61 protein-coding genes, 1 tRNA gene and 1 pseudogene (2 of these 63 cut by a window edge) are annotated in these 52,735 nt (G+C 69.9%); 27 read left to right on the top strand and 36 right to left on the bottom strand.

The genetic code is table 11. The features are described from left to right. From J2X41_RS14345 to J2X41_RS14325, 4 genes are all read right to left on the bottom strand, one after another. Nucleotides 1-228: the beginning of a prephenate/arogenate dehydrogenase family protein gene (locus J2X41_RS14345; protein WP_310082674.1), read on the bottom strand. Its footprint begins 711 nt before the window's first position; 228 of the gene's 939 nt are visible here — the first part of the coding sequence; it begins with the start codon at nt 226-228; the stop codon falls past the left edge of the window. Continuing rightward, nucleotides 225-1,346 (bottom strand): histidinol-phosphate transaminase, encoded by a 1,122-nt coding sequence (hisC, locus tag J2X41_RS14340; protein ID WP_310082672.1) that lies wholly within the window; start codon nt 1,344-1,346, stop codon nt 225-227. The genes J2X41_RS14345 and hisC overlap by 4 nt, the downstream gene beginning before the upstream one ends. 32 nt (nt 1,347-1,378) lie before the next feature. Next, nucleotides 1,379-2,179: a chorismate mutase gene (locus J2X41_RS14335; RefSeq protein ID WP_310082670.1), complete on the bottom strand. Its 801-nt coding sequence runs from the start codon at nt 2,177-2,179 to the stop codon at nt 1,379-1,381. Nucleotides 2,180-2,437: 258 nt separating this feature from the next. Next, nucleotides 2,438-3,448 carry a DUF2125 domain-containing protein gene (locus tag J2X41_RS14325; protein WP_310082669.1) on the bottom strand — a complete coding sequence of 337 codons (1,011 nt, stop codon included), beginning with the start codon at nt 3,446-3,448 and terminating at the stop codon, nt 2,438-2,440. A 29-nt stretch (nt 3,449-3,477) separates the two neighbouring features. On the opposite strand from J2X41_RS14325, the gene J2X41_RS14320 reads away from it, so the two are divergent. After that, nucleotides 3,478-4,041: a gamma-glutamylcyclotransferase gene (locus J2X41_RS14320; protein WP_310082668.1), complete on the top strand. Its 564-nt coding sequence runs from the start codon at nt 3,478-3,480 to the stop codon at nt 4,039-4,041. Here the strand turns inward: J2X41_RS14320 and J2X41_RS14315 are convergent. Further along, nucleotides 4,038-5,195: an aspartyl beta-hydroxylase gene (locus J2X41_RS14315; protein WP_310082667.1), complete on the bottom strand. Its 1,158-nt coding sequence runs from the start codon at nt 5,193-5,195 to the stop codon at nt 4,038-4,040. The two genes, J2X41_RS14320 and J2X41_RS14315, sit on opposite strands and share 4 nt — an antisense overlap. 78 nt (nt 5,196-5,273) lie before the next feature. Between J2X41_RS14315 and J2X41_RS14310 the strand changes: the two genes are divergently transcribed. Then, entirely contained in the window at nt 5,274-5,861 is a 588-nt protein-coding gene (locus J2X41_RS14310; RefSeq protein WP_310082666.1) for an aspartyl/asparaginyl beta-hydroxylase domain-containing protein, read from the top strand. Nucleotides 5,862-5,888: 27 nt separating this feature from the next. Here the strand turns inward: J2X41_RS14310 and J2X41_RS14305 are convergent, their stop codons facing one another. From J2X41_RS14305 to ftsE, 5 genes are read right to left on the bottom strand one after another with little or no spacing between them, the layout of a single operon-like run. Continuing rightward, complete coding sequence (locus J2X41_RS14305) at nt 5,889-6,362, bottom strand: hypothetical protein (RefSeq protein WP_310082665.1); 474 nt, start codon at nt 6,360-6,362, stop codon at nt 5,889-5,891. 18 nt (nt 6,363-6,380) lie between these two features. After that, nucleotides 6,381-7,091: a lysophospholipid acyltransferase family protein gene (locus tag J2X41_RS14300; RefSeq protein ID WP_310082664.1), complete on the bottom strand. Its 711-nt coding sequence runs from the start codon at nt 7,089-7,091 to the stop codon at nt 6,381-6,383. Further along, nucleotides 7,088-7,711, bottom strand: coding sequence for a YdcF family protein (locus tag J2X41_RS14295; RefSeq protein ID WP_310082663.1), 624 nt, complete (start codon nt 7,709-7,711; stop codon nt 7,088-7,090). The genes J2X41_RS14300 and J2X41_RS14295 overlap by 4 nt, the downstream gene beginning before the upstream one ends. Then, on the bottom strand, nt 7,708-8,598 hold the full coding sequence (locus J2X41_RS14290; protein ID WP_310082662.1) for an ABC transporter permease: 891 nt from the start codon (nt 8,596-8,598) through the stop codon (nt 7,708-7,710). Before J2X41_RS14290 ends, J2X41_RS14295 begins: the two co-directional genes overlap by 4 nt. Continuing rightward, nucleotides 8,595-9,386: a cell division ATP-binding protein FtsE gene (ftsE, locus tag J2X41_RS14285; RefSeq protein WP_310082661.1), complete on the bottom strand. Its 792-nt coding sequence runs from the start codon at nt 9,384-9,386 to the stop codon at nt 8,595-8,597. Before ftsE ends, J2X41_RS14290 begins: the two co-directional genes overlap by 4 nt. A gap of 56 nt (nt 9,387-9,442) precedes the next feature. Here ftsE and J2X41_RS14280 point away from each other — a divergent pair, with 56 nt between their 5' ends. Beyond that, nucleotides 9,443-10,378, top strand: a complete 936-nt coding sequence (locus J2X41_RS14280) for an MJ0042-type zinc finger domain-containing protein (protein ID WP_310082660.1) — start codon at nt 9,443-9,445, stop codon at nt 10,376-10,378. A gap of 15 nt (nt 10,379-10,393) precedes the next feature. Next, nucleotides 10,394-10,921, top strand: a complete 528-nt coding sequence (locus J2X41_RS14275; RefSeq protein ID WP_310082658.1) for a phosphoribosyltransferase family protein — start codon at nt 10,394-10,396, stop codon at nt 10,919-10,921. 130 nt (nt 10,922-11,051) lie between these two features. Here J2X41_RS14275 and lysA read toward each other — a convergent pair whose 3' ends face one another. After that, nucleotides 11,052-12,317 (bottom strand): diaminopimelate decarboxylase, encoded by a 1,266-nt coding sequence (lysA, locus tag J2X41_RS14270; protein ID WP_310082657.1) that lies wholly within the window; start codon nt 12,315-12,317, stop codon nt 11,052-11,054. Between the two features lie 30 nt (nt 12,318-12,347). Here lysA and J2X41_RS14265 point away from each other — a divergent pair. Then, nucleotides 12,348-12,463, top strand: a pseudogene (locus J2X41_RS14265) (hypothetical protein); the annotation flags it as partial. Between the two features lie 3 nt (nt 12,464-12,466). Here the strand turns inward: J2X41_RS14265 and J2X41_RS14260 are convergent. Together J2X41_RS14260 and argH are read right to left on the bottom strand one after the other, a co-directional pair. Then, entirely contained in the window at nt 12,467-12,778 is a 312-nt protein-coding gene (locus J2X41_RS14260; protein WP_310082656.1) for a hypothetical protein, read from the bottom strand. Further along, a complete protein-coding gene (gene argH / locus J2X41_RS14255) occupies nt 12,775-14,193 on the bottom strand; it encodes an argininosuccinate lyase (protein ID WP_310082655.1) in 1,419 nt (472 codons plus the stop codon). The genes J2X41_RS14260 and argH overlap by 4 nt, the downstream gene beginning before the upstream one ends. On the opposite strand from argH, the gene J2X41_RS14250 reads away from it, so the two are divergent. From J2X41_RS14250 to J2X41_RS14240, 3 genes are all read left to right on the top strand, one after another. Continuing rightward, on the top strand, nt 14,194-14,823 hold the full coding sequence (locus tag J2X41_RS14250) for a TlpA disulfide reductase family protein (RefSeq protein ID WP_310082654.1): 630 nt from the start codon (nt 14,194-14,196) through the stop codon (nt 14,821-14,823). It begins immediately after the preceding gene. A gap of 189 nt (nt 14,824-15,012) precedes the next feature. Beyond that, complete coding sequence (locus J2X41_RS14245; RefSeq protein ID WP_012287235.1) at nt 15,013-15,216, top strand: cold-shock protein; 204 nt, start codon at nt 15,013-15,015, stop codon at nt 15,214-15,216. A 99-nt stretch (nt 15,217-15,315) separates the two neighbouring features. After that, nucleotides 15,316-16,068, top strand: coding sequence for a GNAT family N-acetyltransferase (locus J2X41_RS14240; protein WP_310082652.1), 753 nt, complete (start codon nt 15,316-15,318; stop codon nt 16,066-16,068). Here the strand turns inward: J2X41_RS14240 and J2X41_RS14235 are convergent. Both J2X41_RS14235 and J2X41_RS14230 read right to left on the bottom strand, forming a co-directional pair. After that, nucleotides 16,065-17,105 (bottom strand): sterol desaturase family protein, encoded by a 1,041-nt coding sequence (locus J2X41_RS14235; protein WP_310082651.1) that lies wholly within the window; start codon nt 17,103-17,105, stop codon nt 16,065-16,067. The two genes, J2X41_RS14240 and J2X41_RS14235, sit on opposite strands and share 4 nt — an antisense overlap. Before the next feature lie 84 nt (nt 17,106-17,189). Continuing rightward, complete coding sequence (locus J2X41_RS14230) at nt 17,190-18,641, bottom strand: alpha/beta hydrolase (protein WP_310082650.1); 1,452 nt, start codon at nt 18,639-18,641, stop codon at nt 17,190-17,192. Between the two features lie 100 nt (nt 18,642-18,741). Here J2X41_RS14230 and J2X41_RS14225 point away from each other — a divergent pair, with 100 nt between their 5' ends. The 4 genes from J2X41_RS14225 to J2X41_RS14210 all read left to right on the top strand — a co-directional run bounded on the left by J2X41_RS14225 (nt 18,742) and on the right by J2X41_RS14210 (nt 21,710). Continuing rightward, the gene (locus tag J2X41_RS14225; protein WP_310082648.1) at nt 18,742-19,200 is read left to right on the top strand and encodes a hypothetical protein; all 459 of its coding nucleotides are present in this window, start codon (nt 18,742-18,744) and stop codon (nt 19,198-19,200) included. Between the two features lie 287 nt (nt 19,201-19,487). Next, on the top strand, nt 19,488-20,717 hold the full coding sequence (locus tag J2X41_RS14220; protein ID WP_310082646.1) for an acyltransferase: 1,230 nt from the start codon (nt 19,488-19,490) through the stop codon (nt 20,715-20,717). Between the two features lie 35 nt (nt 20,718-20,752). After that, nucleotides 20,753-21,394, top strand: coding sequence for a hypothetical protein (locus J2X41_RS14215; protein WP_310082644.1), 642 nt, complete (start codon nt 20,753-20,755; stop codon nt 21,392-21,394). Between the two features lie 7 nt (nt 21,395-21,401). Next, nucleotides 21,402-21,710, top strand: a complete 309-nt coding sequence (locus tag J2X41_RS14210) for a transcriptional regulator (protein WP_310082642.1) — start codon at nt 21,402-21,404, stop codon at nt 21,708-21,710. Nucleotides 21,711-21,740: 30 nt separating this feature from the next. Here the strand turns inward: J2X41_RS14210 and J2X41_RS14205 are convergent, their stop codons facing one another. Beyond that, entirely contained in the window at nt 21,741-22,298 is a 558-nt protein-coding gene (locus J2X41_RS14205; RefSeq protein ID WP_310082641.1) for a TetR family transcriptional regulator, read from the bottom strand. 61 nt (nt 22,299-22,359) lie between these two features. Between J2X41_RS14205 and J2X41_RS14200 the strand changes: the two genes are divergently transcribed. Next, nucleotides 22,360-22,755 (top strand): hypothetical protein, encoded by a 396-nt coding sequence (locus J2X41_RS14200; protein ID WP_310082639.1) that lies wholly within the window; start codon nt 22,360-22,362, stop codon nt 22,753-22,755. 4 nt (nt 22,756-22,759) lie between these two features. Here J2X41_RS14200 and gluQRS read toward each other — a convergent pair whose 3' ends face one another. Beyond that, complete coding sequence (gluQRS, locus tag J2X41_RS14195) at nt 22,760-23,605, bottom strand: tRNA glutamyl-Q(34) synthetase GluQRS (RefSeq protein ID WP_310082638.1); 846 nt, start codon at nt 23,603-23,605, stop codon at nt 22,760-22,762. Between the two features lie 168 nt (nt 23,606-23,773). After that, on the bottom strand, nt 23,774-24,397 hold the full coding sequence (locus J2X41_RS14190; RefSeq protein ID WP_310082865.1) for a TetR/AcrR family transcriptional regulator: 624 nt from the start codon (nt 24,395-24,397) through the stop codon (nt 23,774-23,776). A gap of 546 nt (nt 24,398-24,943) precedes the next feature. Between J2X41_RS14190 and greA the strand changes: the two genes are divergently transcribed. From greA to J2X41_RS14165, 4 genes are all read left to right on the top strand, one after another. Beyond that, entirely contained in the window at nt 24,944-25,429 is a 486-nt protein-coding gene (gene greA, locus J2X41_RS14180) for a transcription elongation factor GreA (protein ID WP_310082633.1), read from the top strand. Nucleotides 25,430-25,626: 197 nt separating this feature from the next. Continuing rightward, nucleotides 25,627-26,190 carry an HNH endonuclease gene (locus tag J2X41_RS14175; RefSeq protein ID WP_089930049.1) on the top strand — a complete coding sequence of 188 codons (564 nt, stop codon included), beginning with the start codon at nt 25,627-25,629 and terminating at the stop codon, nt 26,188-26,190. A 262-nt stretch (nt 26,191-26,452) separates the two neighbouring features. After that, a complete protein-coding gene (locus J2X41_RS14170; protein WP_310082631.1) occupies nt 26,453-26,608 on the top strand; it encodes a hypothetical protein in 156 nt (51 codons plus the stop codon). A 59-nt stretch (nt 26,609-26,667) separates the two neighbouring features. Further along, nucleotides 26,668-26,952: a hypothetical protein gene (locus J2X41_RS14165; protein ID WP_310082629.1), complete on the top strand. Its 285-nt coding sequence runs from the start codon at nt 26,668-26,670 to the stop codon at nt 26,950-26,952. A 109-nt stretch (nt 26,953-27,061) separates the two neighbouring features. On the opposite strand, the gene J2X41_RS14160 is transcribed toward J2X41_RS14165, so the two are convergent. The 5 genes from J2X41_RS14160 to J2X41_RS14140 form a co-directional block, all read right to left on the bottom strand. Next, on the bottom strand, nt 27,062-27,595 hold the full coding sequence (locus tag J2X41_RS14160) for a VanZ family protein (protein ID WP_310082627.1): 534 nt from the start codon (nt 27,593-27,595) through the stop codon (nt 27,062-27,064). 113 nt (nt 27,596-27,708) lie between these two features. Next, nucleotides 27,709-29,484 (bottom strand): M1 family metallopeptidase, encoded by a 1,776-nt coding sequence (locus J2X41_RS14155; RefSeq protein ID WP_310082625.1) that lies wholly within the window; start codon nt 29,482-29,484, stop codon nt 27,709-27,711. 113 nt (nt 29,485-29,597) lie between these two features. Beyond that, nucleotides 29,598-30,158, bottom strand: coding sequence for a demethoxyubiquinone hydroxylase family protein (locus J2X41_RS14150; RefSeq protein WP_310082623.1), 561 nt, complete (start codon nt 30,156-30,158; stop codon nt 29,598-29,600). Nucleotide 30,159: 1 nt separating this feature from the next. Next, nucleotides 30,160-30,717: a disulfide bond formation protein B gene (locus tag J2X41_RS14145; RefSeq protein ID WP_310082621.1), complete on the bottom strand. Its 558-nt coding sequence runs from the start codon at nt 30,715-30,717 to the stop codon at nt 30,160-30,162. Continuing rightward, nucleotides 30,714-31,319: a YqaA family protein gene (locus J2X41_RS14140; protein ID WP_310082619.1), complete on the bottom strand. Its 606-nt coding sequence runs from the start codon at nt 31,317-31,319 to the stop codon at nt 30,714-30,716. The genes J2X41_RS14145 and J2X41_RS14140 overlap by 4 nt, the downstream gene beginning before the upstream one ends. 161 nt (nt 31,320-31,480) lie before the next feature. Between J2X41_RS14140 and J2X41_RS14135 the strand changes: the two genes are divergently transcribed. Then, nucleotides 31,481-31,732: a DUF3297 family protein gene (locus J2X41_RS14135; RefSeq protein WP_310082617.1), complete on the top strand. Its 252-nt coding sequence runs from the start codon at nt 31,481-31,483 to the stop codon at nt 31,730-31,732. Nucleotides 31,733-31,737: 5 nt separating this feature from the next. Beyond that, entirely contained in the window at nt 31,738-32,160 is a 423-nt protein-coding gene (locus J2X41_RS14130) for a hypothetical protein (RefSeq protein WP_310082615.1), read from the top strand. A gap of 132 nt (nt 32,161-32,292) precedes the next feature. On the opposite strand, the gene J2X41_RS14125 is transcribed toward J2X41_RS14130, so the two are convergent. Continuing rightward, nucleotides 32,293-32,475: a DUF3606 domain-containing protein gene (locus J2X41_RS14125; protein WP_018112967.1), complete on the bottom strand. Its 183-nt coding sequence runs from the start codon at nt 32,473-32,475 to the stop codon at nt 32,293-32,295. 105 nt (nt 32,476-32,580) lie between these two features. Here J2X41_RS14125 and J2X41_RS14120 point away from each other — a divergent pair, with 105 nt between their 5' ends. The 3 genes from J2X41_RS14120 to J2X41_RS14110 all read left to right on the top strand — a co-directional run bounded on the left by J2X41_RS14120 (nt 32,581) and on the right by J2X41_RS14110 (nt 33,879). Further along, entirely contained in the window at nt 32,581-32,826 is a 246-nt protein-coding gene (locus tag J2X41_RS14120) for a hypothetical protein (protein ID WP_404979941.1), read from the top strand. A gap of 337 nt (nt 32,827-33,163) precedes the next feature. Beyond that, entirely contained in the window at nt 33,164-33,673 is a 510-nt protein-coding gene (locus J2X41_RS14115; RefSeq protein ID WP_028039520.1) for a MarR family winged helix-turn-helix transcriptional regulator, read from the top strand. A gap of 121 nt (nt 33,674-33,794) precedes the next feature. Then, a tRNA-Leu gene (locus J2X41_RS14110) sits at nt 33,795-33,879 on the top strand. 10 nt (nt 33,880-33,889) lie between these two features. Here J2X41_RS14110 and J2X41_RS14105 read toward each other — a convergent pair. Continuing rightward, complete coding sequence (locus J2X41_RS14105) at nt 33,890-34,087, bottom strand: hypothetical protein (protein ID WP_310082610.1); 198 nt, start codon at nt 34,085-34,087, stop codon at nt 33,890-33,892. A gap of 640 nt (nt 34,088-34,727) precedes the next feature. Here J2X41_RS14105 and J2X41_RS14100 point away from each other — a divergent pair. After that, entirely contained in the window at nt 34,728-35,957 is a 1,230-nt protein-coding gene (locus J2X41_RS14100; RefSeq protein ID WP_310082608.1) for a glycoside hydrolase family 27 protein, read from the top strand. A gap of 57 nt (nt 35,958-36,014) precedes the next feature. On the opposite strand, the gene J2X41_RS14095 is transcribed toward J2X41_RS14100, so the two are convergent. Both J2X41_RS14095 and J2X41_RS14090 read right to left on the bottom strand, forming a co-directional pair. Next, nucleotides 36,015-36,953 (bottom strand): DUF4861 family protein, encoded by a 939-nt coding sequence (locus tag J2X41_RS14095; RefSeq protein WP_310082606.1) that lies wholly within the window; start codon nt 36,951-36,953, stop codon nt 36,015-36,017. 29 nt (nt 36,954-36,982) lie between these two features. Further along, complete coding sequence (locus tag J2X41_RS14090) at nt 36,983-37,744, bottom strand: FadR/GntR family transcriptional regulator (protein ID WP_310082604.1); 762 nt, start codon at nt 37,742-37,744, stop codon at nt 36,983-36,985. A gap of 216 nt (nt 37,745-37,960) precedes the next feature. On the opposite strand from J2X41_RS14090, the gene J2X41_RS14085 reads away from it, so the two are divergent. Beyond that, nucleotides 37,961-39,982 carry a transglycosylase domain-containing protein gene (locus J2X41_RS14085; RefSeq protein ID WP_404979938.1) on the top strand — a complete coding sequence of 674 codons (2,022 nt, stop codon included), beginning with the start codon at nt 37,961-37,963 and terminating at the stop codon, nt 39,980-39,982. An 82-nt stretch (nt 39,983-40,064) separates the two neighbouring features. Here J2X41_RS14085 and J2X41_RS14080 read toward each other — a convergent pair whose 3' ends face one another. The 4 genes from J2X41_RS14080 to J2X41_RS14060 form a co-directional block, all read right to left on the bottom strand. Continuing rightward, nucleotides 40,065-40,838, bottom strand: a complete 774-nt coding sequence (locus J2X41_RS14080; RefSeq protein ID WP_310082602.1) for a FadR/GntR family transcriptional regulator — start codon at nt 40,836-40,838, stop codon at nt 40,065-40,067. Between the two features lie 171 nt (nt 40,839-41,009). Next, on the bottom strand, nt 41,010-42,593 hold the full coding sequence (locus J2X41_RS14070) for a DHA2 family efflux MFS transporter permease subunit (protein ID WP_310082601.1): 1,584 nt from the start codon (nt 42,591-42,593) through the stop codon (nt 41,010-41,012). 34 nt (nt 42,594-42,627) lie between these two features. Next, a complete protein-coding gene (locus J2X41_RS14065; RefSeq protein WP_310082600.1) occupies nt 42,628-43,752 on the bottom strand; it encodes an HlyD family efflux transporter periplasmic adaptor subunit in 1,125 nt (374 codons plus the stop codon). A gap of 67 nt (nt 43,753-43,819) precedes the next feature. After that, nucleotides 43,820-45,289, bottom strand: a complete 1,470-nt coding sequence (locus J2X41_RS14060) for an efflux transporter outer membrane subunit (RefSeq protein WP_310082599.1) — start codon at nt 45,287-45,289, stop codon at nt 43,820-43,822. Between the two features lie 102 nt (nt 45,290-45,391). Here J2X41_RS14060 and J2X41_RS14055 point away from each other — a divergent pair, with 102 nt between their 5' ends. Then, nucleotides 45,392-46,015, top strand: a complete 624-nt coding sequence (locus J2X41_RS14055; RefSeq protein WP_310082598.1) for a TetR/AcrR family transcriptional regulator — start codon at nt 45,392-45,394, stop codon at nt 46,013-46,015. A 186-nt stretch (nt 46,016-46,201) separates the two neighbouring features. Continuing rightward, a complete protein-coding gene (gene upp, locus J2X41_RS14050; RefSeq protein ID WP_310082597.1) occupies nt 46,202-46,831 on the top strand; it encodes a uracil phosphoribosyltransferase in 630 nt (209 codons plus the stop codon). Here the strand turns inward: upp and J2X41_RS14045 are convergent. From J2X41_RS14045 to J2X41_RS14035, 3 genes are all read right to left on the bottom strand, one after another. Next, a complete protein-coding gene (locus tag J2X41_RS14045; protein ID WP_310082596.1) occupies nt 46,828-47,466 on the bottom strand; it encodes a hypothetical protein in 639 nt (212 codons plus the stop codon). The genes upp and J2X41_RS14045 overlap by 4 nt on opposite strands. 200 nt (nt 47,467-47,666) lie before the next feature. Further along, a complete protein-coding gene (locus J2X41_RS14040; RefSeq protein ID WP_310082595.1) occupies nt 47,667-48,797 on the bottom strand; it encodes an HPP family protein in 1,131 nt (376 codons plus the stop codon). A 19-nt stretch (nt 48,798-48,816) separates the two neighbouring features. Continuing rightward, a complete protein-coding gene (locus tag J2X41_RS14035; RefSeq protein ID WP_310082593.1) occupies nt 48,817-49,254 on the bottom strand; it encodes a MarR family transcriptional regulator in 438 nt (145 codons plus the stop codon). Between the two features lie 74 nt (nt 49,255-49,328). Here J2X41_RS14035 and J2X41_RS14030 point away from each other — a divergent pair, with 74 nt between their 5' ends. Beyond that, nucleotides 49,329-51,125, top strand: a complete 1,797-nt coding sequence (locus J2X41_RS14030; protein ID WP_310082591.1) for a chloride channel protein — start codon at nt 49,329-49,331, stop codon at nt 51,123-51,125. Nucleotides 51,126-51,721: 596 nt separating this feature from the next. Here the strand turns inward: J2X41_RS14030 and J2X41_RS14025 are convergent. Both J2X41_RS14025 and J2X41_RS14020 read right to left on the bottom strand, forming a co-directional pair. Next, the gene (locus J2X41_RS14025; protein WP_310082590.1) at nt 51,722-52,678 is read right to left on the bottom strand and encodes a KpsF/GutQ family sugar-phosphate isomerase; all 957 of its coding nucleotides are present in this window, start codon (nt 52,676-52,678) and stop codon (nt 51,722-51,724) included. After that, nucleotides 52,675-52,735, bottom strand: partial view of a hypothetical protein gene (locus J2X41_RS14020; protein WP_310082589.1) — the 3' portion only. It continues 182 nt past the right edge of the window; the window shows 61 of its 243 coding nt (coding positions 183-243); its start codon lies beyond the right edge, outside the window; its stop codon occupies nt 52,675-52,677. The genes J2X41_RS14025 and J2X41_RS14020 overlap by 4 nt, the downstream gene beginning before the upstream one ends.

Here is a 52,735-nt window from a genome sequence, read left to right as displayed (position 1 = left end):
CGTGGCGATGACCACCAGGTCGGCATCCTTGACCGCCTCGCCGATGTCGCCGGTCACGTGGTCGGCGATGCCCAGTTCGACCACCCGGGCGCGGTGGGCCTCGCTGGCGTCGACGACGGTGACCTGGCCGACCACGCCGTGCTCGCGGGCCGCGCGGATGATCGAGCCGCCGATCAGGCCGCAGCCGATCACAGTCATCTTGGGGTACAGGATACCGGGATGGCTCATCGCGAGACGAACTCGCGCAGCAGGTCGACCACGGCCCGGTTGTGCTCTTCCAGCCCCACGGTGACGCGGATGGCGTTAGGCAGATTGTAGTTGCCCACGGCGCGGACCAGGTAGCCCTTCGAGGCCAGGAACGCCTCGGCCTCGAGCGCGGTCTTGCCGGGCGCGGCGGGAAAGTTGATCAGCACGAAATTGGCCGCCGAGGGGGTGACCTCCAGGCCCAGGCCGCCGATCTGCTGGGTCAGCCAGGCGCGCCACTGCTCGACCAGGGCGATCGAGCGCTGCTGGAACTCCAGGTCGGCCAGGGCGGCGATGGCCGCGTCCTGGGCCGGGATCGAGGTGTTGAACGGCGGGCGGATGCGCTCCAGCGGCTCGATGATCCCGGCCGGTCCATAGCCCCAGCCCACGCGCAGGGCGGCCAGGCCGTGCAGCTTGGAGAAGGTGCGGGTGACGATGACGTTCTCGGCGTTCCGGGCCAGGTCCAGCCCGTCCTCGAAGCGCGGGTCGGTGCAGAACTCGGCGTAGGCCCCATCCAGCACCAGCACCACCGAGGGCGGCAGGGCGGCGTGCAGGGCGCGGATCTCCTCGCCCGTCAGCCAGGTGCCGGTCGGGTTGGCGGGGTTGGCGATGAACACCAGGCGGGTGCGTTCGTCCACGCACTTGACGATCTCGTCGACGGAGACGCGTTGGCCCGGCTCCTTGGCGAAACGCACCTCGCCCTGGCAGGCGCGGGCCCCGATGGCGTAGGCGGCGAAGCCGTGTTCGCCCTGGACGATGTTGTCGCCGGGCTCGAGATAGACCTGGTTGAGCAGGGCGAAGATCTCGTCGCTGCCGTCGCCCAGGGTGATGCGCTCGACCTCCAGGCGATAGTGGGCCGCGATGGCGGCGCGCAGGGCCGAGCCCTTGCCGTCCGGATACAGGTGCATCCGATCGACGGCGTCGCGATAGGCGGCCTTGGCCTTGTCGCTGCTGCCCAGGATGTTCTCGTTGCTCGACAGCTTCACCGGATGGGCGACGCCCTCGATCTTCGACTTGCCGCCCACATAGGCGGCGATGTCGAGGATGCCCGGCTTGGGCGTGGGGCGCGGCGCGGCAAAGCGGTCGGTGGTCGGAGCGGTCATCGAGGGAACTCGGGAGCGAAGAGGCGGTCTTCTTACACGTCGAACTGGGTGGGCGCAGCCCCGATGACGCCCGTAAGGGAACCCGGCGCGCGGGCCAGGCGCGCGTCGTCGGCCTGGTAGAAGCCCAGCAGGGCGAACAGCTTCAGCCCGCCGGCCTCGGCGACCAGCTCGGCGGCCACGCCGTCGGCGGACAGGGCTTCGATAATGGCGGCGGCGGCCTTGGGGCTGTCGGTGACCCAGAAGGTCTGGTCGCCGCCGGTGGGCTCGACCTCGACCTCGGCGACGGCGAAGGCGACCTGCGGGCCCCAGCGCTCCAGGCAGGGCAGGGCGGCGAAGATCTTCAGCCGCGGCTCGGCCAGCAGCCGGCCCCACCAGGCGTTGTCGGGAACCAGGCCCAGCACGCCGACGCCCCACGGGGTCTTGGCGGCGGCCAGGGCCTCCTTGTCGGTGGCGGCCACGGTCATCGGCGGGGCGACGCCGAACCGTAGGCGGGTCAGCTCGACGGCACGGGCGGGGTTGGAGCCGCCCCAGACGGTCAGGTGATAGGGACCCTGGCGGGCCAGGCTGTCGGCCATCAGCTCGCGCCAGACGCGGATGACCAGGGCGTCGCTGGCGGCCTTGCGGGGGGCTTCGACCAGCTTGCGGACGATCAGGGCCTCGCGGCCGGGACGCAGGCCGAAGCCGGTGTCGCCGGCCGCCTGCTTGGCCGCCGCCACGGCGCGCGCCAGGCCGGCCCGCTCGTCCAGCAGGGCCAGAAGCTCACCGTCGATGGCGTCGATACGCCATCGGACCTCGTCCAGCGAAGGCGTCGCGTCGCCTGCGTCGCTACCCATGATTTATCCCCGAAATTGGAGGCCGGACCATAGACTTTGCCGCCGGAGGCGCAATAGGGCGCGATGGCGGGAAGAAAGTTGCGCTGTTGGAATGTACACGTGAGAGACGCCCCCTCCGTCACGATGCGTATTCGCATCGCGCCACCTCCCCCGCGATGCGGGTGAGGAGGGTGCGCGCCGACCGTTTTCCTCCCCCGTGAAACGGGGGAGGTGGCATGGCGCGGATACGCGACATGACGGAGGGGGCGTCCCGCCGCCTCAATAGACCCGCGGCGCCGGCCCGGTGTCGAACAGACCCAGCCGCGTGCGGCCGTTGTCGAACTTCAGGGTGGCCGACAGGGTCGGGTCGCGGCCCAGGGCCTGGGCGACCGCCGCTGCGGCGGCTTCCGGGCTCTTCAGCGCCTGGCCCGGCGTGGGGACCTCGCGGACCGTGACGTCCAGCGCGCCCCGCAGGCGGCCGTCGTCATCGACGGTCAGGGCCCCGGACTTGGCGTCCAGCAGGGCCTCGCCGGCGGTCAGTCTGCCTTGCTGCACGGTCAGGGCGCCGCCGGCGTCGGACCAGTCGCCCACCGCATCGGCCCAGCTGGCCCCATGCAGGGCGCTGATCTTGCTGATCTTGGAATCCCAGATCAGGTCGGCGGTGCGGTCGGCGGCGACGCGGCCCAGCAGGCCGGTGAAGCGGGCCTTGGCCCCCTTGGCCTCGAAGAAGATCGCGCCCTGGTCGTCGGGTCCGGGGCGGATGTGCAACTGCAGGCCCGCCGCCGACAGCAGCGGGAACGGCGCGGCCCCGGCCACGGGGGTGAAGACCAGGTTCGCGCCCTCGACCGAGATGCGCGGCGGATACTGCTTGAAGCCGGCGAAGCTGGCGCGCAGGGCCTGGCCGGTGATCTGCACGTCGCCATTGACCGGCCGGGTCATGATCACCCCCTTGGGGGCGACGATCACCCAGTGGCCGATGTCGTAGGCGTTGGCCTCGCCGCTCAGCTCCGGCGCGCGCAGGGCCCAGCCCGACGGCTCGGCGACCCGGGCGTTGACCAGCCGCACGTCCATGCGGAACGGGTAGCCGCTGAAGGTGCGAGCTTCCCACGACAGGTCGTAGCCGCGCGACTTCAGCGACAGGGCCGTGGCGTCCATCCGTTGCTCGGCCTGGCCGCGCAGCCACAGCCAGCCGATGCTCCAGCCGATGGCGACGATCGCCAGAATGACGAAAGGCGCCAGCAGACCGCGACGCCGGGGCTTGCGGGACGGAGCGGCGGCGTTATGGGTCATGAAAGGGGCGGCTCCGGTCGGGAACAGTGATGAGCGTTGTGGGCGAGCGGGCGGACGGCGAAGACCGCTGGGTGTTCGGATATGGATCGCTGATGTGGCGGCCCGGGTTCCCGTTCATAGAGCGAAGAACCGCGGTGCTCCATGGGCGCCGGCGCGCCTTCTGCATCTATTCGGTCCACCACCGGGGCACCTACGAGCGGCCGGGCCTGGTGCTGGGCCTGGCCCCCGGGGGGGCTGTGCGCGGCGTCGCCTACCGGGTGGCGGCCGCGCAATGGCCCGAGGTCTACGCCTATCTGCGCGAGCGTGAGCAGCCGACCGAAACCTATTTCGAGTCCTGGTCCGAGCTGAAGATCGATGGAAACGGCAAGGTGCGGTCGCTGGTGTTCCTCTCCGACATGAAGCACGGCCAGTGGGCGGGGGCGCTGACCCTGGAGCAGCAGGCGCAGCTGATCGCGGGCGCCCAAGGCCTGTCGGGTCGCAACATCGACTATCTGCGCGACCTGGTCATGCACCTGCGCGAGGACGGCGTGCGCGACCACGCCATGGAGACCCTGCTGAAGATGGTCGAGGCGCGGGAAGGGGCGGCGGCTTAGGGCTGTTCGGCCCGCATCGCCTCCAGCCGTCGATATACCGGGTCCAACCGTCGCTCGCAGATCGCCCGCAGCGCCGGGGTCGCCGCCTGCCGCTTGTCCGGCCCATCGGGCGTGAAGGCCTGCTCGGGGGCCTTGGCGTCGCGGATCGCGGCGGCGCGCATGGCGCGCGCCTCCACGTCCGAGGGCGTCACCCCGAAGTGCGGCAGGATCTCCGTGAACAGCGCCTCGGGCAGCTGGCGGTAGTTGACCAGCCGGCCGCCGCCGATCGGATAGTGCCGCATGGCGCCCTCGCACACCGCCGCCAGCACCCGCGCGCAGTAGTCGTCATCGGGCACGCCGTCCGGCAGGTCGACGCCGAAGGTCGCCGGCGGGACCAGGCTGGGGACCATCTGCACGCCGCGCCGCCGGGTCTGCGAGACCATCACCTCGATCGGCTCGCGATAGAGGAACACCCAGGGCGTGTCCGGAAAGGCGCGCCGGAACAGCGGCAGGTCGCGGCTGTGCCAGCAGTCCAGCTTGAGGAACAGCCGGCTTTCGCCGTTCCGCGCCTGGCCCAGGGCGGCGGCCATGGCCCGCAGCAGGGCGACCTTGGCGCCGTCGTCCAGGTCGCCCCGCCGGGTGACGGCGTTGAGCGGCGCGGCCTCGGACAGCACGACGTTGGCGGGCGAAGCCGCCAGCATCTGGGCCGTCAGGGTCGAGCCGCAGCGCGACATGTGGAAGATCAGGCCGGCCGGCTCCGGGGCAGGCAGGGCGGCGGTCCAGGCCTCCAGATCGCTCAGGGCGGTGCGGACGCCGAACAGGCGGTTGAACGGCAGGAAGCGCCGGCGGACCAGCGAGTCATCGTAGAACGACTCGTCCAGCCGCCGCCGGCCGAAGCGCAGCCAGGTGATCGCGGCGCGACCGTCCACCTCCGTCACCTCGGCCGGCAGCCAGCCGGGCCCGGGTGTGAACCCGTCGATCAGGGGCGGCTGGAAGGTCGTGTAGAGCAGGCTCCGCACCGTCTCGGCGTCGATGGCGGCGCCCCCCGCCCGCGCCGCCTCGGCCGTGCGCTCGGCGAAGACCGCGAAGTTCTCGACCTCGCCCAGGGCGTCCTGCAAGGCGACGTCGCGCAGGACCAAGGCCCGCAGCGTCGTCAGTGGGTCCGCGACGGACATCCTGGTCTCCAGCCTGGCCGGCATGGCGTCTCCCCGTCAGGACTTGTGGGGCCGCTCGCGGCCCGATAGCGTCACTGGATGGCGTTCCCGGACAGATTGCAACTGCCGCTGAGCTTCGACCCGGCCCGGCTGCGCCGCGACCTCGACAAGCTGTCCTCCATCGACTGGACCGCGCATTTCGTCCGCCAGAACTACGAAGGCGATTGGAGCGTCATCCCCCTGCGCAGCCCCGCCGGCGAGACCCATCCCATCCGGATGATCTATTCGGACCCGACCGCCACAGTGTTCGAGGATACCCCGATGCTAGGGTCTTGCGGCTATTTTCGCGAGGTCGTCACCGCCTTCGCCTGCGAGGTCCGCGGCGTTCGCCTGATGAAGCTGACGCCGGGCTCGATCATCAAGGAGCATACCGACCTCGATCTGGGCGTGGAGAACGGCGCGGCGCGGATCCATGTTCCTGTGACCACCAATCCCGGCGTCGAATTTCGCCTCAACGGCGCGACGGTCGAGATGAGGGCGGGCGAGGCCTGGTATCTGCGGCTGGCCGACCCGCACAGTGTCGCCAATCGCGGGGCGGAGGACCGGGTGCACATGGTCCTGGATCTGGTGGCCAATCCCTGGCTGGAAGGCCTGTTCCACGGAATCGCTGAGCAAAGCGTCGCATAGGCGGTTTCCCGCAGACGACTCCGGTGGCTACTTCGCGGAACCCACTGGCGTCGAGTGCAGGAAATCCAGAACCCAGCGCGATCCGTCGCGGTGCAGAGCGGCGGACTCGAGCCACATCACCGGTCTCATCCCCGTGCTGTCGCCGACTCGCCCATGGTTTTCCCACGTCGCCCAGATCACGTCGCAGTTTCCGTGAACTTCGATGGGCCCGAGGTTCCATTCGTAGATCCGGCCCGAGCCATGCGCCTTGCGGATCGTCGCTGAAAGCTCTGGGCCGTTAAGGCGCCGTCCCACTTCGTAGGCATAGAAGGTGGGCGCGGTGATGGCGCTGAAGCCCGCCTCGTCGTCCTTGGTGAGCGCGGCGTAGAAAGAATGGACGGTCCGCGAGACCTGCTCCTGATCCGCGCTGGACACCGCGCAAATCCGCGGGGCCGAGGCGACCGGCGACGCCCAACTGACGACGAGGGCGGCGATGATCGCCGCGATATGCCCTTTGGTCATGGCTCTTCCATCTTCCTTCTACAGCCTCTCGTCCTCCAGCGCCTTGGTGGCGGTGTCGATCCGCGTCTGCAGCTCGCGCATGAACTCGCCGCGCTTGAGGCCGGCGGGGATGGGCGGCAGGTATTCGAAGACGATCGTGCCCGGCGGGCGCAGCCAGCCGCGCGGCCAGTGCACGCCGCAGTTCAGGGCCAGGGGCGTGACCGGCAGGTTCATCTCGCGATACAGCGCCGCGATGCCGGGCTTGTAGTCGCCGGGGACCCCAACTTCGCCGCGCGTGCCTTCCGGGAAGATCACGACCTGGCGGGTCTCCTTCATGCGGTCGACGGCGTCGCGCACCAGCTTCTTCAGCGCCGCCGAATGGCCGGCGCGGTCGACGACGATCATCCTGGCCTTCAGCCCGTGCCAGCCGAACAGCGGCACCATCAGCAGTTCCTTCTTCATCACGAAGCAGGCGTCGGGCAGCAGGGCGAACTGGCTGAAGACGTCGAACATCGACTGGTGCTTGGCCGCGACCAGGGCCGGGCCGGTGGGCCGGTACGGCTCGCCGCGCACCTCGACCTTGATGTCGGCCAGCCAGCGCAGGCCCCAGATCAGGCCCTTGGACCAGGTCGACAGCGACCAGGTGTTGGCGCGGCGCGGCAGGGGGTAGGTGACGATCATGCCGATCGCCCAGACCACCGACCACAGCCAGAAGAACAACTGGAACAGGAACGAACGCAGATAGATCAAGAGGATTCCTTCGCCGGTTTCGGGTCGGCCTTTTCCCGCGGACCCAGCTTGAGGAACGCCTCACGGCCCAGGATCGCCAGGTATTTGCAGTATTCCACGATCATCCGCCGGGCGCTCGTGCCGCCTTTCCACCAGCGGTGGGCGTTCAGGCTCTCGGTGACCACGGGGTAGGGGTGCAGGGTCACGTCGGGCATGGCCGCGTGCAGCTCCAGCATCGAGCGCGGCATGTGGTAGTCGGCGGTGACCACGATCAGGCTGTGATAGTCCTTGGCCTTGGCCCACTCGGCGCTTTCGCTGGCGTTGCCGATGGTGTCGGCGGCCGCGTAGCCCAGGTCGACACAGCAGTCGTAGATCGGCCGCACCGCCTTGGTCACGCCCAGCACGTCGTCGCGCGAGGCCTCGCGGTTGACGCCAGAGATCAGCAGGCGCTTGCCCTTGCCGGCTTCCAGCAGCTTGGTCGCCTGTTCCAGCCGCACGTTCGAGGCCCCGGTCAGCACCACCACCCCGTCGGCCACCGGCGGTTCCTGGGCCGGCGTGGACTGGTCCACGCGGCTGGTGAAGGCCAGCAGGCCCACGAACCAGACCATCACCAGGATCAGCAGCGCGGCGAAGCTCTTCACGGCATGCCTCTCAACAGGCGCAGGGACGCGGCGCGGGCCGCGATCCCGGCCACCAGCGCCGCCACCAGCGGGCAGGGCAGGGGCGCCAGGAGATCGATCCAGGCCAGCGGCAGGACCGGCGTCAGGCCCTGGCCGCCCCCCACGAGCCGCGCCGCCGCCCCGATCATGGCCGCGCCCGCCCCGCCCAGCAAGCCGGCGAAGAAGGCCATGCCGGCGAAGCGGTTCTGGAACAGATTGGCGATGAAGCCGTCCTCGGCTCCCGACAGGTGCAGCACCTCGACAATGTCATGGCGCGCGGTCAGGGCGGCGCGGGTGGCGAAGACGATCACGGCCGCCGCCGCCGTGGCGATCAGGCCGAAGACGCCGATGGCGGCCCAGCCGGCCAGGCGCGCCGCGCGTTCGATGTCCGCGATCCAGCGGCTGTGGTCGTCGACCACGGCGTCGACATTGGCGTCCTTGAGGGCCTTGTTCAGCGTGGCGGCCGTGGCGGGGGCCTTGGGGTCGAGGTCCAGAGTCACCAGGCGGGGCACGGGCAGGTCGGCGATCAGGGCCTCGCGGCCGATCCACGGCTCGAGCAGGGCTTCGGCCTTGTCCTTGGACAGGGCGCGGGCCTCGGTCACGCCCTTGACGCCCGACAGGGTCTCGGCGGCGCGGGCCGCGGCGCTGTCGGGGCTTTCGCTGGCGCGGGGGCGGACCACCACCGTGGCCGAGCCGGTCAGCTGGGCGGTCCAGCCGGTGGCCGCGCGAGTCGAGGCCAGGGCCGCCAGGGCGGTCAGGCAGGCCAGGAAACACAGCACCGCGACCACGAACACCAGCGAGCCGTCACGGGCGTCGCGCGGCGGCAGCAGTTGGCCGGGCTTCCAGCGGGCGACGGAGAAGGCGCTCATGCCTCGTCCTCCGCGTCGTCCTCGTCGTCATGGCCCGGGCCATAGCCCCGGTCCGACGACGCGTCGGCGACATCGACCAGGCGGCCGTTCTCCAGGTGCAGGGTCGGGCGGTTGGCGCGGGCGACCAGGTCCTCGTCGTGGGTGGCGATCAGCACCGTGGTGCCCAGGCGGTTCAGCTCGACGAACAATCGCAGCAGGCGCAGCGACATGGCCGGGTCGACATTGCCCGTCGGCTCGTCGGCCAGCAGCACGTCGGGACGGTCGACCACGGCGCGGGCGATGGCCAGGCGCTGCTTCTCGCCGCCCGACAGGGTGGCCGGCAGGGCGTGCATGCGCTCGCCCAGCCCCACCCACTGCAGCAACTCGGCCACGTCCTCGCGATAGCTGGCCGGCTTGCGGCCGGCGATGCGCAGCGGCAGGGCGGCGTTGTCGAACACCGGCAGGTGGTCCAGCAGGCGGAAGTCCTGGAACACCACCCCGATCCGGCGGCGCACGAACGGCAGGTCCTCGGGCCGGGTCAGGCTGATGTCGCGGCCGAACAGCTCGACGCGACCCCGTGACGCACGGTGAGCCAGATAGATCAGTTTCAGCAGCGAACTCTTGCCCGCGCCCGACGGGCCGGTGAGGAAATGGAAAGACCCTGGGCGTAGGGTGAACCTGAGATCGCTGAGCGTTTCCGGCCCCCGTCCGTACCGCATCGAGACACCCTCGAAGCGCACCACGGGGACGGCGCCGCCATCCTGGACGTCATCGGTGCGCAAGGGTGTGTCGCTGGGTCGTGTGGACATGGCTGGCAAAATCGGCGACCTCGTGTGTAGGAGCGGGGAGCGTCCGATTCGCGGCCATGATACTGACCTGTCCCGAGTGCGCCAGCCGCTATTTCGTCGATGACTCCAAGGTCGGCGCGGCTGGTCGTGTCGTGCGTTGCGCGGCCTGCGGGACGCGCTGGACGGCCCGCAACGAAGACGCCCTGGACCTGTTCGAGGAGCCCTCGGCCGCTGACCTGGCGGGCGAGCCGAACCTGACCGCGCTGGACGGCGCGTCCAACCCCGCCGACGATTCCGAGACGCCCGTCGACCAATTGCCGGGCGAGGAGCTGCCCAAGGTGTTCCGGGCCCGGGCCGACGCCGAGCGCCGCCTGAAGGAGGCCAAGACCACGGGCCTCGTCTGGGGCGGCATGGTCGCCGTGATGCTTCTGCTGCTGGGCGCGGCGTGGCTCAACAACATCAACGTCGCCAAGCTGTGGCCTGGCACGGCGGGGGCCTACGCGTTCATAAACCGTCCCGTGAACACCGTCGGCCTGGTGGTCGAGGACCTGAAGGCCGAGCCCTCGATGCAGGACGGCCACGCCGTGATCACCGTCACCGGCGTGCTGCGCAACATCACCGATCACGCCGTGACCACCCCGCCGCTGCGCGTGGCCCTGCTGAACAAGCACGAGAAGCGGGTGGCCGGAAAGCTGGCCGCCGCCGCCGATCCGCTGATCCCGCCCAGCCAGACCCGGCACTTCTCGGTGACCCTGCTGGACCCGCCGCGCACGGCCAACACCCTGGAGATCGGCTTCGCCCTGGAACCAGGCGCGGCCAGGCATGCGGGGCCGGCCGGCCATGTCGACAAGGTTTCCAACCCCGAGTCGCCGTCGCTGCGGGGCGTCCAGGACCAGCCAGCCGAGATCGCGGCCGGCGCGTCGCCGCCGATGGAAGACGCGCAAGACACTGGACAGGAGCCCCCGGGTCATGAGACCGGAGCGGTCGAACCGGCCCCGGCCGACCATCATTGACCCAGAAAACCTGACATGACTGATCGCTCCGCCCCCGAAGTTCTGATTTCCCAGGAAGAAATCGCCGAGCGGGTGGAAGCCCTGGCCAAGGCCATCGCCCCGCGCATCGACAACGACACCGTCGCCGTCTGCCTGCTGACCGGCGGCCTGTGGTTCGCCGCCGACCTGACGCGGGCCCTGTGGCGGGCCGGGCGCGACGTGCGTTTCGACGCCCTGTGGCTGGCTTCCTACCATGACGAGCGCAAGAGCTCGGGCCGCTGCGAGGTCCGCGCCGACCTGCAGCGCCCGCTGATCGGCCGCCGCGCCCTGGTGGTGGACGACGTGCTCGACACCGGCCTGTCGCTGGGCGAGGCGGCCCGCCTGGTCAAGGACGCCGGCGCCAGCGAAGTCCTGACCGCCGTCTTCGCCCGCAAGCCCTGGGACAAGCCGCGCATCGAGCCCGACTTCGTGGCCTGGGAAGCGCCGGCCCGCTACCTGGTCGGCTACGGCCTCGACGACGAGGGCAAGAGCCGCGGCCTGCCGTATATCGGGGCGCTAGACTAAGACCTTAGACCCTCCCCCTTTGGGGGAGGCGGCGCGAAGGCGCCGGTGGGGGGAGTAGACCCACCTCGGCAAACTCCCCCCTCCGTCGGCTGCGCCGACACCTCCCCCACAGGGGGAGGATCTCAGTTCCTCAAACCCAGTCCGGCGTCACGTCCCGCGCCAGCATCTCCTCATAGGACGGCCGCGCCCGGATCACCGCGAACCGGTCGCCGTCGACCAGCACCTCGGGGACCAGAGGTCGGGTGTTGTACTCGCTGGCCATGGCCGCGCCGTAGGCTCCGGCCGACATGAAGGCCACCAGCTCGCCCGCCGCCAGCGGCGGCAAAGCCCGCTCGCGTGTGAACGTGTCGCCGGTCTCGCAGATCGGGCCCACCACGTCGTAGGTTGTCTCGCCGGTCCGCGGGATCACCGGCCGGATGTCGTGGAAGGCGTCGTACATGGCCGGGCGGATCAGGTCGTTCATCGCCGCGTCGATGACCAGGAAGCGCTTGCCTTCCGGCCGCTCGTGGACGTGGATCACCTCGCTGACCAGCACCCCGGCGTTGGCGGCGATCACCCGACCCGGCTCGAAGGCCAGCTTCACCGGCAGGCCGTGGACCGCTTCGGCGACCATCACCGCGAACTCGGCCGGCGAGGGCGGTTCGGGCATGTCGAAATAGGGCACGCCCAGGCCGCCGCCCAGGTCCAGGCGCTCGACGTGCAGGCCCTCGCCCAGCAACTGCTCGACCAGGCCCCGCATCTTATCGAAGGCCTGGCGCATGGGCGTCAGGTCGGTGATCTGGCTGCCGATGTGGCAGGCCACGCCGATCGGCTCGAGGTGGGCGTGGTTGCTGGCATTGGCGTAGAGGCGGGCGGCCTCGGCGAACGACACCCCGAACTTATTCTCGGACTTGCCGGTGGCGATCTTGGCGTGGCCGCCGGCCGCGACGTCAGGATTGACCCGGAACGCGACCTTGGCCTTGACGTCCAGTTCGGCGGCGACGGCCGCGATCAGGTTCAGCTCGGGCTCGGACTCGACATTGATCTCGGCGACGCCGGCCCGCAGGGCGAAGGCGATCTCGCCGCGCTTCTTGCCCACGCCCGAGAACACGATCCGCTCGCCGGGGATGCCGGCCGCCAGGGCGCGGCGCACCTCGCCCTCCGACACCGTGTCGGCCCCGGCCCCGAGGTTGCCCAGCACCTTCAGCACCGCGACGTTGGAATTGGCCTTGACCGCATAGGCGACCAGCGGATCGACGATCCCGGCGGCGACCAGGGCGCCGTGGAACACCGTGAAGTGCCGCTCCAGGGTGGCGCGGGAATAGACATAGACCGGCGTGCCGACCTCGGCCGCGATGCGCGCCAGCGGGACGCCTTCGCAGGCGAGGCCCTCGGGGCCGTATTCGAAATGGTTCACTTCAGATGCTTTCTAGACGGCTGTTCGCCGATGCGCCTTGCGTCCTTCGAGGCTCGCCTGCGGCTCGCACCTCAGGATGAGGAATTCAGGAAAATGCCCCTCATCCTGAGGCGCCCGCGCAGCGGGCCTCGAAGGACGCACGGCGGTTCTCAGTTCCCCGTCGAACTGGGGAAGCCGGCGCCGGAGGGGCCGCCGAACGGGTCGTGGGTGCCGCCCAGCGGCGCGGCGCGGGTCGTGCGGTTGCTCGACGCCGGGTCCATGGTCTCCTGCGTGCCGTTGGCGCGGGCGGGCTGGTTGGCGGTGGCCGAGCCCTTGCGGCGTTCGGCCTCGTAGGCGGCCTTCTTCTGGGCGTTCCACAGCGGCGCGGGACGCTCCAGCTCGGCCTGCTTGCCGCAGGCCGACAGGCCGGCGCCCGACAAGGCCAGGGCGGCGAGGGTCAAGAGGGTGGCGGGGCGGATCATCCGAGCAGTTCCTTCCAACGCGCGATCTGGGCGCGAACCTGGGCGGGAGCGGTCCCGCCATAGCTGATGCGGCTGGCCGCCGAGGCGGCGGGCGTGAGCACGGTGTAGATTTCAGAAGTGATGCGCGGCTCGATCGCTTGCAAGTCGGCCAGCGCCAGTTCCGCCAGATCCACGCCCTTGCCCTCCGCCGCCTTCACGGCCGAGCCTGTCACGTGGTGGGCGTCGCGGAAAGGCATGTTCAGTTCGCGGACCAGCCAATCGGCCAGGTCCGTGGCGGTGGAGAAGCCCGCGCCGGCGGCGGCGGCCATCTTTTCGGTGTTCGGCGTCAGGTCCGACACCATGCCGGCCATGGCCAGCAGGCTCAGTTCCAGGGCGTCGAAGGCCTCGAAGGTCGGGACCTTGTCTTCCTGCATGTCCTTGGAATAGGCCAGCGGCAGGCCCTTCATCACCACGGTCAGGGTGGTCAGCGAGCCCAGGATCCGGCCGACCTTGGCGCGGATCAGCTCGGCGGCGTCGGGGTTCTTCTTCTGCGGCATGATCGAGCTGCCGGTGGTGAAGGCGTCGGTCAGCTTGATGAAGCCGAACATCGGCGTCGTCCACAGCACGATCTCCTCGGCCAGGCGCGACAGGTGGGTGGCGGCGATCGAGGCGGCCGACAGGGACTCCAGGGCGAAGTCGCGGGCCGAGACGCTGTCCAGCGAATTGGCGGTCGGGCGGTCGAAGCCCAGGCTGGCGGCGGTGGCGTGGCGGTCGATCGGGAAGGGCGAGCCGGCCAGGGCCGCGGCGCCCAGCGGGCACTCGTTCATCCGGGCGCGCGCGTCGCGGAAGCGGCTGGCGTCACGGCCGAACATCTCGACATAGGCCATCAGGTGGTGGCCGAAGGTCACCGGCTGGGCCGGCTGCAGGTGGGTGAAGCCCGGCATCAGGGCGTCGGCGTAAGCCTCGGCCTGAGCCACCAGCGCCTTTTGCAAAGCTTCCAGCTGGACTGCGGAACGGTCGCAGGCCTCGCGCACCCACAGGCGGAAGTCGACGGCCACCTGGTCGTTGCGCGAGCGGGCGGTGTGCAGCCGGCCGGCCGTCGGGCCGATCAGCTCGCGCAGCCGCGCCTCGATGTTCATGTGGATGTCTTCGTACTCGTCGCGGAACGGGAAGGCTCCGGCGACGATCTCGCCCTCGACGGCGTCCAGCCCCTTGAGGATTTCCTCGCCGTCTTCCCTTGCAATCACGCCTTGGCTGATCAACATCCGCGCATGGGCGCGGGAGCCCGCCAAGTCCTGCGCCCACAGGCGCTTGTCGAAGCCGATGCTGACATTGATCGCCTGCATCAGCTCCGCCGGCTTGGCCGAGAACCTGCCGCCCCACATGGCTTGGCCCTGGCCGTTCGCGGCGGGCTTATCAGAGGCGTTGTCGGTCATATGAGCGAATTCCAGTCGGACAGGGAAGAAGCCGCGCGCAAGCTCGGCCCGCTGAAGTGGGTGATCGGCGCCGTTCTGCTGATCGGCGTCGCGGCGGTTCTATACGTCATCGCTCAGGCTTCGTTCAAACCCGCAGGCGCCGTTGACCTCAAGGAATTCAAGAAAGCGTCCTTAGAGAAGCTGGACGTGCCGTCCCAGCCGCGCGCCGCGCCGGCCACGGTGTTCGCCGACGGGGCCGGAAAGGCGCTGACCCTGGCCGATTTCAAGGGCCAGGTGGTGGTGATGAACCTGTGGGCCACCTGGTGCGCGCCCTGCAAGAAGGAGATGCCCACCCTGGCCAAGCTGCAGGCGTCCTACGCGACCCAGCCGCTGAAGGTGCTGCCGATCAGCGTCGACAAGGACGTCGACCTGAACCTGGTTCAAGCCGAGATGGCCGCCAACGCGCCGCTGCAGGTCTATCGCGACAAGGACTACAAGATGTCGTTCGACCTGGAGCCCCGCGCCGCCGGCTATCCGACCACGGTCATCTACGACAAGCAGGGGCGCGAGCGGGCGCGGATGTCGGGCGAGGCCGACTGGTCCAGCCCGGAGGCCCGCGCCCTGGTCGAGGCCCTGCTGCGCGAGCATTGACGCCCCCGGCTGAAAAGAAACGGGACGCACGCTTAAGGATATCGCCGTTTTTTGAATTGACCCCTCAACGACCGCGTGTCCACTCTGGCCTGCAATCCTGGATTTGGGCTGCCAACGCTACCCGGACGACTGAGATTGTTACCCGCCCGCTTGTCCGGGCATTGGCTCGGCATCTCTAGGAGACACGCCATGGCGACCGGCGTAGTGAAATGGTTCAACGGCACCAAGGGCTTCGGCTTTATCCAGCCCGATGACGGCGGCAAGGACGTGTTCGTCCACATCAGCGCCGTCGAACGCGCGGGCCTGCGCGGCTTGGACGAAGGCCAAAAGGTCAGCTTCGACACCGCCGAGGAACGCGGCAAGATCGCAGCGAACAATCTCAAGCCACTCTAGGTTCGGGAACGACCCGCGAACTCGGGCGATTTCGCTCGATGCGCGAATTTGATGGGCGCCGGTTCCAACGAACCGGCGCCCATCTGCTATGGAAGACCCATGACCGTCGATCCCCGCCTTCTCGAAATCGTCGCCGACCGCGCCTGGCCGGCGCGCCAGAGCGGGGCGCTGGGCGGCTGGCGGCTGAACGCCTCGGACGGCTGGTCGCTGCGGATCAACGCCTGCTGGCCGCTGGGCGAGCCCGACCGGCCGATCGACGAGGCCATCGACGCGGCCGAGGCCTTCTACGCCGCCCGAGGGCTGCCCGCCCGTTTCAAGCTGTCGGACGGGGCGGTGGTTCCGGCCAACCTGTCCGAGCACCTGCGGGCCCGCGGCTACCGGCCCACCCATGGCACCGTGGTGATGGTGGGCGAGGCCTCGGGCGTGATCGCGGGCGCGGCTGACGCGGCCGTCACCCTGTCCGACGCGCCGGACCCGGCCTTCGAGGCGGTGCTGACCGCCAGCGCCGCCGGCAACGCCGCCGACGCCCGCGAGCGCCTGGACGCCCTGGGCCGCATCCCCGCGCCGGCCCGCTTCGCGCGGCTGGAGGTCGACGGCGCGGTCGCGGCCCTGGGCGCGACGGCGGTCGACGGCGAATGGGCCGGGATCTTCGGCATGCGCACCCTGCCGGGCCACCGCCGCAAGGGCCTGGCCCGCCGGATCCTGGCGGCCCTACTGCACGAGGCCCGGGACCTGGGCGCTCGCCGGGCCTATCTCCAGGTCGAGGCCGACAACGCCCCGGCCATCGGGCTCTACAGCGGCCTGGGGTTCGTGCCGGCCTATGGATATCGCTACTGGGCGGTGGAGGACTAAGCGGCCGAGGTCATGTCCCGCGCCGGGCCCGTGTCGACGCGCTGGCGAAGGGACGGCTTCAGGGCGACGAGGGCCTCGACCACAGGGGTGATCAGCCCGCCGGTGACGCCATGGGGCTCCAGGGCGGGCGCCCCGAACTTCAGGTTCTTCGGCCGCTCGCGGTCCGGCGTGTGCAGGGTTCCGAACACCTTGTCCCAGATCGTCAGGAAGCTGCCGAAATTCTTGCCGAAATGGCGAGGGTCGGCGGAATGGTGGATCTGGTGGTGGGCCGGGCTGACGAACAGGCGCCCCAGGCCGCCGCCGAAGGTCATCCAGGCGTGCGAATGCTGGAGATTCACCAGCGCCAGGAAGAAGACGACCATGATCGCGTTCTGGCCGAAGATCATCATGACGTGCGGCCCGGGGCCGAAGACGTAGAGCGCCACGCCATTGGTCGTCCCCACGGTGACCGCCAGGATGTTGTGGAACTTCAGGCTCTCCAACGGATGCACCCGGAAGACCGTCAGTGGCGTCAGGACTTCGGCGGTGTGGTGGACCTTGTGGATCGCCCAGAAGGCCGGGACCTTGTGGCTGAGATAGTGATCGATCCAGTAGCCCAGCTCATAGGCGAGATAGCCGGCGACCGTGCCGACCGCCACGATGATCAGGGCGGGGGTTTCACTCAGCGGCGCGGCGCCCAGGAACCGGCGCAGGGTCTCTCCGACGACGAGGCTGATCTTGGAGCCGGACCATAGGCCGCCGGCCAGGATGATCCCCGTCACCCAGAAATTCAGAAGCAGGAAGCCGAGGTCGGCCTTCGTGGAAGGATGGCGCCAGATCGACTTGGGAAACAGCAGGCGCGCGAGCAGCGCCAGGGACGTGCGCCGTCCCCTGGCCCGTCGCCGCCCGACGAGGTGCGCGGCCGCGATGGCCAGGGCGCTCAGCAGCGCCACAAGCGAGAAGCTCGAGCCCAGCGACAGGAGGGTCGTCGCGACCGGCGCCAGCAATCTCGCGCCAATGGTCGGCAGATCCGACAGATTCACCGCGCCAGAGATCATTCGGCCGCCTCCCGATCACCAGCCTCCTGGCTATCGGAGCCGCGTGAATTTGGCTTTAACGCCCGCTCTCCGGTGACGTCCGGGTCAGTCCAGATCGAACACGAACCGGTCGTGCTCGGGGTGCAGGCAGCTCTGGTCGATCGGCGCGGTCGGGTCGGCCAGGAAGCCGCGGATCATCTTGCGGGCGCAGGCGCTGCCGCGCGAGACGCCGTGGGTGGTGTTGGGGATGATGCTCAGCTGGCCCTTGGGGAAGCGGCCGACGGCGGCCTTGGCCACGGCGGGCGGGCAGCCGGGGTCGATCTCGGCGGCCAGGAACAGGGTCGGGATCGGGCTGCTGACCGGCTGGGCCTCGACGGGATCGGGCGCGCCGACCGGATAGGCCTGGCAGACCTGGAACAGGCGATCGAACGACCGCTCGGCCAGACGGCTGATCGGGTCGCGCTGGGCGCCCTTGCGGGTCGCCTCCCGGCTCTCGAACGGCAGTTCCTCCTTGCACAGGTGGGTGAAGAACTGGGCCTCGCGATAGCCCGCCCCGGCCCGGGCGCCATCCAGGGCCGACAGGTCGCCGGCCGCGAACTTGGCCGCCGTGGCGGGCAGGGCGCGGGCGTCGGGGCCGCTATAGGCGGCGTCCATCAGGAAGCCGCCCAGCAGGTCGGCGGTGTAGGTCTGGCCGTTCTGGACCACGGGGCCCGCCAGCAGCTTGGCCGCCACGCCGTCCAGGTCGGCGCCCGGATGCGGATATCTGGCGTTGCAGGCGGCGTCCTCGGCGCAGCGCTTGAAGATTACCTTGACCGCGTCCGAAATCATCTCCGGCCCGCCCTGCGCCCACTTGGCCTCCGGCGTCCAGGGCGAGTCGAGCACCACGGCCCGCACGCCGGACGGGTCGTGCTTGACGACGGCCAGGGCGATGCGGGTGCCGTACGAGACGCCGAACAGGTCGACCTGCTTGAGGCCCAGGGTCTTGCGCAGGTCCTGGATGTCCTCGACCACCTCCTCGGCGTTGTAGCGCGACAGGTCGACGCCGGAGGCCTTCAGGCGCTGGCCGCAGGCGATCAGCTGCTGGGCGGCCGCGTCGCTCAGCGGACCGGCGTCGTTCAGGGCCGCCTCGCCGCAGTCGAGGATCGGCGAGGCCACCCCGCCGCCGCGCTGGTCGAAATAGATCCAGTCCTGGTCGATGGCGATCAGTTCGCGGCCCGAGACGCCGCGCAGGCTGCGGCCGAGGTTCTCGACCACCCCGCCGCCGGGACCGCCGTGCAGGAAGATCACCGGGACCGCGCCGGGCTTGGGCGCGCTGGCCTTGACGATGGTCACCGGCAGGGCGACGCGTCGCGTGCTCGGCCCGCCCCGGGTCTCGTCGACGACCAGGGTCCCGCACTGGATCTTGTTGGCCACCCCCGAATAGTCGCCGGCGCACGGGCCGGGCGTGAACTTGGGCTCGGCGGCCTGGGCGCTGGTGGCAGGAACGCCGGCGGCCAGGGCCAGGGCGAGGGCGGCCAGCGGGCCGAACAGGGCGGCGCCCCGGATCATCTTGCGCATGTGAGTCCCGTGGTGCTGAGGCTGGCAGTGAGCATGGCGGCGGGAGCGGGGCAAGGGTGGCGGCGTTGTGGTTCGAAGGACGGCATGGCATCTGGCCTGGATGAGCGACAGCCTTCCCGACGACGTCTCCCTGTCGATGTACGCCATCGGCGAACCCCGCAACAACGACCTGCGCGTGGTGGTCGTGGAGGCCAAACCGGCGAGCGAACCGGTCCAGGGGGTGCTGGGCCTGGCGACCCCGATCAGGCCCGACGAGACCTGTCGCGCCTACGAGATCGTCTGGAGCGGCTATGTCGCCTACAACGTGCGGAACGAAAGCTATTTTCGGGCCGAGCCCGGCGAAGCGCTGGGCGGTCCGCCCCTGGCCGTGAGGACCGCCTCGGCCTACCTCGCCCATGTCCGCGCCTCGACCTTCGCCACCGACGACTATCCGGGCGTTCTCACCCATTGGCGGCTGTATCTGGAGTGGCATTGCCTCGACGTCGTCGGCGTCGATCCGCCGGAAATCCGCTTGATGACCGCCGACGAGACCGCCGCGATCCTGGCCGAGATCGGCTAGGGGCGGACCAATCCAGGCCTCGTCGCGTCGGCTGTCGCATCTGGGATTGGCTGGACGAAAGCTGTCATCCCGGACAAGCCCGGCGCGAGCCGGGCGCAGATCCGCAGGCGCTGCGTTCACGCCCTGGTCCCGGATCTTCGCGCTCGTCCGGGATGACAACCTGTTTGGGTCATAGGCGATAGCCCTGACGCGCCGGCGGAGCCCTGCACAGTGGAAAGTGTCAGATCAACAAGTTTACAAAACAAACTAGTTGATGCATGGTCCGCCCATCGCAACGGAGCCCGGCCATGCACGCGCCTCTCAAATCGATCGAAACGTCCGCGCAGACGGGCGCCCCGGCGGACGCCTCGGCCCGCAACGCGCCGATCGGCGCCGTGCGCGCCTTCCTGACCCTGCTGGTCGTCGCCCATCACGCGATGCTGACCTATCACCCGTACGCGCCGGCCCCGAAGGCCTTCGCGGCCCCGCCGATCCTGTGGACCGCCTTTCCGGTCGTGGACCCGCAGCGGTTCGGCGGCTTCAGCCTGCTGACCCTGGTCAACGACCTGTTCTTCATGTCGCTGATGTTCCTGGTCTCGGGCCTGTTCGTCGCCGGCGGCCTGAGGGCCAAGGGCGCGGGCGGGTTCCTGAAGGGGCGGGCGCTGCGGTTGGGCGTTCCGTTCGTGGTTGGGGCGGGGCTGCTGGCGCCGCTGGCCTACTATCCCGCATGGCTGCAGTCGGGCGGCGCGCCGTCGCTGGCCGCCTATGCGAAGGCCTGGACCCACCTGCCGTTCTGGCCCAGCGGCCCGGCCTGGTTCCTGTGGGTGCTGCTGGCCTTCGCCGCGGTCGCCGCGACGCTGGACCGCCTGTTTCCGGCCCTGATCCCGGCGCTGGGCCGCTGGACCCAGGGCGCCGCCCGGCGACCCGGCCGCGCCTTCCTGGTCCTGCTCGCCGCCAGCGCCCTGGCCTATGTCCCCCTGAACATGGCGCTGCCCTTCGGCCACTGGACGATGGTGGGACCGTTCCTGGTCCAGACCGGCCGTATCGGCCACTACCTCGTCTATTTCCTGGCCGGCCTGGCGTTCGGGGCGGCGGGCGTAGGCCAGGGCCTGACCGATCCGCACGGGGCGCTGGCCCGCCGCTGGTGGGCCTGGCAGATCCCGCCCGCGCCGGCGGTGGTCGCGGCGGTGGCCATCTTCATCCTCGCCTTCTCGCCCAACCCGCCGCCAAAGTCGGTGCTGGACGTGGCCGGCGGCCTGGCCTTTGTCATCGCTTGCGCCAGCCTGTCGTTCGCGGTGCTGGCGGTGTTCCTGCGCTTCATCCGCAAGACCGGTCCGATCGGCGCCAGCCTGCAGGCCAACGCCTACGGGATCTACCTGACCCACTACGTCTTCACCGCCTGGCTCTCGTGGCTGCTGCTGCCCCAGGCCTGGGGCGGGCTGGCCAAGGGGCTGGTGGTGATCGGCGGGGCGGTGGCGCTCAGCTGGCTGACGACCACGGCGCTGCGCCGCACGCCGCTGTTGGGCCGAATCCTGTGACCGGCCATGATGCGACATTGAAGGGGGCCTTGCCCATGAACGACGAGATCAAGTCGGTCCAGGACGACCTGGCGTTCCTGCGGACCATCGCCGAGGGCCGGTCGGGCGGCGGGATGGGCGTCGCCGGCGGCGCGCTCTACGGCTCGGCCGGGGTGCTCTACGGGATCCAGTGCCTGAGCTACTACCTCCAGGAGGTCGGGGTCGTCCACCTGTCGCCCACCGCCAACCTCGTCATGGCCTGGGCGCCGACCTTGATCTTCCTGGTGCTGATGACGATCGTGATCATCATCGACCGCAAGCGTCCGGCGGTCGGGGTGACCAACCGAGCGGTCAATTCCGCCTTCGCGGGCGCGGGGATCGCCAACCTGGCCCTGATCCTGGTCTTCGCCAGCGCCGCCCAGCGCCACCACGACTTCCACTACTGGCTGTTCCATCCGGCCGTGGTCTTCGTGCTGCAGGGCGCGGTCTGGTACGTGATCTTCATGCTGCGCAGGCGGTGGTGGACGGCGCTGGTGGCCTCCGGCTGGCTGGTCTCGGGCGTGGCGCTGGGCATGCTGATCGAGCGCGCGGACCTGTATCTGCTGATCGCCGCCGCCAGCCTCTTGCTGCTGATGGCGGTCCCGGGCTTCGGGATGATGCGCCAGGCCCTGCGGGCCCCCCGGGCCCCTGCGGCCTGAGGCGGGCGTGACCGGCAAGTTCGACATCAGCGGATTGGACGACGTCATCCACGGCCGGGTGCGGCTGGGGATCGTCGCCTATCTGGCCAGCGCCGAGGTGGCCGACTTCACCGAGCTGAAGGCCCTGCTGGAGGTGACCCAGGGCAACCTGTCGGTCCACCTGCGCAAGCTGGAGGACGCCGGCTATGTGGCGATCGACAAGAGCTTCGTGGGCCGCAAGCCCCTGACCCGCGTACGCCTGACCGATGCCGGCCGGGAAGCGTTCGGAGCCTATCTGCGGGCGATGGCGCGGCTGGTGGAGCAGGCGAAGAGCTGATCCGTCCTGGGTGGCGGCGGATCTTGGCCGTCACGGGCCGATGACGAAAACCGACGCCAGCGAGGCCTCGATGTCCTGTGTCGAACCCGCCAGGACCTGTTCGAGTTGCCGAGCGCCTTCCAGGATGGCGAGCAGGGCGACGGCGGTGCTCCTTCGGCTCCCGGGATCGGCAACAGCGAGCCTGGCTTCGATCCAGCCGATCCACTGGATGATCGAGCGCTGGGCTATGCCCCGGAATGGCTCTTCTCCGCGTCCTCCGCGCGCGCACAGGTCGCTCCAGACACTCATCACCGGCGCCATGGCTTCGGCCCGGACCGCCGGCAGGAGGGCGGCCAGCAGCGCGGCGGGCGGCAAGGGGGCGGCGGGCGACTCCTGCTCCAAGCGCGCGGCCAGCCTGGCGGACACCGCCTCCAGGGAGGCGGAGACCAGATCGGCCTTGTCCTCGAAATAGTACAGCAACATGCGATCGCTGGTGCCGAGTTCGGCCGCCAGGTCGCGGAGCGCGATCTGCGCCACGCCGTGGTCGAGCAGGCGATCGGCGATGCGCCGGACGAGATCCTGTCGCTTCGAAAGGCGGGCCGTGGTCATTGACAACATGTAGCAGATGCTACAATCCTGTCTATGTAGCAGGTGCTACAGGGAGCAGATAATGCTGCGTCACCAACAGATCTTGCGGCTGATCAGCCTTGGCCTAGCCCTCTGGGCGGCGGCCACGCTCTACATCCGCCTGCTGCCCAGCGCCTTGCTGGATCCCGTGCAAGGCGCGATCGGCTTTGCGAGCAGCCTGCCCATGGCCTGGATCAGCGTCTGGCTGGTGAGGCGCGTGGGGGTGCTCGAGCGCCAGGAGGTCCCGCTCGGCGTCGCCGTCGTCGGCGCGGTCGCCATGATGATCGACGGAGTCGCCCTGCGCTGGCGCCCCGATCTCTATGGCTCCGATCCCCTGGCCGTTCGGCTGGGGGCCGCCTGGCTTCTATGGGGCTACGGTCTGAGCCTCGGCGTCGCCTATCTGATGGCCGGGCCGCGGCGGAGTCCGACGAAGCCTTGAGCGGCTATCCCCCAGCCAAGCCCATCTCCGCCCGCAATTGTTCCGGCGTCACGCCCGCCGCCCGCAGCTCCCGCAGGGTCTGGGCCCGGTCGCGCTTGGCGTAGCGTTTGCCGTCGGGGCCGACCAGCAGGCGGTGGTGGCGGTAGGTCGGGGTCGGCAGGTCCAGCAGGGCCTGCAGCAGGCGTTGGATGTGGGCGGCCTCGAACAGATCCTGGCCGCGGATCACGTGGGTGATCCCCTGCAGGCCGTCGTCCAGCACGACCGCCAGGTGATAGGCCACCCCGACATCCTTGCGGGCCAGGACGATGTCGCCGGCGGTTTCGGGACGGGCCTGGATGCAGCCGGTCTCGCCGTCGGGCCCGGCGCCCTCCTCGACGAAGCCCAGGCGATCGAAACCGCCCAGCGCGCGGCGGGCCGCGTCCAGCGACAGGCGCCAGGCGAAGGCCTCGCCCCGCTCCAGCCGCGCGGCCTCCTCGTCCGCCGGCAAGGGGCTGCCGACGAAGGGTTTGGCCGGCTCATGCGGCGCCCGGCCGATGTCCAGCTCCTTGCGGGTGCGGAAGCAGCGATAGACCAGCCCCTTGTCGCGCAAGACGTCGATGGCCCGGTGATAGTCGGCCAGGTGCTCGGATTGGCGGCGCACGGGCCGTTCCCAGGCCAGGCCCAGCCAGGCCAGGTCCTCCAGGATCGAGGCCTCGAACTCGGGCCGGCTGCGGGTGGCGTCGATGTCCTCGATCCGCAGCACGAACCGGCCCTCAGCCGCCTGGGCGGCGTCGAAGGCGGTCAGGGCCGAGAAGGCGTGGCCGCGATGCAGATGGCCGGTCGGCGAGGGCGCGAAGCGGGTGGCGAACACGTTCTCCTCACCCGTAGCGAAGCGTGCGGGGGAGGTGGCGCGATGCGGATACGCATCGTGGCGGAGGGGGCGCAGGCCGCCGCCGGACGCCCCCTCCGTCACGCCGCTGCGCGTCGCGCCACCTCCCCCGTTTCACGGGTGAGGAGAAGGCGGCGTCGCTCATCGGAGTCAGGCCTGATCGAGCTTTGCGAACATGCCCAGGTGTTCGAACACGCCGCGCAGGAAGGCTTCCTCGCCGCCCAGGGCTTCCTTCAGCGGGGCGAACTGCTTGAAGCTGATCATCTCGGCCAGGCCATGGCCGGCGCACCAGGCGGCGATGGTCGCCAGCTCCAGGTCGATCGGCGAGGCCGTGCCGCCGCTGCGCTCGTCGATGGTGTTGCGCACCTGGCAGTAGGCGCCTTCTTCCTTCATCTGCTCGGGCAGGGCGTCCTTGTCGCGCGAGCAGTCGTACATCACCCGGTAGAGGGCGGGGTTGTCGCGCGCGAACCGGACATAGGCCACGCCCAGGCTGGTCATCCGGTCCTTGCCGTCGGCCGCCTTCCGGCGCGCCTCGGTCAGGGCCGCGTCGAGGGCGGCCCAGCCCTCGTGGGCGACGGCGTCCAGCAACTCGCCCTTGTCCTTGAAGTGGTGGTAAGGCGCGGCCGGACTGACGCCCGCTTCCCGCGCCACCGCCCGCAGCGAAAGCGCCGCCGGACCGTCGGTCTCGAGGATGCGGCGAGCGGCCTCGACCAGGGCGCGGCTGAGGTCGCCGTGGTGGTAGGGGCGGGCGTCTGTGGTCGCGGTCTGTGTCATCTCGGACACTGTAACCGTTCCTGTTCAAAAATCTATCCTAACGGCGTCAAGATTATCTTGACGCCGTTCAGATTGGTGTTATCTAAGCATTGTCCAGATCGAAACCGATCGGGCCGGGGGCGGTCGTCCAAATCGCCGCGCCCGCAACAAACTCAAGGATGTGTGTGATGACCAATAGCTTCTTCGCCTTCGAAACCGTTCTCGACCGCATGGCCGTGGGCTTCTTCCTGGCCGCCGCCGTCGGCGTCGCGGGCGCCCTGATCGGCATCGGCTTCTAGGCCCCTGGCAGCTTTTGTGGCCGACGGGACTTGCGGATCGCTCCGCCGTCCCGCCGACACAATCGCCGCCGAACCGCTCCGCCGAAGTGTTCGAAGCCGCCCGCGCTTTTTCGCCGGCGGCTTTTGCATGTCCTGATCCAGATCTTGATCCAGGGGGGCCACGCGCCTAGGTCGGATGCTCCCGAGGCGGAACGTCCCGCGCCGGGCCGGATTTTCCAGACATGACCTTTTCGCCCTCCATCGCCGAGACGCGCGCCGAGATGCGCCGATGAGCGTGGCCTTCACCAAGGAAGGCGACAGCGAGGCGTTCGCCGCCGACCTGCTGGACCGCCCGATCTCGCCGCATCCGAACCTGGTGACGCCCGAGGGCCTGGCCCGGATCGAGGCGGCCCTGGCCCAGGCCCGCGCCGCCTACGGCGCCGCCCAGGCCGGCGGCGACGTCGCCCAGGACCGCACGGCCATGGCCCGCGCCACCCGCGACCTGCGCTACTGGTCGGCCCGCCGGGCCAGCGCCCAACTGCGCGAACGCGATCCGACCGTCCACGACGTGCAGTTCGGCGGGACCGTCACCTTCGACCGCGAGGACGGCCGTCGCCAGACCTTCCGCATCGTCGGCGAGGACGAGGCCGACCCGGCCCAGGGTTCGGTGTCCTATGTCTCGCCGGTGGCCCGCGCCCTGCTGGGCAAGGGCGTGGGGGACACGGCCATGGTGGCCGGCGGCGAGGTCGATATCGTCGCGATCTCGGCGGACTGAAATCGCGTCGCCAAGCGCAGCGATGTCTTGGTTCTGTCGCCGAGTTGGCTCATCCTTTCCAGGCGTTCGGGAATGAATGGCGATTCCTGAGAATGCGTAGGAAGGAGGCCCGTCTTCAGTCCGACCGCGTACCCGCTTCATAGGAGCCCCTCCGGCTCCCAAAGTCGTTGGAGCCCATCCGGCTCCGGGGGGAGGCCCTGATGCAGGTGCTGTCCCGCCCACCGTCCGGCATGCCGGCGCTCGTGCTCAACGCCGACTACCGGCCCCTGAGCTATTACCCGCTGTCCCTCTGGCCCTGGCAGGAGGTGATCAAGGCGGTGTTCCTGGAACGTGTCGACGTGGTCTCGACCTACGACCACGTGGTGCATTCGCCCTCGTTCGAGATGAAGCTGCCCAGCGTGGTGTCGCTGAAGCAGTACGTGCCGCAGGATCGCCCGCCGGCCTTCACCCGCTTCAACCTGTTCCTGCGCGACGGGTTCAGCTGCCAGTACTGCGGCTCGCCGGACGAGCTGACCTTCGACCATGTGATCCCCCGCTCGCGCGGCGGTCGCACCACCTGGGAGAACATCGTCACCGCCTGTGCGCCCTGCAACCTGCACAAGGGCGGCCGCACGCCGCGCGAGGCGGGCATGCATCCGTTCCACACCGCCCGCCGGCCCAGCATGCACGAACTGCAGGACCGCGGCCGCCGGTTCCCGCCGGGACACCTGCACGCCAGCTGGCTGGACTACCTGTACTGGGACATCGAGCTGGAGGCGTAGGGCCAATCGACATTCGACGCGGTGCGTGGTCCTCGTCCTTCGACAAGCTCAGGATGAGGACCATTTACAGGCCCCGGCAGTAGAAAACCTCATCCTGAGCTTGTCGAAGGACGAGGTTTTCGGCCCTGGGGGAGCTGGATTCGATCCACCAGAGGACGCCGAGTCGCGAAAATGTCCAGGAAACAATGGCTTCCGGCTCCGCTTGCATCGACTCGCGGCCAGGCGGACCCAAGGGACAGGGGGCTCTCCACGGGAGGGTTCGATGCATGCCAGTCCTTCGGCGTCCGCCGGTCCGACGCTTCACGAGCGGGGTCGGGCGCTGTTCGTCAAGCGGCGGCTGCGGTGGCTGATGGCCGCCGCGGCGGTGGCTAATCTGGTGCTCTGGACGCTGGTGTTCGGGCTGTCGAGCGCAACCTAGGCCCCGCTTCAAGGGTTCTCTACCCGACGCCTCCGGGCGAAAAATCGGGAGAGACCCCCATGATCTTTGGCCACAAAAAAGAAGAAGACGGCCGCCATTTCACCCACGGCACCAGCGCCTCGACGGCCGACATGGCCAGCGAGGGCAAGGTGCGGCGCGAGGACAAGCATTTCGACGCCCCACATTCTCGCGAGGCCGAAAACCCGCTGGCCGAGGGTGAAAAGCACGATCAGCTGGCCGAGAAGGTCGAGTGCTCGGAAAGCCGCCAGGAAGCCCTGCTGGACGAGGGCCTGGAGGAAAGCTTCCCGGGCAGCGACCCGGTCAGCGTCAAGCGCATTACCTAGAACAAGCCACGCGATAGGATCGCGCGGCTTGTTCTAGATTTTTGTTTTCGCATCGCTTTTGCGGAAAACCGGCATCCACTTTTCCGCGCGATGCTTTGAAGGGAGACGATCAGGCCCGTCGCGGAAAGCGTCGGGCCGCCCGGCTGGCGAAGCTGGCCGGGTGATCGGCCGCCCCGCCGTCGGTCGACGAGGGGAAGGCGGCCTGGATCACCGGCGCCAGGCGGCGTCCGCCCCGCCGGCGGTCCTGGGCGGCGATGTCGGCGAAACTGGCCGAGCCGCGCTTGCGGGCCAGGGACCGAAGGTTCTCGATATGGCTGGCCAGATAGACCACCCCCACGCCGACGGTGTCGGCCAGCAGGTCGCTGATCGAGGCGCTGCGATCGGCGGTGAACATCTGGGCCAGCTCGACGCTGGCGCCCAGCAGCACCGCGGCGATGGCCAGGTCGTTGCGACGCATGCGGGGGAAGGCCAGGAAAGAGATGGCCACCAGGCCGCCGAAGGCGATCGCGTGGGCCGCCTTGTCGCTCAGCCCGAACACCTGCTCCAGGCCCGGCCAGGGGCCCAGCATCAGGGTCGCGGCGGTCAGGGCGCCGGCGACCAGAACGGCTCGGGCGGCGGTCACGACATGGTTGGGCGTCAGCATCGGCTTCCTGGCTCGCAATGAGCCCAAAGCCTTACGGCCCCTTGGCGTACAAGCCGTGAAGGAACAGGGTCAACGGAAGATGACCAGCGCGGCGATGCCCAAGGTCGATCCGTCTAGGGTTTCTTGCCCCCGCTCTTGGCCTCATCGGCCTTCTTGGCGTCGTCCGCCTTCTTCCAGGCGGCGTACTCCTCCAGATAGGGCTGGCGGCGCAGGATCTTGGAGGCCGGGTCGACGATCACCGGTACGGCGTCGCCCACCTTGACGCGGCCGGTGTTGTCGCTCATTGGCGCGGTGACGATCTTGTCGCCGACCTTGACCTCGACGGGCATCGGGAAGGCCTTGCCCGAGGGCGTCTTCCAGCTCAGCACCAGGTCGTCGCCGTCGCGGACGGTGCGCAGTTCCGGCAGCTTGGCCTGGTAGAAATAGGCGTCGAAGAACCACTTGTAGTCCTTGCCGGTCACGTCGTTGACGATCGCGATGAAGTCCTTGGTCGTGGCGTAGCGCGGCGCGAAATTGCCGGGCTTGGGATCGGGGCGGCCATAGACCAGGATGCGCACGGCCTTGAAGAACGCCGCGTCGCCGATCGTGGCGCGCAGGGTGTGCATGACGTTGGAGCCCTTGGCGTAGATGTCGTTGGCCGGGCCGCTTTCGGCCTTGTAGACCTGATCCTCGGTCATCACCTTGCCGGAGACGATCGGGAACTGGTTCTTGCTCCCGACTCGCTGGGCGTTCAGGCGGGTCATGTATTCCATGTCGCCGTGCAGCCATTGCGAGAACAGCGGCTGCATGTAGCTGCCCAGGCCCTCGTGGATCCACATGTCGTCCCAGTCGACATTGGTCACCTGGTTGCCGAACCATTCGTGCGACAGCTCGTGCTGGAACAGCCAGTCGTAGCCGTAGACGTCTTTCCTGTACTCGTTGCCGTAGGCGTTCATGGTCTGGTGTTCCATGCCCAGGTGCGGCGTCTCGACGACGCCCAGCTTTTCCGAGCGGAACGGGTAGGGGCCGATCATCTGCTCGAAGAAGTCCAGCGTGGTCGGGAACTCGGCGAACAGGGCCTTGGCCTTGGCCGGATCGTCGCTCTTCAGATACCAGTATTCGATCGGGAAGCTGTCGCCGAACCGGCTCTTGTAGGCAGCCTGCAGCTTGACGTAGGGGCCGACATTGACCGCGATGGCGTAGGTGTCGGGCTGCTTCTGGCGCCAGTGGAAGGTGCGCCAGCCGTCCTTTTCCGTGACGTCCACCAGCACGCCGCCGGCCGGGGCCGACAGCGGGGCGGGCACGGTGATGTAGAAGTCGACCAGCAGCGGCTCGCCGGTCGGGAAGTCGATGCACGGCCAGAACAGGTCGCAGCCGTCGCCCTGCACGGCGCTGGCGATCCAGGGCTCGCCGGTCGGCGTCTTCTTCCAGACGAAGCCGCCGTCCCAGGGCGCCTTCTCGGCCTCGTGCGGCTGGCCGGCGTAGCGGATCTGGACCACGGTCTTGGCCCCGGCGGCGATCGGCGCGGGCGGGGTGATGGTCAGCCGGCCCTCGGGATTGGTCCAGGCCGAGGCGGGCAGGGCCTTGCCGTCGACGATCAGGGCGCTGACCGCGAAGTTCTTGTCGAAGTCCAGGACGATGCGGGGCAGGGCGCTCTTGGCCGCCAGGGTCAGGGTGGCGTCGCCCTCGATGGCCTTGCGCTCGGGAAGGATCTTCAGCTTCAGGTCGACGTGCTCGATGGTCACCGCCGCTTCCTCGGCCGGCATCTGGCCGCCGGTGCCCAGGGTCAGGGCCGTGGTCGGCGCGGGCTTGGCGGCCTTCGCGGGCTTTGCGGCCTGGGCGGCGCCGGCCAGCGCCAGCAGCGAAACGGCGCACAGGGCCGCGGCTCGGCGGTGAAACTGGGTAGGCAAAGCGAAACTCCCCTCGCGACGCGATTTTCCGGCGCCATGGGTAAGCTCGGCCACGCATGTCGCCAAGCCGGAAGTTTCGGGGACGGATCTTCCGGCGTCGCGGAGAACGCCGGTCAGATCTTCTCGCTGATCTTGATCGCGGCGCGGCAACCGGCCCGGATCACCGCCGACAGCAGCGGATAGGCGGGGGCCTCCAGGGCGCCTTCGCCGATGGCGATGTCCTTGTGGTGCAGCTCGTCGTCGCGGAACTGGCTGAGCTCGGCCGCCAGGGCGGGATCGCGCGCCTCCAGTTCGGCGATCTGGCCGGCATAGTGCTGCTCGATCACCGTCTCCACCGCCTCGGTGCAGGCATGGGCGGCCTTCTCGCCCAGCAGGGCCGTGCCCGCGCCCAGGGCGAAGGCCGCGGCCCGCCAGACGGGCGACATCAGGGTGGGGCGCACCTGGCGCTCGCCCAGCAGTTCGTTGAAGCGGCTCAGATGGACCTGTTCGTGGCCCTCCATCTCGCCCAGCTGGTCGGCGATCCGCTCGCGGCCGGGCGCCTGGCGCATCACCGCCTGCTGGCCGCGATAGATGTGCACCGCCGCCAGCTCGCCGGCCTGGTCGACCCGCAGGATCTCGGCCAGGCGCGCCTTCTGGGCGCCTTGACCGGGACGGGGAGGGACGGGCTGGCTCATGTTATGCCGCCTTACGCACGCCGGCGATGAACGAGGCGATCGCCAGGCCCAGCGAGATCACGGCGTTCCAGCCGGCCATCGACAGGCCCAGGAAGATCCACACGGCCTTTTCGCAGGACGGGGCGGCGATCTTGACGCCCTTCAGCATGGCCACCAGGTCGTCGGCCGAGGCCGCGCCGCCGGCCGCGCAGGCGGCGGGACCGGGCCACCACTTCCACTCGGCGCCGGCGTGGTAGACGGCCACGCCCGCGCCGTACAGGAAGCCCAGGCCGATCAGCAGGATCAGCGGCCGGCGCAGCTTGTCGGCCCAGGCGGTGCGGGTCAGCACCACGGTCACCAGGGCGACCGCGCCGGTCACCCAGTAGACTTCGCGCTGCTTCAGGCACAGCAGGCACGGCGCCAGCTTGCCGAAGGTCTCGAACGCGTGGGCCGCGCCCAGCATGACGGCGCAGGCGATGAAGGCCAGCAGCGGCCACTGGTCGGCGGCCCAGGCGACCGCCGGGCGGTTGGGGGCCAGGGCGCCCGCCGCGCCGACCTGGCCGGTGTTTTCAATCGTCATCCCGCGCACGCTCCGCCGCCGCTTCCCCCCAAGAAGTGGCTCGCCGTGACGCCGATGACAAGCAGGGCGATCAGGATGCCCGCGAACAGGGCCAGGCGCTTCTCGACCACAGGCATCATGGCCGGGCCGAACTTCTTGACCACCAGGGCCACCAGGAAGAAGCGCGCGGCGCGGGTGACGACGCAAGCGGCGATGAAGATCGGGAAGCTGAACTGCAACAGGCCGGAGGTGATGGTCACCAGCTTGAACGGGATGGGGGTGAAGCCCTTGGCGATGATCACCCACGAGCCCCAATGGCGATACCAGCACTCGGCGTCGGCCAGGGCGTTGGGCTTGCCCAGCACGGCCAGCAGTTTCTGGGCCGCGTCGTGGAAGAAGAAGCCGATGCCGTAGCCGAGGATCCCGCCCAGCACCGAGGCCAGGGTGCAGAGCGCGGCGTAGCGCCAGGCCTTGTCCGGCTTGGCCAGCACCATGGGCGCCAGCATGATGTCGGGCGGCACGGGAAAGAACGAACTCTCGGCGAACGAGATCGCGAACAGGCTGACGGGGGCATGACGGGAGGCGGCCAGGCTCATGACCCAGTCGTAGAGGCGACGCAGCATGCGGACTCCGATATGAGGACGCGCCGTAGCTAGCAGGCGGCCATGACGTTGTCGCGGCGCTTCGCGCGATCGCGCGCAATCCTATTGGAATTGCCGGCCCGGGTGGCTATCACGCCCGTTCGATGGCTCGCGCCGTCCCAAATTCTTCGAAAGACCCTCCCATGAGCGACACGCCCCCCGACCGCCTGGCCTCCAACCCCTCCAGCCCGCACTACGACGCCGACATCCTCGAGCGCGGCGTGGGCATCGTGTTCAACGGCGTGGAGAAGACCAATGTCGACGAATACTGCGTCAGCGAGGGCTGGATCCGCGTCACCGCCGGCAAGGCCGTCGACCGCAAGGGCAACCCGATGACCATCAAGCTGCAGGGCGTGGTCGCGCCGTACTGGCGCAACGACAACGCCGAGGGCTGAGACCGATGGCCCCGCGCCGCCTGATCGACCTGCCCGGTTTCGCCGACCTGGAGACCCGGGCGCTGATGAAGCCGTCGTTCGCCGATCCGGAGGCGCGGGCCCAGTTCCCGGAGATCGACCAACTGGCCCGCGACACCTTCGGCCTGACCGCCGACGAGGCGGCGCTGATCCCCGATCCGCCGGGCTGGGACGGCGTCGACGTCAAGTCGATGCGCGAGCAGGCCGAGGCGTTCGAGCGGGAAGGCTGGGACGTCACCGACGACAAGCGCCGGCCGCTGCGGATCCTGGGCCATTTCAGCCATCCGCTGTGGCTGGCCCTGCGCGGCGTGGCCGGCCACCTGCCGTTCGAGCCCGAGCCGGAGGGCTTCGACCCGTCGACCTCGTCCCTGGCGGCCGAGGCGGCGAAGTTCCGGCGGGACAAGCGGTAGAGGTGGTGCGTCCTTCGAGGCCCGCCCTCCTTAGCAAGAATGGGGTGGGCGCCTCAGGATGAGGAATTCAGTGCAAGGACGTCCTCATCCTGAGGTGCGGGCCGCAGGCGAGCCTCGAAGGACGCACGGCGCTCAGCGCTTCTTGCCCAGCTCGGCGCCGATGTCCTTGATCGAATTGCCGACCTTGCGGTGGGCGGCGACCAGCTGGTCCTTGGTCACGCCCCAGCGCTTCATCCAGTATTCGACCTGATGGCGTTCACGCGGATCCAGGCGATCCTCGTCGCGGAAGTCCCGCTTGCCCTTGGGAGCACCCATCGTCGCCTCCTTCGTCCTCTTGCGGGCCTATCGCGCGCGGCGGACGTTGTCGAGGCGGCGACTGACCTTGGAAAGACCCCGATGAGCGATCCCGACCTCGAAGCCATGGCCCAGGACGAGCTGGCGCGCGCCATGACCCTGACCTGGCGCGACCTGAACAAGGTGATTCCCTGGGGCGACACCTTCGAGGGCGTCTCTCCGGCCGGGCGCAATGTTGAGGTCGAGCGCAACTATCTTTGGTCCGACCAGCCCGGCGGCGACATCCTGTGCGAGGTGGCCGTCTATGGCGGCCCCAGCCGCTACGACCAGGGCGCCCGGGCCCGCGGCGTCATTTCCCGCGGACCGGCGTAACCCCGGTCGCGAGAAGGACCGAAGGTTCTTGACGCTCGGGACAATTCTCGCCAAGTCCGCATGGGTGTTGCGGAATTTTCCGCCTTCTGGAGCCGGGGCGCTTGTCTCATCGAACCTCGACGCCGCCGGGCGGCGCTGACCAGGACCGGGCCTTGCCGGCGGCGCCCCTTCGCTGGGCGTCCGGGAGGCTGGATGCACAACCACCAGGCGAAACGCCCGCTTTCCTTCCTTCAGGCTTGGCCATGATTGAGCGGAGCAGACGCGCCGCGCCAGATCGGGCCTTGTCGACGCGAGCGACCGCCAGAGTCGCGGGCGTATGGAGGACGAAAGGAAGGCCATGGCCGCGACGGTCTCACTCATGACTCAGATTCCCCCCGAAGGCGCCCCCGAGCACGTCTCGCTGGCCGACTATCTGCCCTATCAGCTGGTCGTCGCCGCCAATGCGGTGACCCGGCTGGTCTCCCGCGCCTACGAGGACCGGTTCGGCCTCAGCATCCCGCAATGGCGGCTGATGTCGGTGCTGGCCGAGGGCCCGCTGACCCAGCAGGCCGCCGTCGTCCGCACCGCCATGGACAAGGTGCGGGTCAGCCGCGCCGCCCAGGACCTGGTCGAGCGCCGCCTGGCCGTGCGGCTGAGCAACCGGGTCGACCGGCGCTCGCACAGCCTGGAGCTGACCGCCGCCGGCCGCCGCCTGTTCGCCGAGATCGTGCCCCTGGCCCGCGCCTACGAGGCCGCGCTGCTGGCCGGCCTGGCGCCCAGCGAGGTGGCGACGCTCAAGCGCCTGCTGGGCCAGCTGGAGTCCGCCGCCGGCACCCTCTACGGCGCCGACACCGCGCCGGGGTCCTGACGCGGCGAAGACGGCGCGTCGCGAAGGACGGGCGGTCGATCAAGGCGAAACCGACGCTGGAACTTCGCGCGGGCCTTTGCTAGACAACCCCTCCTTCGCCGACCTTGCGTCGCCGCGAAGCGCGGGCGTGGTGAAACTGGTAGACGCGCCGGACTCAAAATCCGGTTCCGAAAGGAGTGTCGGTTCGACCCCGACCGCCCGCACCAATTCTTCCGATCAAGTCTCGGGCGGCCTCGCGGCTGGCGCGGCCTTGGGTCGGCGCCGCGACGGCAGCCGGGTGCTGATGGCCAGCGCCACCGTCGCCACGCCCAGCAGCGCCAAGGTCGCCCAGTCCACCGCCGTCGCCGCCGCGCCCAGCGGCGCCTTCAGCGACCGCCCGGCGCGTAACGGAGCTCGGCGAGGCGTTTCGGCCATGGCTGCTTCTTCCTCTTCGTGTTCGTGCTGCTGAGCGCGCATCGGCTTTTCCGGTTCCGCCATGCCGAGGGCCGGGCGTCCGGGCGACCTGGTCCTTGCGACACAGTCCGGGGCGCCTTCTCTGATCGAGACATCGGCAAGCGCGCCATGCCTGAAGTGCTCGCCGAACACCTGATCGAACGAGACCACCAATTCCGGACGCAATGGGATCTATTGGCTGGGGCATTCGTCGGACCAGAGGTTGGACCGCCAGACGTATGGCCGGTGAAGCCCGGCGGGCACGAGGGCTTCCAGCCGCCGGGCCGGCGCCGATTTGTCCGGTCAGGGACTCAAGAAATTTGAGAATTCGAAAGCCTTAAGGTCGTTGATGATCCTGAATCGAAACCCTGTGACTGAATTGGATGGATCTAGATTTTGACTCTGGAATCTGAAACTGAGGTTCCCGTAGGGTATGGAGTCACGATTACGGCGCTTCGCGGAGAGCCCAGGTTTGAATCTTGGCCGCGGGCTTAAAAGACTATCGGCATTTCCTAGAAATTCGGCGATGGCGCTTTCTGAAGACAACAAAAGTCGTATTTAAGATCGCCCACCTCAATATGGCGCGGCGCTAGGACGCCAGGACCAGCCTCAGGGATTCGAGATGAACACCAAACGCATAGTGCAGCTCCTGTTGGGCGTCTTTCTGGCCGCCGCCACCTGCGGCAATAGCTGGGCTCAAAAGGCTGAAGGCCTGGCCAGCACCCCGCAGATGGGCTGGAACAGCTGGAACAAATTCGCCTGCAGCATCGACGAGCGCCTGATCCGTGAGACCGCCGACGCCATGGTCGCAACGGGCTTGAAGGACGCCGGCTACCAATACGTGAACATTGACGATTGCTGGCAGGGCAAGCGCGACGCCAACGGCGACATCCACCCCGACCCCACGCGCTTCCCATCCGGCATAAAGGCGCTGGCGGACTATGTGCATGGCAAGGGACTGAAGCTGGGCATCTACTCGGACGCCGGTGCGACCACCTGCGGCGGCCGTCCCGGCAGCCGCGGCCACGAGTATCAGGATGCGCGGACCTATGCGAGCTGGGGCATCGATTACGTCAAGTACGACTGGTGCAACACCCCAGGCATGAGCCCCGAACCGGCCTACACCACGATGCGCGATGCGATCGCCGAGGCGGGCCGTCCGATGGTGTTCAGCATATGCGAATGGGGCATCGGCAAGCCGTGGGAGTGGGGCGCCAAGGTTGGCCATTCGTGGCGCACCACGCCCGATATCTACAATTGCTTCGACTGCGAATTCAGCCCCGGTTTGTCGACGGGTCTGGGCGTGCTGCGCATCCTCGACAGGCAGGCGGGCCTGCGCCAGTTCGCGGGACCCGGCCACTGGAACGACATGGACATGCTCGAAGTGGGCAACGGCATGAGCGAGGATGAAGACCGCGCCCACCTGTCGATCTGGGCCATGATGGCTTCGCCCCTCATCCTGGGCAACGACCTGCGGTCCATGTCGGAGTCGACCCGCCGCATCCTGACCAACCCCGGCGTGATCGCGGTGAGCCAGGACAAGCTGGGTGTGCAGGCGCTGCGCGTTATGGTCGACGGTCCGCTGGAGATCTACGCCAAGCCGCTCGATGGCGACCAATGGGCGCTGATGTTCCTCAACCGCTCCAACCAGGCTCTCGACGTTCGCCATGACTGGAAGGCGGAAGTCCTGGGCGATGGTCTGAGCAAGCGGTCGGTCGATTTCAAGCAGACCGTCTACGGCTGGTCCGACCTGTGGAGCAAGAAGACCGGCGACACCAGCACCACGCTGCAAGCCCGGCTGGCGCCGCACAGCGTGCTGATGTTGCGCCTGACCGGCCCCGCGAAGACATAGGGGCGACCGGCCGCGCGGCGCGCAAGGAGTCATTGCCACCGCGCGGAGGGTTGCGCCTCAGTGCGCCGGGTCGAAATCGGCCTTTTCCGAGCGGACATAGGCCTCCCAGCTGGCCCGGTCGTGGAAGTCCAGGCCTTTGTCCCAGGCCGCGCCCATGTAGTAGACGAACGGCTTGCCGGGCTCGACCCGGACCAGGACCAGGTAGTTGTCGGCGTCCTGGCGCACCTCGACCAGGGCCTTGGGATCGACCATCAGGGCGATGGCCATCGTGCCCTTCACCGGGTCGGTCGGCTCCCAATAGGAGACGCGGCCGGCCCCGAGGTCCTGGGTGAACACCCCGCCCGCGCCGCCGTGGGCGGGCTTGCGCTTGCTGATGCCGATGCCGACCACCAGCGGGCCGGGCTTGTCGGAGCTGATCGTCGAGACCATCCGCGTGAAGTTGGTGCCCAGCGGCAGGGTGAAGGTGCGGGTCTCCCAGACCTTGCGGTCCACGTCGACCGGCCAGGGGGCGTAGTCGACCTTGAACTGGGCGACGTCGCCGCCGGTCTTGAGGACCTGGTAGGACTTCCAGTTGCGCGAGGTCCACAGCTTGTTGTCCTGCCACACCCCCAGGCCGCCGGCCCCGCGGAAGGTGTTGACGTCGTAGAAGTCCAGGCCCTCGCCATGGAACGAATGCTGGTCGCCGGTGCGCAACTGGCGGTCCATGAACGGCCAGCGGACCGACTTGCCCCAGGCGTCGATCCCCGAGGTCGAGGGCGGTTCGGCCGCCTCCAGGGCCGGGCCGTAGATGCGGTGGGCTGTGCGGTCGTTCTCCCACAGGATGTCGTCGTAACGGTAGTCGGCATAGACCACGACGGCGCGCGGCTTCTGGCCCTCGGCGTCGGGCCTGGGCAGCGGCTTGACGATCGGCGGCATCGTCGGCGGGGCCTGGGCTGAGGCGAGGGCGGGCGCGGCGAGGGCGGCGGCCAGGGCGAGGTGAAGCAGGGGCTTGGTCATCGGGCGGACCTCGTGACGACGGGAAGGGGTCAGATCTGGGTGCGGCGGGCCAGTTCGCGGCGCTGTTCGGCCATCTTCTGGCGGGTCTGTTGCAGGGCGTCGAGTTCGGCCACGGCCAGCAGGTTCTCGATCACCTGGGCCAGGTGGGCGTGGAGCGCCTGGCGGGCGGCCCTGGGGTCGCGCCGGCGCAGGGCGGCGACGATCCGCCGGTGCGCCTCGACCGCGTCGCCGCCGCCGTGGGCGCGGGCCCGCCGCAGCATGGCCACGCAGGCCGGCGACTGCTGGCGCAGGGCCCACAGGTCCTCGACCCCGGCCTCGATGGCGGCGTTGCCGGTGGCGCGGGCGATGGCCAGGTGGAACGCCTGCTCCAGCCGCTCGACCTCGTCGGGGGCGAAGCTGCGGGCCATCTGGTCGACGAGTTGTTCCAGCAGGGCCAGGCTCTCGTCGGTGGCGGTGGCGGCCGACAGGGCGCAGGCCTCGCCCTCGAACAGTCGCCGCGCCTCGGTCAGCTCCAGGGCGCCGACCTCGACCTCGGCCGGATCCTCCGTCCCCGGCGCCGCCAGCGCGTTGACATAGACCCCCGAGCCCTGGCGCGCCTCGACCAGGCCCTGGAACTCCAGGGCGATCATGGCGTCGCGGACGGTCGGCCGGCTTACGCCGAAGTCGTCGGCCAGTTCGCGCTCCGACGGCAGCTTGTCACCGGGGCCGTAGCGGCCGTCATTGATGGCCGTGGCGATCGCCCGGGCGATCTGCTGGTAGAGCTTCTGAGGATCGGAGGCGCCAGTGGTCATGTCGGTCATCCTAACCAGCGGGGGCGGCGGGGCAACAGCGTCACCGTTTCGGCGCGGCGGGCAGCCTCGACACCTCGCCGGCGGCCGGCAGGAAGGCGCCACTGGCCTAGCCAATTTTTTGCGCCACGCGGCGAGAGGGGCGTGCCGCCGGAGGGATCGTCTGTGCTATTGCCGCGCTCATCCTGGCGACCTTTCGCCCGAACGAGTGCGACCCGAATGTCCGACGCCGCTGACCTCGCCCCCGCCGACCCGACGCCGCCGGAGGCCCCGCCCGCGCCGCGGGCCAAGCCGCCGGTCTGGAAGCGACGGCCCTGGCTGATCGGCGGCGCAGCGGCGGTGGTGCTGGCCGTGATCGCCTTCGTCGCCTCGCTGCTGTGGTCGCTGCCGCTGGGGCGGGCGCTGGAGCCCCTGGCCAACCCCACCCTGGTGATCGTGGCCGCCGACGGCTCGCCGATCGCCCGCCGGGGCTCGTACAAGGAAGCGCCGGTCGACGTCGCCAAGCTGCCGGCTTATGTGCCGGGGGCGTTCATCGCCATCGAGGACCGGCGGTTCTACAAGCACATCGGCGTGGACCCCAAGGCGATCTTGCGGGCCGTGGGCGCCAACGCCAAGGCGGGCGGGGTGTCCGAGGGCGGCTCGACCATCACCCAGCAGCTGGCCAAGAACGCCTTCCTGTCCAACAAGCGCACCTTCCGGCGCAAGATCCAGGAGGTGCTGATCGCCCTCTACCTGGACGCTCGGCTGTCGAAGGACGAGATCCTGTCGCGCTACCTGTCGTCGGTCTATTTCGGCGACGGCACGTTCGGCCTGGGCGCGGCGGCGCGGCACTATTTCGACAAGTCGCCCGAGCAGCTGTCGGTGGGCGAGGCGGCGATGCTGGCGGGCCTGGTCAAGGCGCCGTCGCGCTGGGCCCCGACCGAGAACTTCGAGGGCGCCAAGACGCGGATGAAGACCGTGCTGGGGGCCATGGTCGACACCGGGGTGATCACCCAGGCCCAGGCCGACCGCGCGGTCCAGCAGGTCCATGTCCAGGCGGGCCGGCCCAAGCTGCCCGTCGGCTCCTACTTCGCCGACTGGGTGTTCCCCCAGGCCAAGGCGGTGTTCGAGAACACCTATGGCGAGACGGTGGTGCGCACCACCCTGGACCCCAAGCTGCAGGCCCAGGCCGAGAAGATCCTCGACCAGGCGATCGCCCGCGACGGCAAGGCGCTGAACGTCACCCAGGGGGCGATCGTGGCCATGCGCACCGACGGCCGGATCGTGGCCATGGTCGGCGGTCGCGACTACAAGCTCAGCCAGTTCAACCGCGCCGACGCCCAGCGCCCGCCGGGCTCGGCCTTCAAGCTGTTCGTCTACCTGGCGGCGATCCGCCAGGGCATGACCCCGACCAGCCCGATCCTCGACGCGCCGGTCCAGGTCAGCGGCTGGACGCCCAAGAACCACGAGGGCAAGTACGCCGGCCGCGAGGTGCCGCTGATCACCGCCTTCGCCGCTTCGTCCAACGTGGCGGCCGTGCGCCTGGCCCACGACATCGGCCGCGACGCGATCGTCCGCACCGCCCGCGACCTGGGCGTCACCGACCCGATCCCCAATGACCTGACCCTGGCCCTGGGCACCGGCCCGATGAGCCTGGTGCGGCTGACCGCGGCCTATGCGGCCATCGACGCCGGCGAGGCGCCGGTGGTCCCGCACGGCCTGGCCGACTGGAAGAAGCCCGCCGGCGTCAAACCGCTGAGCAAGGCCGAGCTGGCCGGCATGCGCGACCTGCTGCGCTCGGCCACCCAGCGCGGCACCGGCATCGAGGCGGCGATCCCCGGCGCGTTCGGCAAGACCGGCACCAGCCAGGATTACCGTGACGCCCTGTTCGTCGGCTATGTCGGCGACCTGGTGATCGGCGTCTGGGTCGGCAACGACGACAACAGCGCCATGAACGGCGTGGTCGGCGGCGGCCTGCCGGCCAAGATCTGGAAGAGCGTGGCCACCTACGCCGTGAACCGCGACGCGCCCCGAGTCGCCGAGCCCGAGGGCGACGACGCGGTGTCGGCCGCCGAGGACCCGACGCTGCTGAACCCAGACGGCACGCTGGCCGAGGGCGCGGTTCCGCCCGAGGGCGAGGTCCCGCCGCCGGCCGACGGCGCGGCGCCCGCGTCCGACGCCCCGCCCGCCGCTCCGGCCGCCCCCGTCATCGCGGTCCCCGCCGCGCCGGGGGCCCCGGCGGCGGATCGGCCGGCGGGCTAAGCCACAACAGGTTGTCATCCCGGAAGCCTCGCAGAGGCTGTCCGGGATGACAACGAAGGGGGTGGTTTCAGTACGTGCGCGCCTATTTCGCCGCGCTGGCGGCCCGCAGCGCGATCTCCTCGCGCTTGCTGGCCAGGCGCTCGCGGGTCTGTTCCATCGCCTCCAGCTCGGCGGTCAGCAGCAGGTTCTCGATCAGCCCGCCCAGGTGGGTCTGCATCGCGGCGCGGGCGGCCTTGGGGTCGCGGGTGCGCAGGGACTCGATGATGTCCTGGTGCTCGTCGTTCAGCGGCCGCTTGCGTACGTGCCGGGCCTTTTCCAGCATCTGCATGCACAGGCGCGACTTGTAGCGCAGGTCCCAGGTGTTCTCGACCACGCGGACGATGGCGCTGTTGCGGGTGGCCTGGGCGATGGTGATGTGGAACTGGCGGTCGGCCAGCTCGGACTGTTCCTTGGTCGACTTGTCGCTGTTCATCTCGGCGACCAGGGTCTCCAGATAGGCCAGCTCCTCGTCGGTGATCAGGGTGGCGGCCAGGGCGGCGGCCTCGCCCTCGAACAGGCGGCGGGCCTCGGCCTGGTCGAAGGCCCCGATGTCCAGGTCGCGCGGCGGCGGGGCCGGCTGGCCGCCGGCGCGCACATAGACGCCCGAACCTTGCCGCGCCTCCAGCAGGCCGCGCATCTCCAGGGCGATCACCGCGCGGCGGATGGTGGGGCGGCTGACCCCGAACGCCTCGGCCAGGTCGCGTTCGGAGGCCAGGCGCTGGCCCGGCTGGTGACGGCCGTCGGCGATGGCCTGGCCGATGTCCGCGGCCACGCGCTGGTAGAGGCGCAGGGGATTGGCGGCCGCCGTCGTCGTCATGTTTGTCTTCAACCCTCTCGACGGCGCTATCCTAAGCGGCGACGCGGCGGAAGCGAAGACCTCGTCCTTCGACAAGCTCAGGATGAGGTCTTACTGCGCGGCCTGTGAAATGGTCCTCATCCTGAGCTTGTCGAAGGACGAGGACCAAGCACGGCGCTGAACGCGATAATCTCAGTCCGCCGGGGGCGGAGCGCCGCCGCCGCTCATCGCCTTGTTGGTCAGCCAGATGCAGGGGATCAGCAGCACCGTCAGCCAGGCCGAGGCGCGGAAGAAGTCCACCGTGGCCAGCAGATAGGCCTGGTTGACGACCTGGTTGGTCACCGCCCCGACCGCCTGGGCGTGGCTCAGTCCCACCGCCTGCAGACGCTCCACCGCCTGCAGCCAGGCCGGGTCGGTGGCGCCCATGGTCTCGGCCAGCCGGGTCTGGTGCAGCGACTCGCTGCGGTCCCAGACCGTGGTGGTGAGGGAGGCGGCGAAGCTGCCGGCGGTGATCCGCGAGAAGTTCGACAGGCCCGAGGCCGACGGCAATTGCTGGGGCGGCACGCCGTTCAGCGAAATGGTGACCATCGAGATGAAGAAGGTGCTCATCGCCACGCCCTGCACCAGCATCGGCCAGACCAGGGCCTTGAAGTCGACGTCGGGGGTGAACTCCGAGCGCATGAAGAACGACAGGGCGAAGGCGACCATCGACAGGCTGGCGGTCCAGCGGGCGTCGACCTTCTGCATCAGCCGGGCCGCGAACGGGGTCAGGACCACGGCGACCACCCCGCTGGGCGCGGCCACCAGCCCGGCCCAGGTGGCGATGTAGCCCATCCGGGTCTGCAGCCACAGCGGCTGCAACAGGTTGCTGCCGAAGAACACCGCATAGCCCAGGCACAGGGCCACGGTGCCCAAGGCGAAGTTGCGCGACTTGAACAGCGACAGGTCGACGATCGGGTGCTTGTCGTTCAGTTCCCAGATCACCCAGGCCGCGAAGCCGACCACCGCCACCACCGCCTCGACGACGATGGCCGTGGAGTTGAACCAGTCCACGTCCTTGCCGGTGTCGAGCATCACCTGCAGCGCGCCCACCCAGACCAGCAGCAGCATGAAGCCAGTGGTGTCGATCGGCGCCTTGCGGGTCGGGGTCTCGCGTGAGGCCATGCCGCGCCAGCACAGGAAGGCGCAGATCAGGCCGACCGGCACGTTGATCAGGAAGATCCACGGCCAAGCCAGGTTGTCGGAGATGTAGCCGCCCAGGATCGGGCCGCAGATCGGCGCCACCAGGGTGGTCATCGACCAGATGGCCAGGGCCGTGCCGCGCTTGTTGGGCGGGAAGATCATGATCAGCAGGGCCTGGGAGCCGGGGATCATCGGGCCCGAGACCAGGCCCTGCAGCACCCGGAAGCCGATCAGCGACGGCAGGTTCCAGGAGATCCCGCACAGGAACGAGGCCAGGGTGAACAGCAGCACCGAGACGATGAAGGTCTTGACCACGCCGTAGCGGCCCATCAGCCAGCCGGTCAGCGGCACCGACACGCCGTTGGCCACCGCGAACGAGGTGATCACCCAGGTGCCCTGGTTGGAACTGACCCCCAGATTGCCGGCGATGGTCGGGATCGAGACGTTGGCGATGGTGCTGTCGAGCACCTGCATGAAGGTGCCCAGGGCCAGGGCGATCGAGGTGACGCCCAGCAGCATGCCGGTCATCGGCGCCGGGCCGGCCGGCTGGGCCGGCGCGGCGGGCGCTGCGGGGGAGGAGTCCGGGTCGGCCATGCGACGCTTCCTTGCGGGGGCTTACGGGCGCGGGCTACTTGGAGATGTCGATGGCGGCCTTCATCGACAGGCCCACGCGCAGCGGATGGTCCTTCAGCTCGCCCGGGTCGAGCGCGATGCGGACGGGCAGGCGCTGGACCACCTTGATCCAGTTGCCCGAGGCGTTCTGGGCCGGGATCAGCGAGAAGGCCGAGCCGGTGCCGCCCGACAGGCCGGTCACCCGGCCGTGGAACTTCACGCCGTGGCCGTAGAGGTCGGAGGTCAGGGTCACCGGCTGGCCGATATGGACCTTGTCCAGCTGCACTTCCTTGAAGTTGGCGTCGACATAGGCGTTGGTCGTCGGGACGATGGCCATCAGCGGCGCGCCGACCTGGACCTGCTGGCCGACCTGGACGTTCTTCTTGGACACCACCCCGGCCAGCGGCGCGCGCAGCACGGTGCGGTCCAGGGCCAGCTGGGCGCTGGCCAGACGGGCCTCGGCGGCGGCGACTTCCGGGTTCTTGTTGGCGGGCAGGCCGGAGATCAGGGCGGTGTTGACCTCGCGGTTGCCCGCGGCGGCGGTCCGGCTGGCCTTGGCCTGGGCCAGGGCGGCGCGGGCCTCGATCAAGGCCGACTGGGCGTTGGTGTACTGGCTCTGGGCGGTGGTCAGCTCCTCGCCGGACACCGCGCCGGAGTCCGACAGGGCCTTGCGCCGCGACAGTTCGATCCGCGCCTGCTCCAGGCTGGCCTGGGCGCCGGTCACGGCGGCGGCGGCGCGGGCGATGTCGGCCTCGCGGGCCGCCACCTGGCCGGCCAGGGCGTCGTCGCTGGCGAAATAGCCCTGCACCTTGCGCTGGGCCTGGCCAAGGGCGGCCTGGGCGGCGAGGACGGCGATCCGGGCGTCGGCGTCGTCGATCACCACCAGCGGCTGGCCGGCGGTCACGGTCTGGGTCTCGGAGACCAGAACCTTGGCGACCGGCCCGCTGATCAGCGGCGTCACCTGGGCGACCTCGGCGCCGACATAGGCGTTGTCGGTCTCGACGTGGCGCGAGCCGATCAGGACGGCGTAGAGCACCCAGAGCACGACGCCGATGACGACCACGACGGCCAGGCCGGTCAGCAGTTGTCGACGATTGCCGTTGGGCTTGGCGAGCTTGGCGGGGGAGGCGGTGTCGGCCATGGCGGAAGGTCCTGGAGGCGCGAAGACGAAGGGACGGGAAGGGTTCGGACTGGAAATCAGGCTTGGATCAGCCGGGGGCGAAGCCGCCGCCCAGGGCGCGCACCAGGGCGACGTCCAGGGTCAGGGCGCGGCTTTCCAGGTCGGCGACGATCCGGCGCTGCGACAGCACCGCCTGTTCGGCGATCAGCACGTTCTGGTAGGTCGACAGGCCGCCCTGATAGCGCAGCTTGGCGATGCGGAAGCCGTCCTCGCTGGCGGCCAGGGCGGCGCGGCTTTCGCTGAGCCGGGTGCTCAGGGCCCGCTCACTGGCGGCCACGTCGGCCACGTCGCGCAGGGCCTGGGTGACGGCCGAGTCGTAGGCGGCCACCGCGCCGTCGCGATCGGCCTCGGCCGCGCGCAGGTTGGCCTTCAGCCGCCCGCCCTCGAAGATCGGCAGGCTGACGGCGGGACCGACGCTGCCGACGTCGGAGCCGCTGTCGAACAGCTTGTCCAGGTGCAGCGACTGCACGCCGATGGCGGCGGCCAGGTTGACGTTCGGATAGAAGGCCGCCTTGGCCTGGCCGATCCGCTTGCTGGCCGCCTCGGCTCGCCACTTGGCGGCGACCACGTCGGGGCGGCGGCCGATCAAGTCGGCGGCGAGGTTGGCGGGCAGGCCGAACGGCTTGAGGGCGGCGACCGAGGGACGGGCGATCGCCAGGCCGCGGTCGGGGCCGGCGCCCAGCAGGGCGGCCAGGCCGTTGCGGGTCTGGGCGATCTGCTCGTCGAGGGCGGCCAGCTCGGCCCGGGCGTTGGGCGGCCCGGCCTCGGCCTGGCGCAGCTCGCCACGCGTATCCAGGCCGTTGGTCACCCGGTTGCTGACCAGCGTCAGGGTTTCCTGCCGCAGGGCCACCGACCGCTCGGCCACGTCGCGCTCGGCGTAGAGGCGGGCGAGGTCGGCGTAGCTGGCGGCCACCGAGGTGGCCAGCATCAGCCGGGCCTGGGCGGCGTCGGCCTGGGCGGCCCGGGCTTCCGAGGTCGCGGCGGCGACGGCCGCGCGGTTCTTGCCCCAGAAGTCCAGCTCCCAGCTGAAGTCCAGGCTCAGCCGGCCGTAGTCGTTGTAGCCCTGGGGCACGAAGTCGGCGGGGATGCCGTTGTTGTAGCTCTGCTTGGACCGCTCGACCGCGCCGTTGGCGCCGACGCTGGGCAGCTGGGCGGCCTTGGCCTGGTTGGCCAGGGCCTGGGCGCGACGCAAGCGAGCCCCGGCCTGGGCCAGGGTGGGCGAGCCCGTCAGCGCTTCATCGACCAGGGCGTCCAGCTGGGTGTCGCCATAGGCCTTCCACCAGGCGTCGACCGGCCAGGCGGCGGCCTCGGAGGCGGCCAGGGTCTGAGCCGTGGCGTAGGTCTCCGGCGCCTTGGCCACCCGGGCCGGCGCCGCGTCCGGCATGGTCGCGCAGGCGCTGGTCAGCAGGGCGGCCAGCAGGATCGAAACCGTGGCGCCGATCGCGTGGGATCCGGGCGACTTGGAGGCGGGGGGCTTGTCCAGGACGTTGGATGACATCGGCGGCTGACCTTGAATTGACCGTACTGTACGGTCATATGGTGGCGCTGATATAACCGCGAGCTTGACGGGATCAAGGGGGCTCCCGAAGGAAAAGAAATGATGCAGGACGTGAAACCGCGTCTCGACCGAGACGCCCGTCGTGAAGCCATCCTGGACGTCGCCAGCGACGTGTTCCTGGAAGAGGGCTACGCCAACGCGTCCATGTCGACGATCGCCGCCCGGCTCGGCGGGTCCAAGGGCACGCTCTACAACTACTTCAAGAACAAGGAAGAGCTGTTCGCCGCCTATGTGGTGCGCCACTGCGCCTGGCAGCGCGACGCCATGTTCGAGATCGGATCCGAACCGGGCGACATCCGCCAGGCCCTGACCAAGGTCGGGCGCACCTATCTGTCGATCGTGCTGAGCGATTTCAGCATGGCCAACTTCCGGGTGATCGTCGCCGAGGCCCAGCGCACGCCCGAGATCGGCCACGCCTTCTACGAGGCGGGCCCCAGGAGCGGGGCCAAGCTGCTGGGCGCGATCCTGCAGAAGGCCATCGACGGCGGGCAGCTGGCGATCGACGACCCGGTCCACGCCGCCCACCAGTTCATCGGCCTGTGCCAGAACCGCATGCTGAAGGCGCGGCTGTGCCGGGCCATGGACGCGCCCACGCCGGACGAGATCGACCGCGAGGTGCTGCCGGCGGTCAAGGTGTTCCTGGCCGCCTATGGCGCGAACGCCTAGAGCAAGCCGCGCGAAATCGCGCGGCTTGCTCTAGATTTTTGCTTTCGCATCGCTTTTGCGGAAAACCGGCATCCACTTTTCCGCGCGATGCTCCAGGCGTTTTCCGCTTGGCGAGACGGCGCTAAGACGGCACTGGGTTCGGGGAAGGGAGCGCCGTCCGCCTCCCGCGAGACGGAACCTCGGCCCATGCAAGGCGTCACCATCGTCGACCACCCCCTGGTCCGCCACAAGCTGACCCGGATGCGTGACAAGCAGACCTCGACCAAGACCTTCCGCGCCCTGATGCGCGAGACCGCGACCCTGCTCTGCTACGAGGTCACCCGGGCCTTGCCGACCCACACGGTCGAGATCGAGACCCCCGTCGCCGCGACCACGGCCGAGGAGATCTCCGGCAAGAAGCTGGTCTTCGCCCCGATCCTGCGGGCGGGCCTGGGCATGGCCGAAGGCATGCTGGACCTGGTGCCCTCGGCGCGGGTGGCGCACATCGGCCTGTTCCGCGACCCCGCCTCGCTGGAGGCGGTGGAGTACTACTACAAGACCCCCGAGGACATCGCCGACCGCCTGGTCATCGTGGTCGACCCGATGCTGGCCACCGGCCACACGGCGGTGGCGGCGCTGAACCTGCTCAAGCGCTCGAGCGTGAGCGACCTGCGCTTTGTCTGCCTGGTGGCCTCGGTGCAAGGCGTGGAGACCCTGCGCGCGGCCCATCCCGACGTGCCGATCTGGACGGCGGCGGTGGACGCCGAGCTGAACGACCATGGCTACATCGTGCCGGGCCTGGGCGACGCCGGCGACCGGACATTCGGCACGCGTTAGAAGGGCCACCAACCTCGCCACCAGGCCGTGACGCCCGCCCAGAAGGCCGCCAGCCGCTCCAGCGGACTGGGGGCGGACGGCGCGGCGACCGGCTTGGGCGGCGGGGCGGGGACGAACCAGCTGGGGGCGGCCGGCGGGGCGCAGTTCATGCGCATGCCCACGCCCTTCAGATAGCCGCGACGCACGGCTCCGGCCTTGATCGCCGCCTGCACCGCCCGGTCATGCCGCGCCGCGCCGGTCAGCTTGCGCACCCAGCCGCGGAAGGGCAGGGCGTGCTGCGTCGTGTCGCGCACCTGGCCCACGCCCGCGCCATAGGCGGCGTCGGCGACCTTCTTGCCGCGCGAGCGTTCGTCGGGCGGCGGGACCTCGTCCAGGTCCGGTCCCAGGGCCGCGTCCAGCCGGCCGACCTCGCCGGCGATCCCCTCGCAGCGGGCCAGGCCGGTCAGGTCGTAGGGGCTGTCGACGGCCCGCTGCAGCACGGCGGGAATGGCGGTCTGCTTGAGGTTCAGGTCCTCCAGCGGCGCGGCCACCGCGTCACGCAGGGTGTCCTTCTGCTGCATCGTGCCCGGATCCGACGCCAGGGCTGGACCGGCCAGCAGGGTGCAGATCAACAGGAAGGGAGACGAGCGGCGCATGGCCCGAGATCGCCTGGGTTGGCGGAATCGTGCAAGCGGAATCCGCCGTCCTGGAAGGGGCGACATTTCGCTCTGGGGCCGAAAACCTCGTCCTTCGACAGGCTCAGGATGAGGTTTCCTACTGATCGGCCTGTAAATGCTCCTCATCCTGAGCTTGTCGAAGGACGAGGAGCACGCACGGCCTTCAGGGCCGATCCGGCCTAGATCGCCGGGTCGATCGCGCCGGACTCCTCGGCCCGTTGCAGGGCCACGGCCTCGACGATGTGGGCGCGGTAGAGCACGCCCAGCAGGTCGGTCTGGGTGATGATCCCCAGCAGCACGCGGTTCTCGTCGACCACCATGGCCTCGTGCGCCACGCCGCTGGACAGGATCGGCAGCAGGGCCTCGATCGCCGTGCCCGGCCGCACCTTGTGCACGAACGGGTCCAGCACCGCCTCGACCGGGCCTTCCCGGCCGGTCTGCAGTTCGGCCCGGCGCACCATGCCGACCACCCGGCGTTCGGAGTCGATCACCGGGGCGCTGCGCAGGTCGTGGGCGCGCATGTAGGCCAGGGCGCTCTCGGCGCTCTGGTGCAGGTCGACGCTGAGCACGTCGCGGGACATGATGTCGCTGCACAGGATGTGGGCGTGGATCCGGCGGTGGGCCTGCAGCTCGACCTCGCGGAACAGGGCGTCCAGGTCGGCGCGGTCGACGTCCAGCAGGTCGCCATAGTGGGCCAGGGCGTTGTCGATGTCGGCCTGGGTGAAGCCGACCCGGCGCAGGGGCGGGGCGTCCTTGGTGTCGTGCACGTTGGCGGGCGGCGGGACGCGGTGGGGATAGGACCGTCCGACGCTTCGGGCGTAGGCCATGGCGCAGAGCACCAGCAGGATCGAGCACAGTCCCACCGGCACGAAGACGTAGCCGTACGACGCCGGACCCGCCGGGCCCGCGACCAGGGCCGCGCCGAGGGCGACAGCGCCGCCAGGCGGGTGCAGGCAGCCCAGCAGGCCCATGGCGACGATCGCGCAGGCCACCGCCGCCGCCGCCGCCAGGACCGGATGCGGATGGAAGGCCAGGGCGCAGGTCACCCCGGCCAGGGCCGAGACCATGTTGCCGCCGATCACGGCGCGGGGCTGGGCCAGCGGACTGGCCGGCACCGCGAAGGCCAGCACCGCCGAGGCGCCGATCGGCGGGACCAGCAGCGGAACCGCCGATGGCTGGCCGCTGGCGATCAGGTGGGCCAGCAGGCCGGTGGCGGGAATGCCGATCAGGGCCCCCAGGCCCGAGCGCAGGAGGTCCTGGGGACGGATCGGCTGGCGGCCGCGCAGGACCTGGACGAGGGTGTTTCGCATGATCTCGGATCGGTTCGGGTCAGGCCTGGTCGCGGCCCAGGCGGGCGAGCGCCGCGGTCAGGGCGGGCTCCAGGGATTTCAGTTCCTCGAGGTGGGCCGCGCTCAGCTCCGCCAGCAGCGACTCGGCCTTGGTCGTCAGGGCCAGCCGCATCTTGCGGCGATCTTCGCGCGACGGGGTCTTGGCGATCAAGCCGGCCTCGACCATGCGCGCGACCAGTTCGGTGGCGGTGTGCGGGGCGACCAGCAGCCGCTCGGCCAGCGTCCCCACGGTCGGCGCGTCGGCCCCCTCGAAGCCGGCGATCACCAGCAGCGCCTGGTGCTGCTGGGCGGGCAGGCCCGCGCCATGGGCGGCGGTCTCGCTGAACGCCAGGAACCGGCGCAGCTCGTAGCGGAACGCCGCCAGCGCCACATATTGCGCCCGCGTCAGCCCGTCCTCGCCGGAAATTTCACCGCCCAACCGCTCGCCCCTCTTGGAAAGTATCGTAATACGACATATTGGCGCTTCCACAAGAGCCGCGTGGAGAGACAGGCATGACCACGAACACCGCCGAGGCGGGCGCCTCCAGGACTGGCGCGCCGGCCGGGCGAAGGCCGCTGGGCGACTTCACCGCCGACCGCCGCCTGCTGATGCTGGCGGCCATGGCCCTGGTCGTCGGCAGCGGCGGGGCAGGGGCGGCCTGGCTGCTGATCCGCCTGATCACCCTGACCACCAACCTGGTCTGGTTCGGCCGCTTCGACGTCGTCAGCCGCTCGCTGGAAACCCTGTCGCCCTCGGCCTGGATGGTGGCCGCCCCGGTCCTGGGCGGGCTGGTCATCGGGCTGATGGCGCGGTTCGGGTCGGAGAAGATCCGCGGCCACGGCATTCCGGAGGCCATCGAGGCGATCCTGATCGGCGGCAGCCGGATGTCGCCCAAGGTGGCCGTGCTCAAGCCCATCTCCTCGGCGATCTCGATCGGGACGGGCGGCCCGTTCGGCGCCGAAGGGCCGATCATCATGACCGGCGGCGCGATCGGCTCGCTGTTCGCCCAGTTCTTCCATCTCAGCGCCGCCGAACGCAAGACCCTGCTGGTGGCCGGCGCGGCGGCGGGCATGACCGCGATCTTCGGCACGCCGGTGGCCGCGGTGCTGCTGGCCGTGGAGTTGCTGCTGTTCGAATGGCGGCCGCGCAGCTTCATCCCGGTGGCCGTCGCGGCGATCACCGCCGCCGGCTGGCGGCCGTGGCTGTTCGACACCGGCCCGCTGTTCCCGTTCTCGGCCGACCCGAACCTACCCTGGTGGGGCCTGCTGCTGTGCGCCGGCCTGGGCGGGCTGGCCGGCCTGCAGTCTGGCCTGCTGACCAAGCTGCTCTACGGACTGGAGGACGCGTTCGAGCGCCTGCCCGTCCACTGGATGTGGTGGCCGGCCCTGGGCGGGCTGGGCGTTGGCCTAGGCGGCCTGGTCGAGCCGCGCGCCCTGGGCGTCGGCTACGACGTGATCCGCGACCTGCTGACCGGCCATCTGCTGGTCCAGGCCGTGGTGACCCTGCTGGTGGTCAAGGCGCTGATCTGGTTGGTGGCGCTGTCGTCGGGCACCTCGGGCGGGGTGCTGGCGCCGCTGCTGATCCTGGGCGGGGCGATGGGCTGGCTGGTCGGCCAGGTGCTGCCGGGCGATCCCGGGTTCTGGGCCCTGCTGGGCATGGCGGCCATGCTGGGCGGGACCATGCGATCACCCCTGACCAGCGTGATCTTCGCCATCGAGCTGACCGGCGACTGGCGGATGCTGACCCCGCTGCTGGCGGCTTGCGTTGCCGCCTACGCGGTCACCGTGCTGCTGCTCAAGCGCTCGATCCTGACCGAGAAGATCGCCCGCCGCGGCCGCCACATCACCCGCGAATACGGCGTGGATCCCTACGAGCTGGTCCGGGTGTCCGAGGTGATGGTCCAGGCGGTCGACACCCTGCCGGCCGACCTGCCGATCCCCGAGGCGGTGGCGGTGCTGCAGCAGGGCCGTCACCGGGTCTATCCGGTCGTCGAGGCGTCGGGCCGACTGGTCGGCATGGTGTCACGCGCCGACGCCCTGGCCTGGCGGGTCGAGGGTGGACTGGAGACCCAGACCGTGGCCGAGCGGGTGTCGGATGCGGCCCTGCCGGTCGCCCATCCGGACGACGTGGTCGCGCGGGTCGTGGCGCTGATGCTGACGACAGGGCAGGGGCGCATCCCGGTCACCGACCCCGCCACCGGCCGGCTGGTCGGCCTGCTGGCGCGCAAGGACCTGCTGCGGATCCATGCCGGAACATCGCGCGCCGAGGACGAACGGCAGGCCTATTTCCCCGCGGGGCGGCGGGGATAGACGGGCATTCAAGTCAGCGAAATCAAGGCCTTGCGCCTGGTATCGAAGAGCGTTCGCGAAATCGACGCATCGCGCTCGAAACCGCCCGCATACTGGTCCTCGCCCCGTCGTGGGGGAGGACGTCCGGCCGGCGACCTCGACGTGCGACGGGGGCGGTCGAGCGGGAAGCGTCCGCCGGCCGGCGTCGAAGGGCCCCTCGGGTCGGTCGGCGGAGCGTGGAGGCCTCGGATGGGGCCTCGGGCGGTCCGGACCGGACGATGGGAACACCCCCTCGGGGCCGAACGGCGAAACGCACCAGGCGCGGGCTGAAATCGCCCGCGCGGTCCGGACGGGGTACGTCGCCCCTCCGCCCGCCGGGGGCCTCCATCGGAGCGGGTTAAAAATCCGCGACCCGAAGGCTTCTGGAAGAAGGCCGCGCGGAGCGCCCGTGACGTGTCGAAACGGTACTCTCCAAAAACTCTACACCGGGCATGGCCCGGACGCTCCGCCGCCTCCCCAAGCCTGTCGGCTTCCTCCGACGGGGACATGCACTTGTGCGTGTCCCCAAGCCTGTCCGTGCGCCCTTTGGGGACACGCTCAAGGGCATGTCCCCGGCCTCAGATCACCCCGGCCCGTAACAGGTCGTGGACGTGCAGGATGCCGACCGGACGGTCCTGGTCGACGACGAACAGCACGGTGATGCGCCGCTCGTTCATCAGCTTCAGCGCCTCGGCGGCCAGGGCGCCGGGCGTGATGGTCAGGGGCGCGCGGGTCATGACCTCGCCGGCCACATGGCCCATCAGCCCGTCCATGTGGCGGCGCAGGTCGCCGTCGGTGATCAGGCCGCTCAGCGATCCGTCTGGAGCGACCACCCCGACCGCGCCGAAGCGCTTTTCGCTCATCACCAGCAGCGCCTCGGACATCGAGGCGTCCTCGCGGGTCAGGGGCAGCTCGCCCTGGCCATGCATCAGGTCGCCGACCGTGCGCAGCATGGCGCCCAGCTTGCCGCCCGGGTGGAAGACGCGGAAGTCGCTGGCGGTGAAGCCGCGCCGCTCCAGCAGGGCCACGGCCAGGGCGTCGCCCAGGGCCATCTGCAAGGTCGTCGAGGTGGTCGGGGCGCTGACCTCGGACGTCGCCTCCGGCGCGTCAGGCAGCCGCAGCAGCACGTCGCCGGCCCGCCCCAGCTGGCTGTCGGCCACGGCGGTGACGGCGATGATCGGGATCGAGAACCGCTTGGCGTAGGCCAGGGTGTCGGACAGCTCGCGGGCCTCGCCCGACTTCGACAGGGCCAGCACCACGTCGCCCTGGCCGATCATGCCCAGGTCCCCGTGGCTGGCCTCGGCGGCGTGCACGAACATGGCCGGCGACCCGGTCGAGGCCAGGGTGGCGGCGATCTTGCGGGCCACGTGGCCGGACTTGCCGACCCCGGTGCAGACCACCCGGCCCTTGGCGTCGAACAGGGTCTCGACGGCGCGGACGAACGATTCGTCCAGCGACGCCGACAGCAGCGCCAGGGCCTCGGCCTCGGCGTTCAGGACCCGCTGGCCGACGGCGACCGCGTCGAAGGGGTTCATGGAACGTCCGCCGCAGTGGCGCGGGCGTCGCTCATCTGCTGGCGAGCCTGCAGGTCG

This window comes from Caulobacter sp. BE254 (assembly GCF_031457295.1).
Classification (GTDB): Bacteria; Pseudomonadota; Alphaproteobacteria; order Caulobacterales; family Caulobacteraceae; genus Caulobacter.
Note: the sequence above shows the minus strand (reverse complement) of the source record. Positions and strands in the feature narration are given on the sequence as shown.

Coding starts and splice junctions, on each gene's coding strand:
- hisC (WP_310082672.1), bottom strand. CDS start 1,346: ATGACCGCTCCGACCACCGACCGCTTTGCCGCGCCGCGCCCCACGCCC.
- J2X41_RS14335 (WP_310082670.1), bottom strand. CDS start 2,179: ATGGGTAGCGACGCAGGCGACGCGACGCCTTCGCTGGACGAGGTCCGA.
- J2X41_RS14325 (WP_310082669.1), bottom strand. CDS start 3,448: ATGACCCATAACGCCGCCGCTCCGTCCCGCAAGCCCCGGCGTCGCGGT.
- J2X41_RS14320 (WP_310082668.1), top strand. CDS start 3,478: ATGAGCGTTGTGGGCGAGCGGGCGGACGGCGAAGACCGCTGGGTGTTC.
- J2X41_RS14315 (WP_310082667.1), bottom strand. CDS start 5,195: ATGTCCGTCGCGGACCCACTGACGACGCTGCGGGCCTTGGTCCTGCGC.
- J2X41_RS14310 (WP_310082666.1), top strand. CDS start 5,274: ATGGCGTTCCCGGACAGATTGCAACTGCCGCTGAGCTTCGACCCGGCC.
- J2X41_RS14305 (WP_310082665.1), bottom strand. CDS start 6,362: ATGACCAAAGGGCATATCGCGGCGATCATCGCCGCCCTCGTCGTCAGT.
- J2X41_RS14290 (WP_310082662.1), bottom strand. CDS start 8,598: ATGAGCGCCTTCTCCGTCGCCCGCTGGAAGCCCGGCCAACTGCTGCCG.
- ftsE (WP_310082661.1), bottom strand. CDS start 9,386: ATGTCCACACGACCCAGCGACACACCCTTGCGCACCGATGACGTCCAG.
- J2X41_RS14280 (WP_310082660.1), top strand. CDS start 9,443: ATGATACTGACCTGTCCCGAGTGCGCCAGCCGCTATTTCGTCGATGAC.
- J2X41_RS14275 (WP_310082658.1), top strand. CDS start 10,394: ATGACTGATCGCTCCGCCCCCGAAGTTCTGATTTCCCAGGAAGAAATC.
- J2X41_RS14260 (WP_310082656.1), bottom strand. CDS start 12,778: ATGATCCGCCCCGCCACCCTCTTGACCCTCGCCGCCCTGGCCTTGTCG.
- argH (WP_310082655.1), bottom strand. CDS start 14,193: ATGACCGACAACGCCTCTGATAAGCCCGCCGCGAACGGCCAGGGCCAA.
- J2X41_RS14250 (WP_310082654.1), top strand. CDS start 14,194: ATGAGCGAATTCCAGTCGGACAGGGAAGAAGCCGCGCGCAAGCTCGGC.
- J2X41_RS14245 (WP_012287235.1), top strand. CDS start 15,013: ATGGCGACCGGCGTAGTGAAATGGTTCAACGGCACCAAGGGCTTCGGC.
- J2X41_RS14240 (WP_310082652.1), top strand. CDS start 15,316: ATGACCGTCGATCCCCGCCTTCTCGAAATCGTCGCCGACCGCGCCTGG.
- J2X41_RS14235 (WP_310082651.1), bottom strand. CDS start 17,105: ATGATCTCTGGCGCGGTGAATCTGTCGGATCTGCCGACCATTGGCGCG.
- J2X41_RS14230 (WP_310082650.1), bottom strand. CDS start 18,641: ATGCGCAAGATGATCCGGGGCGCCGCCCTGTTCGGCCCGCTGGCCGCC.
- J2X41_RS14225 (WP_310082648.1), top strand. CDS start 18,742: ATGAGCGACAGCCTTCCCGACGACGTCTCCCTGTCGATGTACGCCATC.
- J2X41_RS14220 (WP_310082646.1), top strand. CDS start 19,488: ATGCACGCGCCTCTCAAATCGATCGAAACGTCCGCGCAGACGGGCGCC.
- J2X41_RS14215 (WP_310082644.1), top strand. CDS start 20,753: ATGAACGACGAGATCAAGTCGGTCCAGGACGACCTGGCGTTCCTGCGG.
- J2X41_RS14205 (WP_310082641.1), bottom strand. CDS start 22,298: ATGACCACGGCCCGCCTTTCGAAGCGACAGGATCTCGTCCGGCGCATC.
- J2X41_RS14200 (WP_310082639.1), top strand. CDS start 22,360: ATGCTGCGTCACCAACAGATCTTGCGGCTGATCAGCCTTGGCCTAGCC.
- J2X41_RS14190 (WP_310082865.1), bottom strand. CDS start 24,397: ATGACACAGACCGCGACCACAGACGCCCGCCCCTACCACCACGGCGAC.
- greA (WP_310082633.1), top strand. CDS start 24,944: ATGAGCGTGGCCTTCACCAAGGAAGGCGACAGCGAGGCGTTCGCCGCC.
- J2X41_RS14170 (WP_310082631.1), top strand. CDS start 26,453: ATGCATGCCAGTCCTTCGGCGTCCGCCGGTCCGACGCTTCACGAGCGG.
- J2X41_RS14165 (WP_310082629.1), top strand. CDS start 26,668: ATGATCTTTGGCCACAAAAAAGAAGAAGACGGCCGCCATTTCACCCAC.
- J2X41_RS14160 (WP_310082627.1), bottom strand. CDS start 27,595: ATGCTGACGCCCAACCATGTCGTGACCGCCGCCCGAGCCGTTCTGGTC.
- J2X41_RS14150 (WP_310082623.1), bottom strand. CDS start 30,158: ATGAGCCAGCCCGTCCCTCCCCGTCCCGGTCAAGGCGCCCAGAAGGCG.
- J2X41_RS14145 (WP_310082621.1), bottom strand. CDS start 30,717: ATGACGATTGAAAACACCGGCCAGGTCGGCGCGGCGGGCGCCCTGGCC.
- J2X41_RS14140 (WP_310082619.1), bottom strand. CDS start 31,319: ATGCTGCGTCGCCTCTACGACTGGGTCATGAGCCTGGCCGCCTCCCGT.
- J2X41_RS14135 (WP_310082617.1), top strand. CDS start 31,481: ATGAGCGACACGCCCCCCGACCGCCTGGCCTCCAACCCCTCCAGCCCG.
- J2X41_RS14130 (WP_310082615.1), top strand. CDS start 31,738: ATGGCCCCGCGCCGCCTGATCGACCTGCCCGGTTTCGCCGACCTGGAG.
- J2X41_RS14125 (WP_018112967.1), bottom strand. CDS start 32,475: ATGGGTGCTCCCAAGGGCAAGCGGGACTTCCGCGACGAGGATCGCCTG.
- J2X41_RS14120 (WP_404979941.1), top strand. CDS start 32,581: ATGGCCCAGGACGAGCTGGCGCGCGCCATGACCCTGACCTGGCGCGAC.
- J2X41_RS14115 (WP_028039520.1), top strand. CDS start 33,164: ATGGCCGCGACGGTCTCACTCATGACTCAGATTCCCCCCGAAGGCGCC.
- J2X41_RS14105 (WP_310082610.1), bottom strand. CDS start 34,087: ATGGCCGAAACGCCTCGCCGAGCTCCGTTACGCGCCGGGCGGTCGCTG.
- J2X41_RS14100 (WP_310082608.1), top strand. CDS start 34,728: ATGAACACCAAACGCATAGTGCAGCTCCTGTTGGGCGTCTTTCTGGCC.
- J2X41_RS14095 (WP_310082606.1), bottom strand. CDS start 36,953: ATGACCAAGCCCCTGCTTCACCTCGCCCTGGCCGCCGCCCTCGCCGCG.
- J2X41_RS14090 (WP_310082604.1), bottom strand. CDS start 37,744: ATGACCACTGGCGCCTCCGATCCTCAGAAGCTCTACCAGCAGATCGCC.
- J2X41_RS14085 (WP_404979938.1), top strand. CDS start 37,961: ATGTCCGACGCCGCTGACCTCGCCCCCGCCGACCCGACGCCGCCGGAG.
- J2X41_RS14080 (WP_310082602.1), bottom strand. CDS start 40,838: ATGACGACGACGGCGGCCGCCAATCCCCTGCGCCTCTACCAGCGCGTG.
- J2X41_RS14070 (WP_310082601.1), bottom strand. CDS start 42,593: ATGGCCGACCCGGACTCCTCCCCCGCAGCGCCCGCCGCGCCGGCCCAG.
- J2X41_RS14065 (WP_310082600.1), bottom strand. CDS start 43,752: ATGGCCGACACCGCCTCCCCCGCCAAGCTCGCCAAGCCCAACGGCAAT.
- J2X41_RS14060 (WP_310082599.1), bottom strand. CDS start 45,289: ATGTCATCCAACGTCCTGGACAAGCCCCCCGCCTCCAAGTCGCCCGGA.
- J2X41_RS14055 (WP_310082598.1), top strand. CDS start 45,392: ATGCAGGACGTGAAACCGCGTCTCGACCGAGACGCCCGTCGTGAAGCC.
- upp (WP_310082597.1), top strand. CDS start 46,202: ATGCAAGGCGTCACCATCGTCGACCACCCCCTGGTCCGCCACAAGCTG.
- J2X41_RS14045 (WP_310082596.1), bottom strand. CDS start 47,466: ATGCGCCGCTCGTCTCCCTTCCTGTTGATCTGCACCCTGCTGGCCGGT.
- J2X41_RS14040 (WP_310082595.1), bottom strand. CDS start 48,797: ATGCGAAACACCCTCGTCCAGGTCCTGCGCGGCCGCCAGCCGATCCGT.
- J2X41_RS14030 (WP_310082591.1), top strand. CDS start 49,329: ATGACCACGAACACCGCCGAGGCGGGCGCCTCCAGGACTGGCGCGCCG.
- J2X41_RS14025 (WP_310082590.1), bottom strand. CDS start 52,678: ATGAACCCCTTCGACGCGGTCGCCGTCGGCCAGCGGGTCCTGAACGCC.